We start from the raw sequence: 48566 nt of genomic DNA, 5'->3' as shown, positions 1-48566 counted from the left end.
ACAGTGACCTCCTATATGTTTAAATTTTGGTTATCTAAAAAATGTGGATAACTTAAAAGAATGAGCATAGTCGATTTTAGCATTTTTTTAAAACTTTTTCCACAAGCAATTGTTCAATGTGGAAAAAAAGTACACAAGGGTGAAAAAAGTTTTCCACAGGGTGTCGACACTTGCGGAAGAAAGTGGTTTTTGAATGAGTTATCCACAAAAAGTTGAGAATAATTAAGCTTGACACAATCATGTTTAAAGAACTTATCAACAGCTAAAAAAACACCTGTGCAAAACTTTTTAACAGGCTGTTTTTTTGTGTAAAACTAGTGGAAAAATGGCTGTGAACAGAAAAAAATGTGGGAAACTATCCACAAGCTACTCACAGGAAAATTTAATTTGTGGATAATTGAAACGAATCTTTCTCAGGAAATATTTCTTAAATTTTATTGACAAAAGACCCTATTACTCGTTATACTATCAAAGTATGTCTATATATTGATGGATAGTTACAATTTCAGGAGGTGTAATTGCATGAAAAGAACGTATCAACCAAACAAACGTAAACGCCAAAAAGTTCACGGATTCCGTAAACGTATGAGCACTAAAAATGGCCGTCGCGTATTAGCAAGCCGTCGTCGTAAAGGTAGAAAAGTTATTTCTGCTTAATGATGGTCTGGTCTTTTAAACAGTCAATTTCTAAGAACCCTTAGTTATCTCCATAATTTTTTGGAAGATGTGAAGATAACTAAGGGTTCTTTTTCTGTTTTCAATAAAAGAAAGCAGGATTCTATAGAAAAGGCTACTAAAAAAGAGCGGAAATATGCTATTATTATTAAGAAGTAAAAAAATATAGAAACAAAGGGATGCCGATGAAAAAGTCCTACCGTGTCAAGAAAGAAAAAGAATTTCAACAGGTGTTTAATAAAAAACAATCTTGTGCAAATCGTCGTTTCGTGGTGTACGTTTTAGAGAAACCACAACAAGCCCATTTTCGAGTGGGGATTTCTGTTGGGAAAAAAATTGGAAACGCGGTCACAAGAAATGCTGTGAAGCGGAAAATCCGCGCGAGTTTATTTCAATTAAAAGACCGTATCTCTCCAGAAATTGATTTTATCGTGATTGCACGTCCAGGATTGGAAAAATTATCGTCTGAAGAAGTGAAAGCTAATTTAACACATGTGTTAAATTTAGCTAAAATATTAGATGTAAGAGAGGGAATTGAGTAGTGAAGAAGTATAAGCGCTTATTATTAATGGCTGGGTTAGTGACCTTAGTCTTTGTTTTATCCGCCTGCGGAACCGCGCCCGTAAGTGAAAGTAGTACAGGAATTTGGGATCGATACATTGTTTATTATTTTGCCCAAGCGATTAAGTTCCTATCATTAGGCGGCAGTGTCGGAATTGGGATTATCCTATTTACGTTAGTCATCCGGATTATTTTATTGCCGTTGATGCATTTCCAAACGAAGAGTATGCGTAAAACACAAGAGTTGCAACCGCAATTAAAGGCCTTGCAACAAAAATATTCTTCAAAAGATCCTGAAACACAACGCTTATTCCGAGAAGAACAGCAACGTTTGTATGCAGAGAATAATGTGAATCCTTACATTGGCTGTTTACCATTGTTGGTTCAACTACCAATCATGATGGCTTTGTATCAAGCCATTTCACGCGTGCCTGAGTTAAAAGAAGGAACGTTCTTGTGGTTAAGCCTCGATAAGCCGGATCCGTATTTAATTTTACCGATTTTAGCAGCTGTCTTTACGTTTGCTAGTACGTATCTTTCAAGTATGAGCCAACTAGAAACAAATGCCTCACTGAAAATTATGAATTACGTTATGCCAGCGATGATCTTCTTTATGGGGATTTCATTAGCCAGCAGTTTATCTCTTTACTGGGTGGTCTCAAATGCCTTCCAAACAGGGCAAACATTGTTATTAAACAATCCATTCAAAATCCGTAAAGAGCGGGAGGAAGCAGCACGTCAAGCCAAAGCACGGGAGCGAGCGCTTGAACGAGCAAAAAGTCCTAAGAAAAAAGGGAAGAAAAAATAAAGGAGGTCGTTCAGATGCCGATTTATGAAGGAAATACAATCGAAGAAGCAACGCAGAAAGGCTTACAAGCACTTGGTTTAACCAAAGAGGATGTTACAATTGATGTGTTAGACGAAGGAAAAAAAGGATTTTTAGGTCTAGGAAAAAAACTTGCCCAAATTTCAATGGAACCAACGATTAGTGAGCAAGTCACAGAAGCGGTCGAAGAAACAGTGGAAGATATTGTTGTTGCCGATGAAGCAACAGCAGTGGAAGAAGCAGTTGAGGAATTAACCGAAGCAATTCCTAGTCTCTCAGAGGAATCAACACATTCTTTAGAAAATCTGGAAGATGAAGCTGCTATTACTGAATTAGCGATGTATTTAACGAATATTTCAAATGAACTGAACGCCCCTGCCATGGTTCGCATAGCGCGCGAGAATGGCAATATTATCTTCCATTTAGAAACAGAAAAACAAGGTATCTTAATTGGAAAACACGGAAAAGTGTTAAATGCGTTACAGTATTTAGCGCAAGTCTTTATTCACCGCATTGCAAGCAATAAGCTATCGATTGTTGTGAATGTCGGAAATTATCGTGAAAAACGTCATGAAATTTTGGAACGTTTAGCGAAACGCACCGCGGAAAAAGCCAAACGCACTGGGCGGCCAGTCTTCTTGGAACCAATGCCGGCTTTTGAAAGAAAACAAATTCATCACACGCTAAGTAAAGATGAGCAAATCAAAACCCATTCTGAAGGGGATGAACCTTATCGGTATTTAGTGGTTGAACCAGTTAAGAAGTATTTTTAAACAAACAAAGAAACGTTGGCAACTCTCAGCAGGGACTGAATAGTTGCTAACGTTTCTTTGTTAAATGATTTTTTAGCCGTCTCCGTTTCTTTTTTTATGTTATGATAATCAGTAATTACTCCAGTAGTAAATTCAAATGAAAAAGTTTTGTAAAGAGACGTAGGGGGAGCAACAGGTATGCGTACGGAGAAAATACTGGTTGTAGATGATGATGCAGCAGTTCGTCGCTTGATTTGGAAAGCATTACAATCAACAGGTATTCTTATTTACCAAAGTGAATCAATTGAAAAAACAAAAGATATTGTGTCCAGAGTTACCTTTGATTTGTTCATTTTAGATGATAACTTGGAACATGACAGCGATGGTTACTACTTAGTCCAAATGATTAGAGAGAAATATCCACTAGTGCCAATTATCTTTTTTAGTAGCAAAAAAGAAGAAGAGGATATCATTGCAGCCTTGGAAATGGGCGTGGATAGTTATATAACGAAACCTTTTTCCTTGAATGTTTTTAAGGCTCAGGTGATTGCTTCGTTGAATCGAGCTCGAATGATTCGAAAACAATTGAATGTTTATAAAAAAGAAGAGCTACAGGTAGGCGATTTCCGTTTTGATTATGGTCGTTATCAACTATTTAAAAAGGATTTACCTATTTCATTGTCTTCAAAAGAAGTTCAATTAATTCAATTTTTTCTGGAGAATCCAGAGCAAGTATTCTCTAAAGAACAAATTTACAGCAGTGTTTGGGGGACCGGGGATGTCGATGCGAATACGATTATGGTTTTTATTAATCGTTTACGAAGTAAATTAGAAGAAAACCCGAAAGAACCTTGTTACCTTCGGACTGTTTGGGGCATTGGTTATACCTTTACGCCAAATGGTTGTGAACAAAAAAAATGAAAAAAGGCCTGCAGTCGCTAGTTCAACTGCGGGCCTTTTTGGCTTATTCAATTTGCCGACGTTCCATTTCTTTCAAAATAAATTGAAGCGAACGATTTAGATGTTCATGGGTTAAAAGTGTGATCTGGTCAATATTCTTTGTTTTCATTCCGCGGAAAATTAACCAATGTTCTTCTAGGGCAATACTGCGACGTTCTGAGGCACGAATCGCAATATCTCTGAAATAGATTAAGTAAGCATGGAGATCAGTCACAATTTTTTTTAAACGTAGCATCTGACTCTTAGTATAAATAAAGGAATTAAAATCTGAAAAGTTCTGTAGTAAGTCATCTACTTGGTCATTTTTGTTGTATTGCTCACCTTGATGAAGTAAGGCTTCCAGTTCATCAAAATCTTCTGGTGTCATGAGTTCCATGGCTTTAATGGTTGCTAATGTGTCTAAAGACTTACGAATATCGTAGATTTCATAAGCATCTTTCATACTAATCCCTTTGACAACGATACCCACCATAGGTATATGTTCCACCAATTGTTCTTTGACCAATTCTTGCAAAGCAAAGCGAATGGGCGTCCGACTAATGTTTAATTGCTCGGAAAATTCTTTTTCGTTAATCCGTTCACCCGCAGGAATATCCCCTAAAATAATGGTTTTTTTAAAGGCTTCATAGGTACAAATTTTTAGAGGTTTACTGCTGGTTAAATCTAAGTTCCGTTTTACTGCTTCAACTGTTGGATTCATATGAGGCACCTCCTTATATGTTATTTTTGTAGATAATAAATATAATATTAAAAATGAAAATATAACGCAAGAAAAGACTAAATGAAAAGAAAACCGAGGAGAAAAGGCACTCCTACGGTTTCAATGATAACGTTTAATTTTGTGGAATAAATAGAGGCATGTGCCCTAACGCAACAATGGTTACGATAAAAATAACGAAAATTCCTAAAGCGTATTTTGCTGATTCTTTTTGCCATTGACCCATATCTAAGCCAGTTAAACGTAATAACAAGTAGATAAATGCTACTAATGGACTTAATAAGTGGAATGCTTGTCCCATTAAAGAAGCTAAAGCCATAGACATGTTATCAAATCCATAAGAACGGCCAGCTTCTGCAAGAACTGGCATCACACCAAAATAGAAGCCATCATTTGAAATAAAGAATGTTCCTGGTGCTGAAATGAACGCAATCACTAAGCCCCAAGCGCCGGCTAATTGTTTTGGAATAATATTAACAAAGCTATTTGCTAAGGCATTGGCCATACCAGAACCTTGGAATAAGCCCATGAAGACGCCAGCAGCAAAAACTAAGATAACTACTTGTACAGCGTCACCAGCATTTGCACTGATGCGGCTGCTTTGATCTTTTAATTTTGGATAGTTAATCATTAAGGCGATACAAGTACCGACTAGGAATAGTAATAGCGGAGGCATTTCAATCCATGAAGGCAAACCTAATTGACCTACGAAGGAGCTTAGGACTAACCAACCGATTAAGATAATCGTTAAAATACCATTGAAAGCAAAATTCTTTGGACGACGAATTTCTAATAACTCAGGATCGTTAACAATAGTCATTTCTTCTAATTCTTTATCGGTAAGAGCTGTCACACCTAAGCGGGCACGTTCTTTTTTCCCCATGCGATAAGCAACAAAGAAGATAACATATAATACAGATAAAATCATACCAGGTGCTAAATAAGAAAGGATGTCGGCGTCCACTTCTAGTACAGCCATAGCACGAGCTGTTGGGCCACCCCAAGGTAATAAGTTCATAATGGTGTTCTGTAAAATAACAAGCACACCTAAGTTCATCATTTTCATATTAAGTTTTTTATAGATCGGGATAAATGCAGAACAGCAAATTAATGTCGTTGTTGTTCCATCGCCGTTTAAGGAAACAGCAGCAGCAACTACCGCAGTAGCCATCAAGACTTTCATCGGATCGCCTTTGGCAAAGTAAATCATTTTTTTGGTGATTGGATCAAACAAACCAGCATCCAACATAATAGAGAAGTAAAGAATGGCAAATAGTAACATAATACCAGTTTTTGAAGTAGTTGAGATCCCATCTAAGACGAAATTCCCAATGTTGACTTCAGGGACAACGCCGTCAGCACCAGGTGGCGGACTCGCTACTCCAGTTGCAATTGCAATCAAAGTAAAAATAAGAGGAATAATTACTAAAGATGTAAACGGTGACAATTTCTTTTTCATGATTACATACATAAAGATGATAATCATACCATAAGCTAAAATAGTGAGTAACATGTTTTTCTTCCTTTCTTTTTTTAGAACTTTTTTGTAAGCGTTAACAACCGGTGTTAATAAAAAAGAATAGCCATGAGAAATGTTTCACAGTATTCTGGTTTACAACAAAAAATATTTTTTGTGTTTGTCTATAGTGTGAGAATATACAAACTTTCGCAGAGAATAAATAGCCTAAAACAAAAAGAACATCAAAAAAACAATTCAACAATCAAATTCTTATTAATAACTTAATATAATATTAATAGAATCTTAACGGCTGATAAATGCTTATATACCAATGTTTACAGAGTTTTTTTCACAAAATAAACAATAAAAGAACAATCTGAGCTAGTGTTTTCACTAGGTTTTTTAACGGTTTTTTCTATAATGAACGTATACCAAGAATTAGTGAAAGGAGAGACAATATGGGCCTATTTAAGTCCTTATTCAAGAAAGAGCAACACACGCAGGATACCGAGATTAATGAAAGCGTTATCCAACGTGAAGCGGATAACTTGGAAAAGCGATGGATAGATATACCAGCATATATTCCTGCTGAACCAAAAGAATATCAATTGGTAAGTATTGTGGCCACTGCCATCGCAGCAGGAGAGTTTCCAGAAAGTCGTTTTGTTATCAAAAAAATCGCAAAACGAAATCCAGAAGCAAAAGAAGTTGCCATTATTGCAGCCAGTATAGCTGCAGAGCTTTCAGAAGAGTCTCAGCTAGTTGTCAAAAGAATTTCAAAACAAAACCTTGAGGAGGATCATTATGTTACGCAAATTTAAAATTTCAATTGATGGGAAAGAATATTTAGTCGAGATGGAAGAAATCGGTGGCGTCCCACAACCAGCACCTGTTGCACCACAACCAACAGCGCCAGTTGCTACGACAGAAACACCAGCCCCTGCTGTTGAAGAAGCCCCAGCGCCAGCAGCACAGCCAGCCGCCCCAGCAGGAGCAGATGCAATGCCTGCGCCAATGCCAGGAACTGTGTTAAAAGTATTAGTCAATGTTGGTGATACGGTGTCCGAGAACCAACCATTGTTAATTTTAGAAGCAATGAAGATGGAAAATGAAATCGTTGCAGGAAAAGCAGGTACGGTAACAGGAATTCATGTTACCCAAGGCCAAATTGTGAATCCAGGGGAACCATTAATAACAATTAACTAGAATTAATTTAAGAAGAGGAAGTGATTTGTGTGGAGACACTGATTCAAGGTGTTATAGGAATGGGCCAAGAACCAGGACGCATTGTGATGATGCTGATTGGTGGACTATTAATGTATTTAGGAATAAAAAAAGAGTATGAACCAACACTTTTAGTGCCGATGGGTTTAGGAACGATTTTAGTGAACTTTCCTAATTCCGGCGTATTGAGCGCTGGCGGCGAGCCTGGTCCGTTTAATGTTCTTTTTGATTTTGGAATAAAAACAGAGTTATTCCCGTTATTATTATTTATTGGGATTGGGGCAATGATTGATTTCGGTCCATTGTTACAAAATCCGTTTATGTTGATGTTTGGTGCCGCTGCACAGTTTGGGATTTTCTTTACAGTTATTATGGCTGTTTTATTAGGTTTTGATTTAAACGATGCTGCTTCGATCGGGATTATTGGTGCCGCTGATGGCCCAACGTCTATTTTCGTAGCAAATACCTTACATTCAAAATACATGGGGGCCATAATGGTTGCCGCTTACTCCTACATGGCGTTAGTTCCGATTATTCAACCAGTAGCGATTAAAGCAGTGACGACGAAAGCCGAACGTCGGATCCGTATGACTTATCGGGCCGGTGAAGTTTCTCAAACAGCGAAAATTCTTTTCCCGGTTGTTATTACGATTGTCGCAGGGTTAATTGCGCCGGTGTCATTACCATTAGTTGGTTTCTTAATGTTTGGGAACTTATTAAGAGAATGTGGCGTTTTGGATCGCTTATCCATTACAGCTCAAAATGAATTGGTGAATATTATTAGTATCTTGCTAGGACTATCTATTTCCGTTAGCATGAACTATGCAGAGTTCTTAAAAGTCGATACGTTGATGGTTATTGGCTTAGGGTTAGTCGCCTTTATTATGGACTCAGTCGGCGGCGTACTTTTTGCTAAATTCTTGAATTTATTTAGAAAAGAAAAAATCAATCCAATGATTGGTGCTGCGGGTATTTCCGCTTTCCCAATGTCTAGTCGGGTCATTCAAAAAATGGCTACGGATGAAGACCCACAAAACTTTATTTTAATGCATGCTGCTGGTGCCAACGTTTCAGGACAAATCGCTTCTGTAATTGCTGGTGGCTTACTATTAGCCTTTTTAACATAGGACGGAAAGGAGAACGAATACATGTCTGTTAACATGGAAGATTTAAAAATTGCTTTTGAACTGTTAGGTTTTGGTTGGGGCGGCGTTTTCGTTGTTTTATTTATCATTTATCTAGCATCTAAATTACTAACAAAATTATTTCCAATTAAAAAATAAAGGAGGTTATTGCTGTGAGCAGCGTATATACAATGAAAAGAATCTGGTTGCAAAAAGATAAAAAAGCTTATCAAGCTTGGCGCGAATTAATGGAAAAAGCCGCATTGCAAACGACAGAAGCACTTGATTACACCGTTGGCATATATGATGACACAGCATTAATCGCCTCTGGCTCGCTTTCAGGCAAAACGATTAAGTGCGTGGCCGTTTGTAAAAAATATCAATCTGAAAATTTGTTAACCCAATTGGTGGTTCATCTACTTGAAAAACTGAGAGAAGAAAACCAATTACACAGTTTTTTGTATACAAAACCAAAAAATGAACAAATTTTTCAGTCGCTAGGCTTTCAAAAAGTGGTTGCGAATCAAGAGGTGCTATTTATGGAGCAAGGCAAACCAGATTTTGCCGATTATCTTGGTTACCTGACACAGCATAAAAAAGCAGGACCAGCCAGTAGCATTGTCATGAATGCAAATCCTTTTACGAAAGGCCATCAGTACTTAGTCGAAAAAGCAGCCAAAGAAAGTCCGCACGTTTATGTGTTTGTTTTATCTGAAGATAAATCGCTGTTTTCAAAAGAAGCACGTTTCGCAATGGTGCAAAAAGGGGTAGCCCATTTACCCAATGTGACAGTCCTATCTACAGAAGATTACTTAGTTTCGTCTGCGACTTTTCCTACCTATTTTTTGAAAGAAAAAGCGCCATTAGAGGTAGCTGCAATTCAAGCAACGCTTGATGCAACGTTATTTAAAGAAAGAATTGCGCCAATACTTGAAATTCAGCAACGTTATGTGGGAGAAGAGCCTTATTCAGAAGTGACCGATGTCTACAATCAAGCAATGCAACAAGTTTTCGGACAAACGATAACGCTAACCATTGTCCCGCGATTAGCGATTGGTGGAGAGCTGATTAGTGCGACGAAAGTTCGCAAAGCGATGGCTGAAGGCGACAAAGAGACACTCAAGAAGTTTTTACCAGCAACAAGTTATCAATACTTAGTAGAACACAAGAAACTAATGAGGTGAAGAAAGTGAAGATTATCAAAAATGCTACTGCAGGAACAGTAGAATCAAGTGATATTATGATTACCGTCCAACCCATTGAATCAACAGAAAATACCATTGAATTAGAAAGTAGTGTCGAAAAACAATTTGGCAATCAAATTCGTCAGGTGATTACGACAACTTTGGAACATTTAGATGTCCAAGGCGTTGCGGTCAAGGCGATTGATAAAGGGGCATTAGATTGTACAATCAAAGCTCGGATGATTACAGTTTTACATCGAGGCGCTGAAAAAGAAACGTATGATTGGAAGGAGTTGGACTCATGGAACGTTTAAGAAGAACAATGATGTTTGTCCCTGGAGCGAACGCAGCAATGCTAAGAGATGCACCTTTGTATGGGGCAGATTCAATCATGTTTGATTTAGAAGATGCAGTTTCATTAAAAGAAAAAGACTCTGCCCGTGTTTTAGTCCATTCTGCTTTGAAAACTTTCGATTATGGCAATATTGAAATTGTTGTTCGGATCAATGCTTTAGATGCCGGTGGCGCAGAAGATATTGAAGCAATGGTCTTAGCTGGTGTCGATGTGATTCGTTTACCAAAAACAGAAACAGCCCAAGATATCATTGATGTCGAGGCAGTCATTACAGAAGTAGAACAGCAAAATGACATTCCCGTAGGAACAACGAAAATGATGGCTGCTATCGAATCGGCTGAAGGTGTTCTAAATGCGCCCGCGATTGCCAAAAGTTCAACTCGCTTGATTGGCATCGCGTTAGGCGCCGAAGACTATGTTACCAATATGAAAACACGGCGCCATCCAGATGGCCAAGAACTATTCTTTGCTCGTAGCATGATTTTACATGCCGCTCGAGCAGCTGGGATTGCAGCTATTGATACGGTCTATTCAGATGTAGACAATACGGAAGGCTTTGAAGCCGAAGTTCGTTTGATTAAACAGCTAGGTTTCGATGGGAAATCGGTGATTAACCCTCGTCAAATCCCATTAGTTAATACTATTTATGCGCCAACAGAAAAAGAAATCCAGAATGCTAAGGAAGTAATCTGGGGCATTCGGGAAGCCGAAGCTAAAGGTTCCGGTGTTATCTCCGTAAATGGAAAAATGGTTGATAAACCAATTGTTGAACGAGCTGAACGGGTCATTGCGTTAGCATTGGCGGCTAAATTAATTACCGAGGAGGAAATATAGACATGGTAGTAAATAAAGTAGGCAAAGACATTCCTCAATCTTATGCAGAGCAATACGGCATTTATGAAGGAGAATTAGCACACATTGATGCGTATCAAGAAGCGAGCCGAGCAATTAAACCAGTGAAACCTCGGGAGACAAAACTTTTAGGAAGTATTCGTGAAGCTATTGAAAAAACAGGTTTAAAAGATGGCATGACCATCTCTTTCCATCACCATTTCCGTGAAGGAGACTATGTGATGAACTTAGTTTTAGCCGAGATTGCCGCCATGGGGCTGAAAAATATTTCGATTGCACCTAGTTCAATTGCAAATGTTCATGAACCTTTGATCGAACACATTAAAAATGGAGTAGTCACCAACATTACTTCTTCAGGTTTGAGAGATAAAGTAGGAGCCGCTATTTCAGCAGGTATCATGGAAAATCCTGTGGTGATTCGTTCACATGGTGGCCGGGCACGGGCAGTAGCAGCAGGCGATATCCATATTGATGTAGCTTTCTTAGGTGCACCAAGTTCAGACGCTTATGGAAATGCGAATGGAACCAAAGGAAAAGCCACCTGTGGTTCTCTTGGATATGCGATGGTCGATGCAAAATATGCGGATCAAGTGGTCATCATTACTGACACATTAGTGCCATATCCTAATACCCCTATTAGTATTCCACAAACAGATGTTGATTATGTGGTAGAAATTGATGCAATTGGTGATCCAGATGGAATTGCCAAAGGCGCAACACGTTTTACAAAGAATCCCAAAGAATTATTGATTGCTGAATATGCCGCAAAAATAATTACACATTCTCCTTACTACAAAGAAGGCTTCTCATTCCAAACAGGAACAGGTGGCTCTTCACTAGCAGTTACGCGGTTCATGAGAGAACAAATGCTTAAAGATGGTATTAAAGCAAGTTTCGCTTTAGGCGGAATTACGAATGCAATGGTGGAACTTTTGGAAGAAGGTTTAGTAGAAAAAATTATTGACGTCCAAGACTTTGATCATCCATCAGCTATTTCTTTAGGAGAAAATGCCAATCATTATGAAATTGATGCCAATATGTATGCTTCACCGCTTAGCAAAGGGGCGGTTATTAATCAATTAGATACAGCTATTTTATCTGCTTTAGAAGTGGACACAGATTTTAATGTAAATGTCATTACTGGTTCAGATGGTGTCATCCGTGGTGCTTCTGGCGGACATTCCGATACAAGTATGGCTTGTAAAATGAGTCTAGTGATTGCACCACTTGTTCGTGGACGGATTCCAACAATCGTTGAGCAAGTAAATACAGTCGTTACACCAGGTACGAGTGTCGATGTCGTAGTAACAGAAGTCGGCATTGCAATCAATCCAAAAAGAACAGACTTAATTGATTGTTTTAAAACCTTAGATGTTCCTCAGTTTACGTTAGAAGAGTTGAAAGACAAAGCCTACAACATTGTTGGCACCCCGGAACCAATTAAATATGGAGACAAAGTTGTTGCGTTAATTGAATACCGAGATGGTAGTCTAATTGATGTGGTACGCAATGTTTAATGGGGAAAAAGTAACACTTTTAGAGATGTTGGATGCTCGCGAACAAAGAGCTGCCACACAGAAGGAGTTGTTAGAAACAGCACCAGAAGCTAGTCTCTTATCTGCCACAATGAATATTCCTGGAGAAGTAAAAAATTCGCCCACTTTAACGGCTGTTTTTTTAGAAGTAATTGACGAAGTCGAGCAACAATTGCTGGATCAAGTACCGATTATTAATTTTTACCGGAATGAAAAAATAGGTCCTGAATATTATTTGGCGGTTTCGTTAGCCCCGCAAGAGTTAAAACAAAGAATGGTCAAAATTGAAGAAACACATCCTTATGGTCGTTTAGTGGACCTAGATGTTTTATGGGGAAATGAGGAACTAAAAAGCCTTCATCGAGGAGATTTAGGCTTGCCACCACGGCGCTGTTTTATTTGCCAAGAAGAGGCGAAAGTCTGTGGACGAAATCGACGTCACAGCCTTGAAGCAATGCAAGAAAAAATAACAGAAATAATTTTGACACGAAAGGAGCAGCCAAGTGAGTAAAAAAATTCGTTTTACAGAAACAGTGCTACGGGATGGACAACAAAGTTTAATTGCAACACGGATGCCAACCTCAGATATGCTGCCGATTATTAAAACAATGGACGAGGCAGGATTTCATGCATTAGAAATGTGGGGCGGGGCAACGTTTGATTCCTGTGTCCGCTATTTAAACGAGGATCCTTGGGAACGTCTTCGCCAAATTCGCAAAGAAGTTAAAAATACCAAACTTCAAATGTTATTACGAGGACAAAATTTACTAGGATATCGTCATTACGCTGATGATGTGGTTCGGGCCTTTGTCGAAAAATCAGTTGAAAATGGGATTGATATTATTCGTATTTTCGATGCCTTGAATGATGTCCGTAATTTACAAACAGCAATTCAAACAACAAAAGAAGCTGGCGGACACTGTCAAGCAGCGATTTCTTATACCACGAGTGAAATTCATACCATCGATTACTTTGTAAAATTAGCCAAAGAATTAAGTCAAACAGGAGCGGATTCCATTTGTATTAAGGATATGGCAGGCGTTTTGACGCCACAAACTGGTTTTGAATTAGTGAGCAAAATGAAAGATGCCATTGATTTACCTTTAGAGGTGCATACGCATGCGACTAGTGGTATTTCTGAGATGACCTATTTAAAAGTCGCTGAAGCAGGTGCGGATATCATCGATACAGCTATTTCTTCTTTCGCTGGCGGTACGAGTCAACCAGCCACAGAATCTGTAGCCATTGCGTTAGAAGATTTAGGCTTTGAAACAGGTTTAAATATGGAAAAAGTAACAGAGATTGCTGACTATTTCAATCCGATTCGTGATCGCTTTAGAAGTGAAGGCATTTTAAACCCTAAAGTTAAAGATACGGAACCGAAAACCTTGATTTATCAAGTGCCTGGTGGTATGTTATCAAACTTATTAAGTCAATTAACGGAGCAAGGTTTACAAGACAAATATGAAGAAGTTTTAGCTGAAGTACCTAAAGTAAGAGCGGATTTAGGGTATCCGCCACTAGTTACGCCGCTTTCACAAATGGTCGGAACACAAGCCTTAATGAATGTGATTTCTGGGGAAAGATATTCCTTAATACCGAATGAAATCAAAGATTATGTGCGCGGGGAATACGGTAAATCACCAGCACCTATCGCAGAAGAGATTAAACAAAAAATCATCGGGGATGAAGAGGTAATCACTTGTCGACCGGCGGATTTATTGAAACCAGAGTTGCATAGTTTAGAAAATGAAATCCAACAATATGCAAAATCTGAAGAGGATGTCCTATTATATGCGATGTTCCCACAACAAGGAAAAGACTTTTTAGGACGTCGTGAAGATCCTTTTTACGATGTACCGTTACAGAAAGTGACAGTCAAACTTGACTTGCCAGAATAGAACGGCAAGTGCTCCGCAAATGTATAAAGAAGCAAGGGTTTGAGCGACGATAACGGTTGTTCAAACCCTTGCTTCATCAAATAGAAAAAAGGCAGCCCGTGAAAGGAAGTGACAATGTGTTAGAAGAAGTTCTAGCAATTCATCAAAAAAATATTGGTGTGCTAAGTCTTGAAGCAACAGAAGCGGTATTAAACCATCATGATTTAGCCAAAATGTATACACCTGGTGTCGCAGAATTGAGTTTAATGATTGCTCAAAATCATGAATTAGCGCGCGAGTGGACCATTAGTGGTAAGTTAATTGCGGTTATTACAGATGGGTCAGCTGTTCTGGGTCTCGGCAATATGGGCACGCAAGCGGGCTTGCCAATTGTTGAAGGCAAAGCTTTGCTTTATAAAAATTTGGCGGGGGTCGATGCTATTCCTTTAGCGCTGGAACAAAAATCAGTGGACGAGATGGTTCAAACAATTGAAAATTTACAAAATAGTTTTGCAGGAATCCACTTAGAAGATATTTCTGCACCAAAATGTTTTGAAATTGAAGAAAAACTTCAACAACGTTTGAACATTCCTGTGTATCATGATGACCAAGAAGGCACAGCCATTGTCGTTTTAGCTGGGCTAATCAACGCAGCTAAAATTAAAGGAAAACCTTTAAATCAATTACATGTGGTGATTAACGGAGTTGGTGCTTCTGGTGTAGCGACCGCTAAGTTATGTATTCAAGCGGGGATTACGCATCTCACCTTAGTAGATCGCCAAGGTGTTTTAAGAGAAGAAGACCCGACATTGAATCCTTACCAACGTGCTTTGCTTCGACAGGTAATAAAACCATCAGTAGAAAACAAAGATTTAGCCACCGCTGTCGTCAATCAGGATGTTTTTTTAGGCTTATCAGAAGCGGATGTGCTAACGCCAGCCCTGATTGAATCAATGAACCAAGACCCAATTATCTTTGCTTTAGCAAATCCTAAACCAGAAATTGAACCAGCCCTCGCCCAAGCCAATGGCGTCCGTTTATTAGCAACTGGTTCTTCCAAATATCCGAATCAAGTGAACAACATTTTAGCTTTTCCAGGTCTTTTTAAAGGGTTATTGGCAGCGAAAGGCAGAAAAGTCGATGTCGGTTTGCAAATGACAGTAGCACGAAGCTTGGCCGCTATGATTTCAGAACCCACAGCAGAAAAATTTATACCTAATGTATTTGATGGCGGCGTAGTTGACACGGTTTTTAATGCTGTACTAGACTATATAAAACAAGAGAAGGCCACGGCAGAAGAAGGGACGTAAAAGGCAATGACAAAGCAAGCAAGGAGTAAATTAGCGCAGCAAGCACAATTGGCACTACTTTACGAAGTGACCTGTTTAAATAAACCAGGCTTGGTGGATCCAGTCGATGCAGGCGCCCATCAAGATATGGATGTTTTCACTTTTTTAGAAAGTAGTGTAGTTTTGACTCCTTATTTTGATACCTTCGTTCAAGCTGGGACAGAGCTACGTCATTTGCCGATTGAGGCAACATTTCGCGCGATTCGACAAGTTGGTTTAGAAGCAGAACGAGCGATGTTTGAGGCAACAGAAGGGATCAACACACATAAAGGAGCGATTTTTTCTCTAGGTATTTTTTTAGCTATCTGTGGTCGTCTAATGATTTGGGAGACCCCTTGCACCTTACAATTGTTTCAACAAACGCTTCAAACAATGACGCAAGACTTATTGGCTGACTTTGAAAACCTCGCTACGAATGAGCTAGAAAAACTAACTTGGGGTGAACGACTATTTGTTCAGCATGGCTTGACTGGAATCCGTGGTGAGGCGCAACAAGGTTATCCCGCTGTCTTTGAACAGGGAGTGCCTTATTATCAAAAACATCAAGGCACACAACAACAAAAACTCATTGATACGCTCCTTTATTTATCGCTCTATGTTGAGGATACGAATTTGATTAAACGAAGTCAGAATGTCCAAATTTTTGAAGTATATCAACCGTTAATCCAGGAATATTTTGCTTTAGGGGGGACACAAACGTTACGGGGAACCCTTTGCTTAGAAAGATTGAATCACTTATTCAAAGAAAAAAATTGGAGTATTGGTGGCAGTGCAGATGCTTTAATTTTGGTGGTGTTTTTAGATAAACTAATGAAATTAAATTGGCTGACGCCTTAATTAAAAAGATAGTTACAACGCTGATTTGGTCAGTTATTTTGACCTTATATGCTTATGGAAAGGTCTCAAGAGAATTCAAGAAAGCGATTGACAAATACCACGAAACACAGTATATTTTATTACGAAATCATTCTTATCAGAGTATACAAATACGATGATAAACAGTTGAAGCGAATCTTGATTTGCTTTTCCTAAACCTGATTCTTTTAGAATCAGGTTTTTGTTTGTCTAAAAGGCGGCATTCGTTCAAAAACGGCTGTCGCCTTTTTTTATGAAATTTTTTTAATATAAAAAATTTCATAAAAAAAATCTTAAAAACAGAAAAAATTGTTATAGATTAGAGTCATTTTTTTGATGTAAAGTTTTTATGACTTACAGCCATAAAATTGATAAAAACAGTCAAAGAAGCAGAAAAAATAATAGTGGAATTTCTCAAAAAAATAAAAAAATTTTCCGTTATTTAATTATCGATTTATCAAACGATAAGTTATAATAAAATAATTTATTTATCTTTAATGATTGGGGAGAAACGTATAAACTTCCTCATTTTCCTCTCATTGTATAATAACTCACTAATGAATTAGTGAGTTTTTTAACATATGCAAGACGTTTGTTATCAAATGAATTTTTATATAAAAATTCACAGCATTATATTTTGAAAAGCTGAGGAAATGTACTAAACTGCAGGTGTTAAATCCATTTAAATCGCTAAAGGGGGAGATGAACAACTAGGGGAAGCTAATGATCTCGGTATTTATCGTTTGTTTTAAAGAAAAGAGGGACGATCAGATGAAAAAGAAAATTGTTGAGGATTTTAATCGGAAAAGTCAGCATAAAAAATGGACAAAACGCAAGATGCTTAATTTAGCAATATCAAGTGGTTTATTATTTACGTCATTAGCAATCCCTGTAAGTATAGCTGTTACCTCTGGCGCAATCAGTGCATCAGCAGCGGTCTTGGATATCGAACTATTATCAAATGTTACGTCAAATAATGACAGTGGCACTTCAACGAGTAATCGTTGGACAGCCGCAAACCAAAATCAACCAGTTAATTTCACTGTTTCTGGTGGTGCTTTAGCAGATGCTTCCGCTGTGTTTAGTGGACAAAAACAAGCGGTGTTAGTGGTTCCTCCTGAGTTAAGAGGAAATGTAGCTGCAGCAGGCAGCGCAGCAATCAATACCAACGTTACGATTGATCTTTCAAAAGTTACTTTTTTGACTGCCGTTTTGAATGCAGCCAATGATTTAACCAATGTCATTACTCAAATTACCAGTGGAGCGTTAGGGAATTTAACTGGTGTTGATATTGATTTGACGGAAGTGAATCGTCAGTTGGAATTAGTGAATAACATTGAAAACTTAGGTGCTGCTTCATTTACAGCTCCAGAAACGTTAGCAGCTGACGGCTCATACATTAGTGCACCGATTAGTGATGGTTTAGGGTTAGTTTTAGCCCAAAATGTTTCAAACATCTTACAAGATTTGAATGCGGCCGTTCAAGCTTTGGAGGCAAAAGGAACCAGTATCCCAAGTAATCTTGTCGCTACAGCCATAAATGCAGCCTTGCTTCCTGTCAAAGGCACGGTAAACGTGGCTGTTTCAGGTGCTTTGCCTTTATTAGCAGTTGGTGGTTCAGGTGTGAATGAGTTAGTGGATGCTTCTTTACTAGGCGCAACTACGGTTACTTTACCAACTACCGTTTCAACACCTCAAAATTTATCCAATAATTTAGATGCTCGTTTTGTAGGAACAGTCGTTCAAACAGATCTTTTAGACGTTAATTTATTAGCAACAGCAGACGGTGTATCCAACATTTATTTTGCTGCAGGTACTACTAGTGAAGTAACCGCACCTACCGTAACAGGAGTAACAGGCAATTCAACAGCAGGTTACGAAGTTAAAGGAACTGCCGACGCCAATGCCACGGTTGAAATCCGAAATGCAGGAGGTGCCGTGATAGGTACAGGTACTGCTGATGGGACAGGGGCATTTACAGTTACCATTCCCGCAGGTGAAGCAGGCGCCAATGAAACGTTAACCGCCGTAGCGAAAAACGCCAGCGGTACAGAAAGTACGCCAACAACGTTCCAAACACCAGCGGATGAGACAACCGTAACCGCACCAACAATCACAGGAGTGACAGGTAATTCAACGGCAGGTTACGAAGTTAAAGGAACTGCCGATGCCAATGCCACGGTTGAAATCCGAAATGCAGGAGGCACCGTAATAGGTACAGGTACCGCTGATGGGACAGGGGCATTTACAGTTACCATTCCCGCAGGTGAAGCAGGCGCCAATGAAACATTAACCGCCGTAGCGAAAAACGCTAGCGGTACAGAAAGTACGCCAACAACGTTCCAAACACCAGCGGATGAGACAACCGTAACCGCACCAACAATCACAGGAGTGACAGGTAATTCAACGGCAGGTTACGAAGTTAAAGGAACTGCCGATGCCAATGCCACGGTTGAAATCCGAAATGTAGGAGGCACCGTAATAGGTACAGGTACCGCTGATGGGACAGGGGCATTTACAGTTACCGTTCCCGCAGGTGAAGCAGGCGCCAATGAAACGTTAACCGCCGTAGCGAAAAACGCCAGCGGTACAGAAAGTACGCCAACAACGTTCCAAACGCCAGCGGATCCTAATACGCCCGTGGCGACGCCAATTGTTGAGACTGTAACAGGTAGTACAACAAAAGGCTATGAGGTCAAAGGGACTGCTGAAGTTGGCACCACCATTGAGGTTCGCGATGCAGCTGGCACGGTCCTTGGTACTGCAACAACTGGAACTGATGGAAAATATACAGTGACTTTAGCTCCAGGAACAGCAACAGCAAATCAAACGCTGAGCGTTGTAGCGAAAAACGCTAGTGGCACGGAAAGTCAACCAGCAACGGCGACAACACCAGCTGATGTCACTGCACCAACAGTTGATAACATCACAGGTAACTCTGGTTCGGGTTATGAAATTACAGGAACAGCAGACCCTAACACAACAATCGAAGTTCGTGATCCAGCTGGGGCAGTCATTGGTACAGGTACCTCTGATGCGAATGGTGATTTTACTGTCACACTACCAACGGGAACGACCAATCCTGGGGATACGTTAACAGTGATTGGAAAGGATAACGCGGGAAATGAAAGTCAACCGACTGAAGTCCTTGTTCCTTCTGATGCCACGGTTACAGCACCAACTGTAACAGGAGTAACAGGTAATTCAGTTGCTGGTTATCAGGTGACAGGCACCGCTGATCCGAATGCTACCATCGAAATTCGTGATGCAGATGGGAACGTGATTGCAACAGGGACTGCCGATGGGACTGGTTCCTTTGCTGTGAACCTTCCAGCTGGGACGGCAAATGCGAATGAAACATTGACAGCGTTAGCCAAAGATCCTGCTGGCAATACAAGTACACCGACAACCTTCCAAACACCAGCAGATGAAGTAGTGGCACCGCCAAGTGTCGACAAAGTAACCGGGAATACAACACAAGGATATCAAGTGACAGGTACCGCTGAACTTGGCACCACCATTGAAGTTCGTGCAACAGACGGAACAGTTTTAGGCACCGCAACAACTGGACCGACTGGCCAATATACTGTGACGTTAGCTTCAGGAAAAGCAACAGCGAAACAAACAGTGAATGTAGTTGCTAAAAATGATACTGGACTTGAGAGTCAACCAACTACAGCTATGACACCCGCTGATGTTACCACACCAACAATTGGTGACATTACTGGAGATTCAACAACTGGTTATGAAATCACTGGGACGGCGGACCCTAATACCACCATTGAAGTACGTAACCCAGATGGAACAATTATTGGTACAACGACAACGGATGATCAAGGAAACTTTACTGTGGACCTTCCAGTGGGAGCCGCTAATCCTGGTGATACATTAACAGTTGTTGGAAAAGACGGTGACGGCAATGAAAGTCAACCAACGGAAGTGACGGTCCCTGAAGATGCAACCGTGGCAGCACCGACTGTGACGACTGTTACAGGAACAACTGCTACTGGGTATCAAGTAACTGGCACGGCAGAGCCAAATGTCACCATTGAGATTCACAATGAAGCAGGTTTAGTTATTGCTACGGGAACGACTGATGGTGCTGGCGCCTTTACAATCACTCTTCCGACGGGCACAGCAACAGCCAACGAAGCCTTAACTGCCATTGCAAAAGATGCTGCTGGGAAAGAAAGTAATCCGACTGCTTTCAAAACACCTGCTGATCCAGATGCACCAGTCGCGACACCTACTGTTGACAAAATCACTGGTAGCACGACAAAAGGCTATCAAGTAGTAGGAGCAGCAGAAGTTGGTACAACAGTCGAGGTGCGTGACGCCGATGGCACAGTCCTTGGCATGGAAACTACTGGAACTGATGGCAAATACACAGTGACTTTAGAGCCAGGGAAGGCCTCAGCTAACGAAACAATAACTGTCGTAGCGAAAAATGCAACAGGGAAAGAAAGTCAGCCGGCTACAGCAACTACACCAGCCGACTTAGCCACACCAACCATTGATTCTATTACCGGAAATTCTAGTAAAGGTTACGAAATCACTGGAACGGCGGAGCCAAAAACCACTATTGATGTCCGTGACGCAGACGGAACCATCATTGCTGCTACAACTGCTAACGAAACCGGCCAATATACGGTGACTCTACCAGCTGGCGTAGTGACACCAGGAGAAACGATTACGATTATTAGCAAAGATGGCGCAGGTAATGAAAGTCAACCAGCTACAGCCGTTATTCCAGCGGATGTTGTTTTAGCGGCGCCAACTATTACGAAGGTTGAAGGAAACAAAGCCAATGGCTATACAGTCACTGGAACTGCTGATCCAAATGTCACGGTTCAATTTTACAATAGCAGTGAACAATTATTGGCAAGTGGCAGTACAACTACTGGAGGCACCTTCTCCGTTCATATTGCAGCAGGGTTAGCAACAGAAAAAGAAACATTAACCGCACTAACCACAGATACACAAGGAAATGTGAGTCCAAAAACCACATTTATGACGCCGGCCGATATTACGGGAGAACCAGAGATTAAAATTGCGGCACCAACTGTTTCTTCAGTTTTAGGAACGTCTAAAGCCGGCTACCTCATCAAAGGAACAGCTGAACCAAACCGAATCATTCAAATTAGTAACCGACTATTAAGAAGTGTGATTGCTGTAGGTGCCACCGATGCTGAAGGCAATTTCGCTATCCAATTAACAGCGGGACAAGCGACTGCTCAACAAAGTTTACTTGCGACAGCTACCGATGGCGCAGGACATTACAGTACGGCTACAACCTTCATGACGCCAGCCGACCCAAAAAATCCTGGAGGAGGCAATGGTAACACTGGCGGAAATAACGGCAATACAGGCGGCAACACAGGAAACAATGGCGCAACTGGCGGGAATAATGGAAATGGTTCAAACACAGGTTCAAATCCAAATGGAGGTTCTGGTTTAGGTACAACAGGTTCTGGCTTAGGTTCACTAGGCAATGGCCTCGGTACAAATGGTAGTGGCTACCACCCTAAACTAAGTACCATCAGTTATGGCACTGGAAATCACGGGAAAACAGGCTACTTACCTAGTACAGGTGAAAAAGAGTCCTCAGCCGTGACAACAAGTTTGTTTGGCGCCTTTGTCGCACTCCTTGCGAGCATGGGAATCATCAAACGCAAACGTAAAAACTAGCTCTCTCCTTTAATTCCTATAGATGAGAAAACGTATTATTGAGAATTCCCCACTCAATGATACGTTTTCTCGTTCCATTTAATGAAGAAAAATTGCCAAATAGAATAAAATGTGCTATTCTATTTTCAGAAAATCGAAGGAACAAGCAGTGAAAGTGCTAAATCCAACCTGAATTTTTTAATGCAGGAGGAGTGGGCGCTTTTTTTGTTGTTATGAAGAAAGGAAGCTAATTATGCAATCAGCTACAATGGAGTTTGATACAATTGCGGCGATTTCTACGCCGCCAGGTGAAGGTGCGATTAGTATTGTTCGTCTAAGTGGCGAGCAAGCAGTTGCTATTGCAAACAAAGTTTATCGGTCAGGCACTAAAGATTTAGCTAAAGTCCCCACGCACACGATTCATTATGGTCATATTGTTGATCCGCAAAACGATCAATTGATTGATGAAGTCATGCTTTCTGTGATGCGGGCACCGAAAACATTTACACGAGAAGACGTGGTAGAAATTAACTGTCATGGCGGCATTGTCGTGGTGAACCAATTATTGCAATTACTGTTACGTGAAGGCGCACGAATGGCTGAACCTGGGGAATTTACAAAACGTGCTTTTCTAAATGGCCGAATGGATCTTTCACAAGCAGAAGCAGTGATGGACTTAATCCGTGCCAAAACGGATAAAGCGATGAATGTTGCATTGAACCAATTGGATGGTAACTTGTCGACGTTAATTCGTTCATTAAGACAAGAAATTTTAAATACTTTAGCACAAGTAGAAGTTAATATCGATTATCCAGAGTATGATGATGTCGAAGAATTAACCACGAAATTACTTTTAGAAAAAGCCGAATTTGTGAAAGCGCAGATTCAACAATTATTAACGACCGCTAAACAAGGAAAAATTTTGCGAGAAGGCCTAAGTACAGCAATTATTGGCCGACCAAATGTCGGGAAATCCAGTTTGTTAAACCATTTGTTACGAGAAGAAAAAGCTATCGTTACAGATATTGCTGGAACGACACGTGATGTCATTGAAGAATACGTTAACGTTCGCGGCGTTCCTTTAAAATTAATTGATACAGCGGGGATTCGCGAAACAGAAGACATTGTGGAACGAATTGGTGTCGAACGCAGCCGCAAAGCGTTAGCAGATTCGGATTTAATTTTGTTAGTCTTAAATCAAAGCGAAGAATTGACAGAGGAAGATCGTCAACTGTTGGAAGCAACGAAAGGCTTAAAACGCGTTATTCTTTTAAATAAAATGGACTTACCGACAAAACTAGATCCTAACGAATTACAAGAATTAGTCCCTGCAGAAGAAATTTTATCCGTTTCGGTGTTGTCAAACACAGGCTTAGACCAGTTAGAAGCGAAAATTGCTGATCTTTTCTTTGGCGGCCAAACAGGCGAAAAAGATGCTACCTATATTTCTAATACACGTCATATTGCTTTGCTAGATCAAGCAGCGCTTTCGTTACAAGAAGTGATTAACGGCATTGAAGCAGGTATGCCAGTCGATTTAGTTCAAATTGATATGACCCGTTGTTGGGATTATTTAGGGGAAATCGTCGGCGATAGTGTCCAAGATGAATTAATTACACAGTTATTTAGTCAATTTTGTTTAGGAAAATAAGACAAGAGAGGAATTTTTTATGAATCAATATCAAGCAGAATCATATGATGTTATTGTCGTCGGTGCTGGACATGCTGGCTCTGAAGCAGCCTTAGCAGCCGCACGAATGGGCGTTAAAACGTTACTTTTAACGATTAATTTAGATATGGTTGCTTTTATGCCATGTAACCCTTCTGTTGGTGGACCTGCCAAAGGAGTCGTTGTCCGAGAAATCGATGCATTAGGCGGCGAAATGGGTAAAAACATTGATAAAACCTACATCCAAATGCGGATGCTAAATACTGGTAAAGGTCCAGCAGTGCGTGCGTTGCGCGCGCAAGCCGACAAACATGCCTATGCGACAGAAATGAAACATACCATTGAAAAAGAAGAAAATTTAACCCTTCGTCAAGGGATTGTTGAAGAATTAATCGTGGAAGATGGCGTTTGTCGTGGTGTTGTAACTTCAACAGGTGCCGCATACCGTAGTCAAGCAGTGGTGATTACTGCCGGTACTGCCTTGCGTGGCGAAATTATTATTGGTGAATTAAAATATTCTTCAGGACCAAACAATTCGCAACCTTCCGTTGGTTTAGCCAATCATTTAAAAGAATTAGGTTTAGAAATCGATCGCTTTAAAACAGGAACGCCGCCACGAGTAAAATCAAGTACGATTGATTATTCTGTGACAGAGGAACAACCAGGCGATAAAGAACCCAACCACTTTAGTTACAGCACGCCAGATAGTGCCTACAATCAAAACCAAGAACCTTGTTGGTTAACTTATACGAATGAAACAACGCATGAAATTATTCAAAAAAATCTACACCGCGCCCCAATGTTTACTGGGATTGTTGAAGGTGTGGGCGCTCGGTATTGTCCATCCATCGAGGACAAAATTGTTCGTTTTGCAGACAAACCAAGACACCAATTGTTCTTGGAACCAGAAGGGTTGAATACCGAAGAAGTTTACGTTCAAGGCTTATCTACTTCTTTACCAGAAGATGTCCAAACAGAAATGCTTCATTCTATTGAAGGGTTAGAAAAAGTAGAAATGATGCGTACAGGTTACGCCATTGAATACGATGTGGTAGTCCCTCACCAATTACGCCCAACATTAGAAACAAAGGTCATTGAAAATCTTTATACAGCAGGTCAAACGAACGGAACTAGTGGCTACGAAGAAGCTGCTGGTCAAGGCTTGATGGCAGGAATTAATGCTGCATTGAAAATTCAAGGCAAAGAGCCTCTTGTTTTAAAACGTAGTGATGGCTATATTGGCGTCATGATTGACGATTTAGTTACAAAAGGCACTAACGAACCTTATCGCTTATTAACGTCACGTGCGGAGTATCGTTTGATTTTACGACATGACAATGCGGACTTACGTTTAACAGAAATGGGTCATGAAATTGGCTTAGTCAAAGAAGAACAATATGCCGCCTATCTAGTCAAAAAAGCGGCTGTTGAAGCGGAAATTGCCCGCTTAGGCAAACATCGGATTAAACCAACCAAAGAAGTGCAAGCATTTTTGGAAACCAAAGGCGCTGCTGGCTTAAAAGACGGTATTTTAGCTAGAGATTTTCTGAAACGCCCAGAAATCAGTTATCAAGAAGTCGCTCAATTTATTCCCGCACCTGAAGAGGCACTCGATCCGAAAGTAATTGAACAAGTAGAAATTCAAATCAAGTACGAAGGCTACATTAAAAAAGCCATGGAAAAAGTTGAGAAACTAAAACGCATGGAAGCAAAACGCATTCCAGAAAACATTGATTACCAAGCGATTAACGGCTTGGCGACAGAAGCAAAACAAAAACTACAAAAAATCCAACCAGAAACGATTGCCCAAGCAAGCCGTATCAGCGGTGTGAACCCCGCTGACATTAGCATTTTGATGGTCTACATCGAACAAGGAAAAATCGCGAAAGTGCAAGGATAATAAAAATTTGAAGCAGTTGCTTCTTCACGGATGATTGATTGTGAAGAAGCAACTGCTTTTTTGTTTTGAATTAGTCTACTTTTTTTTCTAAACTGCAAAAAAAGACTGTCTTAAATAATTTCACAAACTGACCTATACTGAAAGCGCAAACAAATGATAGGAGTGGAACAAATGACAGATTGGTTAGGAATTAAAGGAAAAGTAGTGATTGTTACAGGAGGCTCATCTGGTATTGGTCACAGCATTGTTGAAAGCTTGTTAGCAGAAGAGGTCTATGTCGCTAATTTTGATATTTCAGCATCAGAAACGCAACATGAGCATTTACTCTTTGTGAAAGTCGATGTAACTTCTCGAGCAGAAGTAGAAGCGGGTGTCGCTCAAGTGGTGGAAAAATTTGGAACCGTAGATGGCCTAGTAAATAACGCCGGAATCAATATTCCTCGTCTATTGGTGGATAAAAATCATCCTCATGGGCCTTATGAATTATCGGATGAGGTATTCGACAAAATTGTAGCCATCAATCAAAAAGGGCTCTACCTAATGAGCCAAGCAGTGGGCCGGATTCTTGTACAAAAACAAGCAGGTGTCATTATTAATATGTCTTCAGAAGCTGGATTAGAAGGCTCCGAAGGGCAAAGTGCCTACGCTGCAACGAAAGCAGCGGTCAGCAGTTATACACGTTCATGGGCTAAAGAGTTAGGAAAATCAAACGTCCGTGTCGTAGGGATTGCGCCAGGCATTATGGAAGAAACGGGCTTGCGCACTTTAGCATACGAAGAAGCATTGGCTTATACACGAAACATTTCTGTGGAGCAATTGCGAGCAGGTTATTCAAAAACAAGTACGATTCCATTAGGTCGTAGCGGAAAACTCCATGAAGTCGCTGACTTAGTATGCTATTATTTATCAGACCGTTCAAGCTATATTACAGGCATCACCACAAACGTAGCTGGAGGTAAAACAAGAGGATAGAGGTGGGAAAACTAAATGACGCTAGTAAATAGATGGTACCAAGTAATAAAATTACTAGTTGATCACAAAGGAATGAGCTTACAGGAATTGCAAGAAAAATTAGCCGCAAGTCCTCAAACAGTTCGTAAAAACATTGATACATTGAATGATGAATTAATCGGTGTCGCCCAAATTATTCAGAAGGAAAATCTCTTTCAGTTAGAAATCAATAACTTTGAAGGTTTTGAAGAGGTTTTGTCTGGACGGCTAAAAAGGGAATCTGATTTTAATTCTTCAAGCAAGCGTGTTTCCTACATTATCAAACGATTAATAGAAGAAGATCAATTTATTTCAACTTATGATTTATCCGAAGAACTCGCCGTTAGCCGCGGCACAGTTAATAAAGACATTAAGCGCATGAAAGAGCTGATTGCTCCTTGGCAGGTTGCGGTTGTAGGCACGCCAAACCGTGGCATTCATTTAGAAGGAAAAGAGTTTGATTTACGCTTGCTTCATGTGAATTACGTCCAAGAATATTTTGAAGAACAGTTTCTTCATGAAACTACCAAACAAATGATACAAAAAATAATCAAAGAAACAAGACTAGCGAAACAAGATAGTTTTCTTTTACGAAGAGTGGTTTCAATTGTTTTGCAGCGTGTTTTAGCTGGAAAACTCATTACGGAACTACCACCAGAATATGTTGATTATGTTCGTCATAACGAGCAGATTGAAGAACTGATGTATCACTTGGAAATAACCTATAATGTAACGTTAAGCCAATGGGAACGTTCCTTTATCAGCTTTCCTTTTAACATCAACACAAACCATATTCGTAATTCTTTATTGGCTGATGAAGGACTCTTAGCTGACTATTTTCAAAAAATGATGAAAAAAATTCATCATTCAGTTGTTGTTGAATTTGATGAGGACTTCTTGTTTTCAGAAATGAAAGATCATTTAAGAAACGTGATGAATCGACTCGTTTTTCATGTGGAATGTCACGATTTATTTTATGGAGAAATTGAACGACAATATCCTTTGGCCTATGAATTAGCCAAGATTGGCTTGCAAGAATTGGGCCGTTTGTTGAATCGTTGTGTACCGACGGTTGAATTTGGGTATCTCGCTTTGTATTTTGAACTAGCATTGAGAGGGAACTATGAAGCGGGAGCCAAAAAAGAAATCGCTGTAATCTGCAGTACAGGTCATGGAACGTCCTTGATCATTCAGCGGCAATTGGAAAAAGTTTTGGGTCCAGACGTCCAGATTGCCCATTTTTCTGAAGAAGAGGCAGAGAGAAGAGAATTGAATCAATATTTTGCTATTTTTACAACTATTCCCTTAAAAAATATTCGACCACAAACACCGATGATCCATTTAACTAATTTATTTAACGATACTTGGCTCAGAAATGAGTGGCAGAGAGCAAAAGAAATTCGTTCCGTGGAATCTCAAAATATTCATATGACCTATCAATTATTAGAGAATACTCAAGGTTACCGAGCGAATATCCAGAAAATGATTGCTGATTTAGAAGCAGAAAAATTAGTAGATCCTCAATTTATCGAACGAATTTTTACTAGAGAAGATCAACAAACAACTATTTTTGAATCGGGGATTGCCTTTCCCCATACAATTAATCAAGCCTTACCAACGATTATTTTATCGATTGGGGTTTTTGAAGAATCACTGGTTACACCAGAAGGTAAAGTTGATGTTATTTTGCTGTTGGGTATTCCAGAAGAGCTGACGGCCACTGTTGAAGCAGAGTTACTACAACTATATGACCGCTTGTTTACAATCGCAGGAGACGAACGTTTACGTAATGAGTTACGGAAGCAACGAGATGTTTTAGCGGTTAAAGAGTGGATGCAAAGGAAGGGGATTATCATATGAGCTTTATCTACGTATTCGGAGCGCTTTTTTTAACAGCTTACTTCGTTCAGATAGCTATGGGAATGAAACAGATTAAACACTTTAATCAAAACTACCAAGAATTGCGACAATTAGGAAAAGTCGCGATTGGTCGACGTGCAGGGAAGTTGAAAGCAGGCACGATTATCTTGTTTGCTGTGGATTCGCAAGGGAAAATCTTAGCCGCTAGAAAGATGCAAGGTATCACCGTTCTAGCTAAATTTCATCCCTTACCTCAGTACGTGAACGAGGATATTCATTATATGGATCATTACCATCCACTCGTACAAAAGGAAAATAAATTAACCCAACAAGCGATGGAAAATGCACGAGAAATTTACTTGCGTGTTGAGCTTGGCAATTATCAAGAAACACAACCATTAACGCCGCTTAATGGAGCCAAAATTCAATGGCAATTATGGAAAAATAAAGTACAAACAAAATTGAAAGGAAGTGTCGAGTAATGTCTTATATTACAAAATTTGCGGAAGGATTTATGCACCTTTTCCAAACAGGAGCAGAAACATTTATTTCTTGGATGACAGGCATCGTACCTGTTGTTTTGATGTTAATGGTAGCTATGAATACTTTAATTGCTTTTCTAGGAGAAGAAAGAGTAACCAAGGTAGCCAAACTTTCTGCCAAAAATCCTGTTACGCGATATTTAGTGCTGCCTTTTTTATCCGCTTTTATGTTAGGCAATCCAATGTCCTTTACGATGGCACGATTTTTACCAGAATACTATAAACCTAGCTATTATGCTGCACAAGCGCAATTTTGCCATACCAGTAATGGAGTTTTCCCTCATATTAATCCTGGTGAATTGTTCGTTTGGTTAGGGATTGCGCAAGGGATTGATACGTTAGGACTAAATTCGATGGACCTAGCGATTCGCTATATGTTTGTAGGGATATTAATGAATTTTATTGGCGGTTGGGTTACCGATTTCACTACCGCCTATGTTTGCAAACAACAAGGAATTACCCTTAGTAAAACAGTAGAGATTGCTGTGGATTAGAAAGGAGCAAGGTGAGATGACGTACAATAGTATTAAGGTAGTTAAAGGAAATGGCGGTTATGGTGGACCCTTAGTGATTACACCGACAGAAGAAAAACATAAATTTATTTACATTACAGGTGGCGGCGAGAAACCCGCAATTGTTGATAAAATCGTAGAATTGACAGGAATGGAAGCGGTCAATGGTTTTAAGACATCGATTCCAGATGATGAAATCGCATTAGCCATTATTGATTGTGGAGGCACTCTTCGTTGCGGGATTTATCCTAAAAAAGGAATTCCTACTATTAACGTTGTTCCAACTGGCAAAAGTGGTCCCTTAGCACAATACATTAATGAGACAATTTATGTTTCCGCTGTAGGCCCGAAACAGATTACATTGACATCAGAAGAAGCTTCTGCTGCTGATACAGAAAAGCCCACCTCGAAAAAAACAGAATTTAAATATGATACAAGTAAAAAAATTACTGAACAAAAAGCGGAACAACAAAGTTTTGTTGCGAAAATTGGTATGGGTGCAGGAAAAGTTGTAGCGACATTCAACCAATCAGCCCGTGAAGGCGTACAAACGATGATCAACACAGTGATTCCGTTTATGGCATTTGTTTCTTTATTAATTGGTGTGATTCAAGGTTCAGGAATTGGTGAATTTTTTGCCAATATCATGGCGCCATTGGCAGGAAACATTGTGGGTTTAACAATTATTGGTTTTATTTGTTCTCTGCCGTTTCTTTCTCCTCTATTAGGTCCTGGAGCAGTAATCAGCCAAGTAATTGGTACGTTAATTGGTGTGGAAATTGGGAAAGGCAATATTCCGCCACAACTAGCTCTACCAGCATTGTTTGCTATTAATACACAAAACGCGTGCGACTTTATTCCCGTGGGTTTAGGCTTGGAAGAAGCTGAAGCTGAAACCGTTGAAGTCGGGGTCCCTTCTGTTTTATATTCTCGTTTCTTAAATGGTGCTCCTCGAGTACTAGTTGCTTGGTTAGCAAGTTTTGGATTGTATAGTTAAAAAATTTTTTTGGAGGATGGGAAATGTCAGTATTTACAACAAAGGTTCAGTCTATTGGACCAGAAGCCGAATTATTTAAAGAAGAAAAAATGGTCATCTTATTTGGAAAAGATGCACCAGATGCTTTAGCAGATTATTGTTATAACATTGAGGTTCAGCCAGTCACAGAAGCGATTACGGACAAGCAAACGTTAGTGATTGATGAACAAACTTACCAGATTACCGCTGTAGGCGAGGTAGTATTAACTAATTTAGACACATTGGGTCACATTACTATTAAATTTGATGGCGCAACAACACCTGAATTACCAGGTACATTATATGTTGAAGAAAAAGCTATTCCTGAAATAACTGTTGGTACAACAATCACTATTCTATAATTATCGTTTAAGGGAGGAACGTAAAAGATGGAATTTATGCTAGATACAATTAATCTTGAGGCTATTCGAAAGTATCAGAAAATTTTACCACTGGCAGGCGTAACGTCTAATCCTAGTATTGTTAAGCAAGCAGGAAAAATTGACTTCTTTGCGCAGATGAAAGAAATCAAAAAAACGATTGGACAAGCGAGTTTGCACGTCCAAGTGGTCGGTCAAACGACAGAAGAGATGCTAGAAGATGCCCAAACCATTGTACAACAATTAGGCCAAGAAACATTCATTAAAATCCCAGTCAATGAAGCAGGCTTGGCAGCCATCAAACAACTAAAGCAGGCAAATTATCGGATAACAGCAACCGCTATTTATACAGAATTTCAAGGCTACCTAGCGATTGCGGCAGGTGCAGATTATTTAGCGCCATATTATAATAGGATGGAGAATTTAACAATTGATTCTCAAAAGGTTATTGAGCATTTAGCTGCAGAAATTAAACGGACGAACGCAAAGAGTAAGATCTTAGCTGCTAGTTTTAAAAACGTGGCACAAGTTAATCAAGCCTGTCAAATGGGGGCGCAAGCGGTCACTATCGCACCAGAACTCGTGACACAAGGCTTGGCAATGCCCGCCATTCAAAAAGCAGTAACTGATTTTCAGGAAGATTGGGTTGCTGTTTTTGGAGTAGAAACGGTAAACGAATTAGCATAAAAAGAACGAGAAGAAAAAACGGCCATTTTTCTTCTCGTTCTTTTTTTGTTTCACATGAAACATCTACGATTATTCACTTGCTTAAAAATTAGACAATTCTCTTTATTTGTCAAAGAATTTCTTAAAAAAAGGGTTATCTTTTGGGTATTTTTTTTGGTAGCAGTATGATGAGGGTATCAAATGATAGGAGGAAACGAGAATGAGATACACAAATGGAAATTATGAAGCATTTGCTCGACCAAGAAAACCAAAAGGTGTAGATGACAAGAGTGCCTACATCGTTGGTGGTGGCCTAGCAGGTTTAGCAACGGCTGTTTTCTTAATTCGTGACGGTCAAATGAAGGGCGAAAATATTCACATTTTTGAAGAACTCACGCTGTCTGGCGGTTCTTTAGATGGTAAATTTATTCTCCATGATGGCTTTGTCACTCGCGGCGGACGCGAAATGGAAAACCATTTCGAGTGTTTGTGGGATCTATTTCGTTCGGTACCATCATTAGAAGTAGAAGATGCCTCTGTCCTAGATGAGTTTTACCGTTTAGATTTAGATGATCCAAATTCTTCAAATTGCCGCATTATTCATAACCGTGGCGAACGTGTCCCCGACGATGGACAATTTACTTTATCCAAAAAAGCACAAAAAGAAATCGTTGATTTATTTATGACTTCTGAAGATCAATTAATTGGCAAAAAAATTGAAGATGTTTTCGGCGAAGAATTTTTTGAATCCAACTTTTGGATCTATTGGTGTTCAATGTTTGCTTTTGAAAAATGGCACTCTGCCATTGAAATGCGCCGTTACATCATGCGCTTTATCCACCACATCAAAGGTTTGCCTGACTTTACAGCCTTGAAGTTTACCAAATACAATCAATACGAATCGTTAGTGAAACCATTACTAAGCTTTTTAACCAATCAAGGGGTAGACTTTCAATATGAAACAACGATCAATGATATCCAAGTCGACATCAAAGGAGCTACTAAAGTTGCTCGGCGATTATTGTTGACACAAGCGGGCAAAACCAAAGAAATTCCTTTAACTGAAAATGATTTAGTCTTCGTAACGAATGGTTCAATTACTGAAAGTTCGACGCAAGGAGATCATCATACACCAGCACCAATTACTCATGAACTAGGGGGAAGTTGGAATCTCTGGAAAAACTTAGCAAAACAATCCCCAGAATTTGGGCACCCAGAAGTTTTCTGTGAAAATTTACCAGATGAAAGTTGGTTTGTCTCAGCAACGATTACGTGGGAAAATTTCGATATTGAACCGTATCTTTCTCGGTTAACACATCGTAAATTACGGACAGGAAAAATTGTCACAGGTGGTATTATTACTATCAAAGACTCTAATTGGATGATGAGTTTCGCTATGCATAGACAACCGCATTTTAAAGAACAAAATGATCAACAATCTATAACTTGGGTATATGGATTGCTTTCTAATAAACCAGGAAATTATATCAAAAAACCAATCGAACAATGTACAGGCCAAGAAATTACGCAAGAGTTACTTTATCATTTAGGGGTCCCAGAAGGGGAAATTGAACGTATTTCAGAAGAATCGGCTACCACTATTCCGGTTTATATGCCGTTTATCACTTCTTACTTTATGTTAAGAGAACCAGGCGATCGACCATTAGTTGTACCAAACGGCTCTAAAAATCTTGCTTTTATTGGGAACTTCGCAGATACTGAACGAGATACGGTGTTTACAACAGAGTATTCTGTACGGACAGCGATGGAAGCTGTTTATCAATTGCTGGAGGTTGAACGCGGAGTACCAGAAGTGTTTGCTTCTGCATACGACTTGCGCGTCTTAGCAAACTCTGTTTATTATTTATCTGACAAGAAAAAATTAACAGAAATGGATATGCCGTTCGTGGAACGCAAAATGGTTGAACACTTTGTGAAGAAATTTGAGGATACGTATATTGGTGATATTTTAAGAGAAAATCATTTAATTTAGTTGAAAGAGGTCGGGATAGAAGTGTTTAACTCCGAGAAATAAGAAGGAATTTCCGAAAATTGTTCTATAATTTTTGGAGAATTTTGGCTTATTTCCGAAGGAGTTGCTTCTGTTCCCGCCGTTTATCAGTTTTTGCTCCACGCTCTTTTTTGGTTGTTTTATTAACCGTTGAATAAATATTCGTTATTGTGTATATTTCTTTTATGATTTTATGAATATTAAATATATAATATGTTGAACGGGAGTGGCCAGTGGGCAACTTCGCAAAAAAATCTTAATTTCTGAAGAGACTTTTTCAAAATTTTGTTGAAAAGAAGGCGCATTTTTACCATAGTTTCTTCACATTTAACGGCTATTATTTAAACATACCCGATAAACAAAACCCTAACAAAACACTTTTTCATTTTTTAACTCCTCCGCCCGCCCTTCCCCAAAGGGCGGGTTGTTTTTTTGCGTTAAAGCAGTTGGCATTTTGCGGGGAAAGGATTATCATTATAGAAGAAGTATATAGAAAAAGGCGGCGAGAAGATGGGACGTTGGCAAAAATTACAACAAGCAATGAGTGCTGGTGTAGAGGCGGCGATTGACGCTGGCTGGGACCGCCAAGCTGTTTATGGATTAGTGGAAAGCGCCATAAAAGACACGCGTTTCTTGCCACTTGAGCAAGCGAAAACAGCAGTCGCGGAACTGTTTTCTGAAGTGGAAGAAGTGGGCTCTTCAGCGTATGAGCGATTATTTCGCTTTTCGGCTTATCGTCCGCAAGAAAAGCTCTCGTTACTGTTATGGCAATTAGGTGCAGTGTTGGATCAGCATGGCATGTTGCAATTAGTAGGACCTTATCGTTTCTCGAAGACGGTTGCACCGCATGCGACTTTTTGGGATTTGTTGGCAAAAACAGTTCAAAAAGCCTATCCGTTAGGTCTTCTTGGGAGCTTTAATCAAGAGAAAGCGAAAAAGATACATCAATTAAGAATGTATATTGATCGTCAAAATATCACGTATATCCGCGATTTTTTTAAACAAGAAGGGGACACCGATGAACAGGCATTAAAACGCTATGTTTTTGCGGCGAAGCCGCAAGGAATGGGCGGGCGGAAACTGAAAAAAAGCTCTGCTCGTTTACACAACAAATACCCTGAGGGGGCATCTTATTCTTTAATTAATAAGAAACGATTGACGCCTAATTTTCACAGTGAGTTTATTTTGAATGAAGAAGGGACCTTTGTAACCCAGTGGGATGTGTTAGTTGAAGACTGGCGAGGCAGATTAATTAGTAATCCAGCTTATTATCAAGCGGCCAAAAACAATGAATACCAGGAAAAAGTCTTGAATGGTGAATCGTTTAATTATGCAAATCGGAATAATCGTACCCATGAATTACTAGATAGTTCACCACCAGGGAGATTTGATCATCAATTACGAAAAACAGCCAAAAAAGGTTGGTTAAGTCCCCGTATCCAAGAATACGACTACCGCAGAGAACGACAAATAAAGTGCGATGATTATAGTAAGTAAAACAAGCCAATGTTTCACATGAAACATTGGCTTGTTTTACTCTTAGAGAAAGGCGGTTTTCGTTGCCGCCAATTGAACATTTTGGCCCGTAGGCTAGAGCCTTTTTACTACACAAAAAGGCGGATTTTTCTTTTATCATTCAGGCAAAAATCTTCCGAAAAGCATTGCAAGAAATTGCTATTTGCGTTAAAGTAGGAAAAGATGATTGTGAAACATTTTTCTGTTTCACAAAAAAGGAAGGAGTCTTTATGCTACCCGAAGAATTTAGACAACTATTAGCCGCAAAAGGCATTGAATTGACAGACCAACAGATGACACAATTTGACCAATATTTCCATTTACTAGTAGAATGGAATGAAAAAATGAATTTAACAGCCATTACAGAAGAAAAAGAAGTTTATTTGAAACATTTCTATGATTCTGTTTCGTTGGCATTCTTTGAAGACTTTGCCAGCGATAAAGCCATTTGTGATGTTGGCGCAGGCGCAGGATTTCCAAGTATTCCTTTGAAAATTGTTTTTCCTTCATTAAATGTCACAATTGTTGACTCTTTAAATAAACGAATTACTTTCCTAACAGAGTTGGTGAATCAACTAGGTTTGGCTAATGTTTCTTTGTATCATGATCGTGCAGAAACATTTGGTCAAAAAGCAGAATTTCGTGGCGCGTTTGATTACGTTACAGCGCGAGCAGTTGCACGATTAAATGTTTTAAGTGAACTGTGTTTACCCTTAGTTAAAAAAGAAGGCTATTTTTTAGCCTTAAAAGCATCGAAAAGTGAAGAAGAAATTAATGAAGCAAAACCTGCAATTGCTACATTAGGCGGTCAATTTCAAAAAGAAGTTGGTTTTACTTTGCCGATTACGGCAGACGAACGCCACATTGTCGTGATTCAAAAGAAAAAAGAAACCCCTAAAAAATATCCCAGAAAACCTGGATTACCAAATAAACAACCGATTAAATAAGATGGAGGCACACACATGACACGAATTATTTCTGTAGCGAACCAAAAAGGCGGCGTTGGTAAAACAACGACCACTGTAAATTTAGGCGCATGTTTAGCAAACTTAGGCAAAAAAGTCTTACTGATCGACATTGATGCACAAGGAAATGCTACCAGTGGCATGGGTGTCCCTAAACCAGATGTCGCACACGATGTGTATGATGTCCTTGTAAATGAAGAACCAATCACTAGCGTAGTTCAACATACCAGCCGTGAAAATTTAGATATTGTCCCTGCAACTATTCAATTAGCAGGCGCCGAAATTGAATTAACTTCAATGATGGCTCGAGAATCGCGCTTGAAATTAGCAATTGATGAAGTAAGAGACATGTATGATTTCGTTTTAATTGATTGCCCGCCTTCTCTAGGGCATTTAACAATCAATGCTTTTACAGCAAGTGATTCGATTCTAATTCCTGTTCAATGTGAATATTACGCATTAGAAGGCTTGAGTCAATTGCTAAATACGATTCGCTTGGTTCAAAAACATTTTAACCCTGAATTGAAAATTGAAGGGGTCTTGTTAACCATGTACGATGCTCGGACCAATTTAGGTGCCGAAGTCGTGGAAGAAGTCCGTAAATATTTCCGTGAAAAAGTCTATGACACGATTATTCCAAGAAATGTCCGTTTATCTGAAGCACCAAGTCATGGTTTACCAATCATTGACTATGATATTCGCTCAAAAGGTGCCGAAGTGTATCAAGCACTAGCAAAGGAAGTGTTGGAGAATGAATAAAGGCAAAGGTTTAGGCAGAGGCATCGATGCCTTGTTTCAAGATATCGCAAAGCTAGAAGATGTCGACGTTAAGAACGAACAAGTGACAGAAATTCTATTAAACGAACTTCGTCCCAATCCTTACCAACCGCGGAAAACATTTGATGAAACCTCTTTACAAGAACTTGCAAACTCGATTCTACATTCCGGTGTGTTTCAACCGATTATTGTCCGTAAATCGGCAGTTAAAGGCTATGAAATTATTGCAGGTGAGCGTCGGTTCCGGGCTTCTAAATTAGCCGGCAAAGAAAAAATTCCCGCAATTATTCGCGAATTTGATGAAGAATCCATGATGCAAGTTGCTGTTTTGGAAAACTTACAAAGGGAAGATTTAAATCCGTTAGAAGAAGCAGAAGCTTATGAAATGCTAATGAAAAATTTGAAATTAACACAAGCGGAAGTCGCAGAACGTTTGGGCAAAAGTCGCCCGTATATTGCCAATTATTTACGGTTGCTAACCTTACCTGATGCGGTCAAAGCAATGGTTCAAAAACAAAGCATGTCAATGGGTCAAGCACGGACGTTATTAGGCTTGAAGAACAAAGAACAGCTATTGCCATTAGCTAATCGTTGTATTAAAGACAATTTAACGGTTCGACAATTAGAACAACTTGTCGCTGAATTAAACGAAACACAAGGCAAAAAGGGCAAAAAAGCGAAAAAAGCCATCAAAGAAAAACCCATTTATATTCGAGAAAGTGAAGACCGCTTAATGGATAAATTTGGGACAACCGTAGCAATTCAAGAAAAAGAAGGCAAAGGAAAAATTGAAATTGAGTACTTGTCCTCTTCGGATTTGGCTAGAATTTTAGATATTTTAGATATTCATTTTGACGAGGAATAAAAAGCAAAGTGAGAAAGTAAGACAGAAAGTCACAAATCCTTTTGCTAGTTTCGTTAAAAAATGGTATTGTAATCATGGTATTTTTATATAAGTAAGAGAAGAAAGAAGGCTTGGAACATGTATGATTTAGGCGATATTGTCGAAATGAAAAAGCCGCATGCTTGCCAAGCAAATCGTTGGCAAATCATTCGCATGGGCGCTGATATCAAAATCAAGTGCACGAATTGCGGGCATATTGTCATGATGCCGCGTCGTGATTTTACTAAAAAATTAAAAAAAGTAATCGAGAAAAAAGCAGACTAATGCTTTGATGCCTCTAATAGAAAAGAGAATAGACTGAGAGAAAGAGTGGAAAACAAATGGCACTAACAGCTGGAATTGTCGGCTTACCAAACGTTGGTAAATCGACCCTATTTAACGCAATTACAAAAGCAGGAGCAGAAGCTGCAAATTATCCCTTTGCAACGATTGATCCGAACGTCGGCATGGTTGAAGTACCAGATGCCCGTTTACAACGCTTGACAGAACTAGTAAAACCGAAAAAAACAGTTCCCACAACGTTTGAATTTACAGACATCGCCGGAATTGTTAAAGGTGCCAGCAAAGGAGAAGGGCTGGGAAATCAGTTTTTAAGTCACATTCGTCAAGTAGATGCAATCTGTCACGTGGTTCGTTGTTTTGATGACGAAAATATCATGCGTGAACAAAATCGAGATGCGGATTTCGTTGATCCTTTAGCAGACATTGATACAATTAATTTAGAGCTAATTTTAGCAGATTTAGATTCAATCAATAAGCGCTATACTCGCGTGGCTAAAATGGCGAAAGCAAAAGATAAAGAAGCGGTGGAAGAATTAGCTGTTTTAGACAAAATTAAACCAGTTTTAGAAGAAGGTTTATCTGCTCGTACGATTGAATTTACGCCAGAAGAAGAGAAAATTGTTAAATCTCTTTTCTTATTAACCACAAAGCCGGTCCTTTATGTAGCAAATGTTTCAGAAGATGAAGTGGCGGATCCAGACAACAATGAGTATGTACAACAAGTTCGTAATTTTGCAACCAGTGAAAATGCGGAAGTAATCGTGGTTAGTGCGCGAGCAGAAGAAGAAATTGCCGAATTGGATTCTGAAGAAGACAAGGCTGAATTTTTAGAAGCAATGGGCATTGAACAATCTGGCTTAGATCAATTGATTCGTGCGGCTTACGATTTGTTAGGCTTAGCTACCTACTTTACAGCTGGCGAACAAGAAGTTCGTGCGTGGACGTTCCGTAAGGGAATCAAGGCACCTCAAGCAGCTGGGATTATCCACAGTGACTTTGAACGAGGCTTCATTCGTGCGGAAACAGTTTCTTATGAAGACCTAGATAAATATGGCAATATGCAAGCTGCCAAAGAAGCGGGCCGTGTTCGTTTAGAAGGAAAAGACTACGTCGTTCAAGATGGCGATGTTATGTTGTTCCGTTTTAACGTTTAAAAAAATGTGCCCAACAAGCAATTTGTTTTGGGGTAAGCCCACATATTTAAGGCCATTCAGCCGTTTAGAAAGAGGTTCCCTCTACATGAGGGTGAGGAGGATACAACTATGGAAGCAGAAGCATTACGAGCAATCGTGGCTGAGAATCGTCAATTAGAACAGAATTTGACTAAAAGAAATGAACAATACATTTTTGACTTAAAAAAATCATTAAAAGCGGCTAATTTATCTGAAGAGGAGTTAGCATTGGCTCTACACGGTATTTTACCAGAATTAGTAGCCGGTCAAAAAACAGGTAAAACAGCCCGTCAGTTATTTGGTACTGTTTCAGAACGGACGGAAGCGATTTTAAATAAACCAGCAGAAGTCAAAGAACCAGCGGGCTGGATGATTTGGCTCGACAATACCTTACTATTACTTGGTTTATTAACAATCATGTTAGCGGCGATGTCTCTATTTTCAAAAGGAACCGCACAGCCTCTCGGATTAACCACATATATCTTAGGTGCGATGGCTGGGGGTTATGTTTTCTATCTAATGCACAAATATGTTTACCGTTTTGATCGTCAAGGTGGCGACAAAAGCAAACGTCCTGGTTGGTTAAAAACGACCGCCATTCTATTTGGTGGGATGTTCTTGTGGATTGCAGTTTTCGCTGGTTCAGCGATGCTACCACCAGTGATCAATCCCATCTTAGATCCGATGATTGCTTTAGTAATCGGTGCGTTAGCCTTTGTAGCACGCTATTTCTTCAAGAAAAAATACAATATTCAAGGTAGTTTCATGACACGTCAATAAACGGCGCGCGCTCAATTGTGAAGGCGCTCGGCTGACGCAGAAACTGCAACAAGCAAAGTCGCTCTCTCAATAGAGCGTTTTAACAGTTAAAGCCTGGGGGATTAGTCGAAAAAACTAGTGTCCCAGGCTTCTGTTTTCAGAAGTTTGCTAAAGAAAGGAGCCTCTTATGGGACAACAAGTGAAGTCTTGGTGCCGTCAACACGAGCGGCTACTCATTTTTATTAGTTTTCTCTTATTAAGTGGACTTTCTCTCTATTTTGTCTATTTTCAAGAGAATTTTTTACGAGCAAGTGATTTCCGCTTTCATCAAAATCGGGTGGAAGGTCTCGCATTAGCAATTAAAAACAACGACTGGTTTCCTAAAATCAATTATTTTTTCTTGGGAGGCTATGGCTATGCCTCTAGTTTGTTTTATCCAGATGCGTATCTTTATTTACCTGCGCTTTTGCGTGTTCTGGGTTTTTCCTTTGTCGCTAGTATGGCGATTTTTGTGTTTGCGGTAAATTTGGCAACATTCAGTCTTACTTATTATGCAGGCCGATTAATGGCGCTCTCTAAAAAAAGAAGCTATCTCTTTGCCATTTTGTATGGCTTATCTATTTACCGCATGCAAGACTTGTTTAATCGCCAAGCGTTAGGAGAATTTTTGGCGCTAAGTTTTTTTCCGTTGGTCTTAGCGAGCCTGTTTTTATTACGAAAGGGAACCACGAAATATTGGCCGTTGTTAACGCTGGCGATGACTGGCATTGGGTTGGCTCACTTTATTTCTATTGAAATGGTTTCTATTTGGATTGGGTTATACATTCTGTTTTATTGGCAGCAGTTTTTTAAAAAGGAGGTCCTGTTGGCATTAGCGAAGGCTGCAGGTTTGACGCTGCTTTGGCTGGCCTTTTATCTTTTACCAGTTGCTGAACAAATGAAAAATCAAGTGTTTAAAGTTACGTCCAATCCACTCACTTATATTTCCGAAAGAAGTTATCCTATTGTTTCTCTTTTCATTAATAGTTTAAAGAGCAGTGTTTTTCACGCGAAAACAGCGAATCTAGGAACCCTTTTGTTTGTGGGGCTTGTTGTAGCAGTGGTTTCGCTTGCCAGCAAAAAAATTCAGAACAAACGGTTTATTGGTTTGACGCTAGTACTCTTATTGATGGTAACCACGCTTTTTCCTTGGCACTGGCTGAACCACACGCCTTTAAATACAATTCAGTTTCCTTGGCGGTTTTTAGGGATTCTTTCTGTAATGCTCGCTTTTTTCATTGCACAAGACGAATGGGGCGTTTTCCGTAAATCTTGGACCGTGGCTTTGTTGGTTTTCCTTGCCATCAGCAATTTAGGCATTTATCAATATCAAAGTATTCAGTCACAACAAGGCCGCCTGTTAACAAAAGCTGAGTATGAGCAGCCAGCGCCTTTTTATATCGGTGCGGGCCATGAATATTTGCCAGATGAAATCAATTATCAGGAATTATTGAAACAGAAAAAACGACAACTTGATTATTCGGAAGAACAAGTAACCATTACAAACGTTAGAATGCCTTATGGGAAAATTTCATTTGACTACCAAGTGGTGAATCAATCAGCGAAGGTGACCGTTCCTTTTATTTATTACTTAGGCTATCAAGCCACGATTCAAATGAAAAACCAAACGGGCGCTAAAAAAATGAGCCTAACCAATCAAGGAGGCTTAGCCGCTCTTTCTTTATCTGGTACAGGACATGTCGACATCCGTTACCAAAGAACAAAAGTGCAAAAAATAGGGACAATGATTACCTTGCTTTCTGTTGGTGGTTTTGGATTTAGCCGATTTTTACAACAAAAAAAGAAACACAAGATAAAAGAACAACGATGAAAATAGGACTTTAATTAGGAAGAGTTGAATAAAGGACAAACCGATTTTGGCGTTTTGTCCTTTATTCCTCATTGATTATTTAAACAAATCTAGTTGACTTCCTTAGTATTATCTGTTATTTTCATATATAAAATTAAGTTGAGGAGTGGACAAAAAAATGTCAAATTGGGAAACAAAATTTGCGAAAAAAGGTCTTACATTTGATGATGTGCTATTAATCCCTGCAGAAAGCCATGTCTTACCAAATGATGTAGACATGAGTGTACAATTAGCTAAAAATATCAAGTTAAATATTCCATTGATGAGTGCCAGTATGGATACTGTTACAGATAGTAATATGGCAATTGCGATGGCTCGTCAAGGTGGACTAGGTGTCGTACATAAAAATATGACTGTCGCCCAACAAGCAGACGAAGTACGTAAAGTCAAACGTTCTGAAAGCGGCGTTATCATTGATCCATTCTTTCTAACACCAACAAACTTAGTAGCGGATGCAGAAGAATTAATGAGTCGTTACCGTATTAGCGGTGTGCCAATTGTAGAAACAATGGAAAACCGTAAATTAGTCGGAATTATTACAAACCGTGATATGCGTTTTGTAACGGACTACCAAATCAAAATCGAAGAAGTCATGACAAAAGATCATTTAGTCACTGCGCCAGTTGGCACATCTTTAAAAGATGCAGAAAAAATCTTACAAAAACATAAAATCGAAAAATTACCAATCGTTGATGAAGCAGGTCGCTTAAGTGGCTTAATTACAATTAAAGACATTGAAAAAGTGATTGAATTCCCAAATGCTGCCAAAGACGAACATGGTCGTTTACTTGTGGCGGCAGCAGTCGGTGTCACTAGTGATACGTTCGAACGTGCGGAAGCATTATTAGAAGCAGGTGCGGATGCGATTGTTATCGATACTGCACATGGCCATAGTGCCGGCGTTATTCGCAAAATTAAAGAAATTCGTGAAACGTTCCCTGAAGCAACATTAATTGCTGGTAATGTTGCCACTGCGGAAGCAACCAAAGCATTGTATGATGTCGGCGTTGACGTTGTCAAAGTTGGTATTGGACCTGGTTCAATTTGTACAACACGTGTCGTTGCTGGTGTTGGTGTTCCTCAATTAACAGCGATTTATGATGCTGCTTCTGTGGCTAGAGAATATGGTAAAGCAATTATCGCTGATGGCGGTATTAAATATTCTGGTGATATCGTGAAAGCCTTAGCTGCTGGTGGACATGCTGTAATGCTAGGAAGTATGTTAGCTGGTACAGATGAATCTCCAGGCGAATTTGAAATTTATCAAGGCCGTCGTTTCAAAACTTACCGTGGCATGGGCTCATTGGGCGCAATGGAAAAAGGATCAAGTGATCGTTACTTCCAAGGAAGTGTCAATGAAGCAAACAAATTAGTGCCAGAAGGAATCGAAGGACGTGTCGCCTACAAAGGAAGCGTTTCTGATATTGTCTTCCAATTAATCGGTGGCTTGAAATCAGGGATGGGTTACGTCGGTGCAGCAGACCTGAAAGCGTTGCGTGAAGAAGCACAATTTGTTCAAATGAGTGGTAACGGATTGAAAGAATCACATCCACATGACGTTCAAATCACAAAAGAAGCACCAAACTATTCTGTTCAATAAAATAAAAGCTGATTTTTTTAAAATTTAAAAGAGGCAGACGTCATTTCGACGTCTGCCTCTTTTTCTGTAGAATGAAGGAGTTGCTTCTGTTTCCGCCGTTTATCAATTTTTAAGCCTGTAACAAAAATCACTTTGGATTTTTGTTACAGGCTCCTTTTCCTATAGAATAAAAGCCGTTATCTGATATCAGACAACGACCTTCATCTTCCCTTTATTTAATAACTGTTAGGTTACCCATGTAAGGAACTAGGACTTCTGGTACAGTCACAGAGCCATCTTCGTTTTGGTAGTTTTCTAAAATAGCAGCGACTGTCCGTCCTACGGCTAAACCAGAACCGTTGAGTGTATGCGCATATTGGACTTTATCATTTTCATCACGGTAACGAATCATCGCACGGCGCGCTTGGAAATCTTCACAGTTTGAGCATGAACTGATTTCACGGTACGTTTCTTGAGCAGGAATCCAAACTTCCAAGTCATAAGTTTTCGCAGCTGAGAAGCCCATGTCACCTGTTGAAAGAGCCATGACACGGTAAGGTAATCCCAGTTTTTGCAGAATTTCTTCGGCATTATTCGTCATTTTTTCTAATTCCTCATAAGAATGCTCTGCATCACTAAATTTAACCATTTCGACTTTATTAAATTGGTGTAAACGAATTAACCCACGTGTGTCACGACCAGCGCTACCAGCTTCAGAACGGAAAGAAGGGCTCAAGGCCGTAAAGTAAATCGGTAAATCCTTGCCATCTAAAATTTCATTGTTGTAGTAATTGGTTAAAGGGACTTCCGCAGTTGGAATTAACGTTAAATCCGTATCTTGTAATTGGAAGACATCTTCTTTAAACTTAGGAAATTGGCCAGTTCCGAACATGGCGGTGTCATTAACGATATAAGGCGTAATCATTTCTGTATAGCCATGTTCATAAACATGTAAATCTAACATGAAGTTGTATAACGCACGTTCTAAGCGAGCACCTAAGCCTTTGTAATAAACAAAACGGCTACCAGCTACTTTGGCACCACGTTCAAAATCTAGAATGCCTAAGTTTTCAGCGACTTCCCAGTGTGGTTTTGGTTCAAAAGCAAAAGTTCTTGGTTCACTCCAACGACGTACTTCTACATTTTCTTCTTCACCAGCACCAACAGGCACAGAAGCATCTGGCAAGTTCGGTAAAGTAGTTGTGATCCCACGTAGCTCTTCGTCAATAGCGTTAATTTCTGCATCTAATGCTTTAATATTGCCGCCGACTTCTTTCATTTCCGCGATTTTGGCCGTTGCATCTTCTTTGTTCCGTTTTAATTGAGCAATTTCAGCAGACACATCATTCCGGTATTTTTTCATTTCTTCGACTTTGACTAATAAATCACGGCGACTTTCATCTAAACGCAGAAATTCCACTAAGATTTCTTCTTTCACGCCACGGGTTTGTAGCTTTGCTTTTACTTCGTCAAAATTTTGACGCATCATTTTTACATCTAACATATTTTTTCCTCCTTAAAATTAGTACATAATCAATAATAACTGTTGTAGAAAACAACAAAAAAGCCATCTCACCCCAAAAATAAATATTCTTGGGACGAAATGACTGGAAATCTCGCGGTACCACCCAAGTTCAGTAATGTTACTGCCCTTGATTTGCAGATAACGGCTGCAGACCGTTCCAACTTATTTCGCTGGACACCTGGAAGAGACGGACTTCTTTATAGATGAATGTTTGCTCGCACCCCCGCAAACTCTCTGGAATTCAGTGCCATAAATACTTTTTCTCTTAGTTTTCTCTTTTCTATAGAATACCGAAAAAGTTCAGGGATGTCAATTAACTCTCTGATTTCTTGTTGGTACGCTGTAAGGGTAGATGAATAATAAAGGAGGTCCATTTTTGATCAGACTTCGCATAAATATATCCACCATGTAAAGCGACAATACTTTGTGCAATAGCCAGACCTAAACCAGTACCACCCGTTTCTTGTGATCGGGATTCTTCGACACGATAGAAGCGGTCAAACAACTGATCTAAAGAATGTTTAGGAATAGCTGGTCCATCATTGCGAACAGCGATAATTGCTTCGGTGCCGACTTTGTCTACTTCCATCACAATATGATGGCCGCCTTTGCCATATTTCAAAGCGTTTGAAAGAAGGTTGTTAAAGACTCGGACTAGTTTTTCCGTATCGCCTTCCATCATTAAAGAAGCTGGATTGGCTTTTACTTGGATTTGCATATTAATCTTTTTCGCTTCCAATTCAAAATCGGCAGCAAGCTGTTCAATTAATTGTGCCATATCAAAAGTCGTCGTATGAATCGGTACACTTGGTTGACGGACTTTTGTATATTCAAAAAGATCATCAACTAATAATTTCATTTGTTTCGCTTTGACGTAAGCGGTATGCGTATATTTCAGTAAATCTTCTTGGCTATGAAATTGACGATCTTCAATCAATCCCAGATAACCAATAATAGAAGTTAACGGTGTACGAATATCATGACTGACATTCGTAATTAATTCATCTTTTGATTTTTCAATTCGCCGTTCATCTTCAATGGCTGCGACAGTACTATCCACCAGACCGTTAATACTCGTCACGACTTTTGCTAAATCACCACTTAATTCAAACGGAATGCGGTGATTGTAATTACCATCAGCGATGTAATGTAACTCACTGATAATATGACGCAATTGCATTTGGTGGTAGCGACGAATTAAGCGCCAATAGAGAACGGCTGCATCTACTAAAAAGAAAATGGGTAAGACAAATTTATTCCAGCTCCAAAACAAATCAGTATTTAATTCTTTAGCGACCGCATCCTTAGTGGCCCAGATGACACCAGCTAAGGGCGAGTTTTCACTAAGTAGTTGTCCTAAGAGGAACATAATTGAGACATTTAATAGTAGTAATAAAACAATTGTCACAATTGCTTCTGCTAATAACTCGCTGATTTCTTTAGAAGTTAAGGTAATTCGTTTTTGTTTTTCAATCTTTTTAGGTTTAACGAGCATCGATCTTATATCCAACTCCCCACACTGTTTGAATGACTTTTTCTCCACCAGTTGCTTCTTCAATCTTATCTCTTAAATGACTGACGTGAACCATCACGGTTTTAGCAGAAACAATACTTTCTTGTTGCCACACACGCTCAAAAATTTCATCCGCACTAAACACACGATTTGGATGACTAGCTAATAGATAGAGGATACCAAACTCAAGAGCGGTTAATTGAATTTCTTTTCCTTCTATTGTTTTGACTTCGTGAGAGTCCTTATTAATCATTAATGGGCCGACTTCTAATTCATCGGGTTCTTCTTTGGTTAATTGCATTTGGCTTCTACGTAAAATAGACTTCACCCGAGCCATTACTTCTAAAGGATTAAAAGGCTTGGTGACATAATCGTCTGCACCAGCAACTAAGCCTTTGATTTTATCCATATCGGTTGTTTTTGCTGTTAACATAATAATTGGAATTTGCGATTCTTTTCGAAGTTCTTTCACTACTTCCATTCCATCCATGATTGGCATCATAATGTCCAAGATTAATAAATCGATATCTGGTGTTGTGTGCAATTTGGATAATGCTTCTTTTCCATCATAAGCTTTCACGACTTCGTATCCTTCATTATGAATATAAATACTCAATAGTTCTACAATTTCTTTATCATCATCTGCAACTAAAATTTTCATAAGCGTTCATTTCCTCCATATATAAAAAAATCTCTTTTCCATATTTTAACAAATAATTGCTAAAAAGGACAAAATCCTTGATATATTACGATAAATTTAGAAGATTTTGCTAAAAGTTAATAAACTATAGCCAAAAAAGGATGAAAGGGGGTAAAAAGCGAACGAAAATACCTATACCAATCATAATAATCGGTATTGAAAAAAAGTTTAAAAAAAGTGAAAATAATGATTGACCAATGCTTGAAATCTTGGTATATTATTACATGTCGCAAGGCGAGTCACACAGCTGAGCGATTCAGAAATCAATAATTAAATAACAATTCTTGATTTCAAATCTCTCGAAAAAAGTTTGAAAAAACAACAAAAAAGTTGTTGACAAATAACAAGCGAGATGATAAGATATAGAAGTTGTCACAACAGACAACAACAACCGAGCAAAACAACTTGAAAAAACTTTTTTAAAAAAGTTCTTGACATTCAAACGAAAGTTTGTTATGATATAAAAGTTGCTGCGAGGTAACGTAGACCTTTGAAAACTGAACAAAGAATAGACGAACCAAATGTGTAGGGCGTCTTGATTCAATTCAAGACAACAAACATTTTTAACAAGCAAGCAATATGCTAGCAAACAAATTGAGCTTAACAATCGCAAGATTGTTCTAACTTTTATTATGAGAGTTTGATCCTGGCTCAGGACGAACGCTGGCGGCGTGCCTAATACATGCAAGTCGAACGCTTCTTTCCTCCCGAGTGCTTGCACTCAATTGGAAAGAGGAGTGGCGGACGGGTGAGTAACACGTGGGTAACCTACCCATCAGAGGGGGATAACACTTGGAAACAGGTGCTAATACCGCATAACAGTTTATGCCGCATGGCATAAGAGTGAAAGGCGCTTTCGGGTGTCGCTGATGGATGGACCCGCGGTGCATTAGCTAGTTGGTGAGGTAACGGCTCACCAAGGCCACGATGCATAGCCGACCTGAGAGGGTGATCGGCCACACTGGGACTGAGACACGGCCCAGACTCCTACGGGAGGCAGCAGTAGGGAATCTTCGGCAATGGACGAAAGTCTGACCGAGCAACGCCGCGTGAGTGAAGAAGGTTTTCGGATCGTAAAACTCTGTTGTTAGAGAAGAACAAGGACGTTAGTAACTGAACGTCCCCTGACGGTATCTAACCAGAAAGCCACGGCTAACTACGTGCCAGCAGCCGCGGTAATACGTAGGTGGCAAGCGTTGTCCGGATTTATTGGGCGTAAAGCGAGCGCAGGCGGTTTCTTAAGTCTGATGTGAAAGCCCCCGGCTCAACCGGGGAGGGTCATTGGAAACTGGGAGACTTGAGTGCAGAAGAGGAGAGTGGAATTCCATGTGTAGCGGTGAAATGCGTAGATATATGGAGGAACACCAGTGGCGAAGGCGGCTCTCTGGTCTGTAACTGACGCTGAGGCTCGAAAGCGTGGGGAGCAAACAGGATTAGATACCCTG

Annotated in this window: 42 protein-coding genes, 1 rRNA gene and 1 other annotated feature (1 of these 44 only partly in view); of the genes, 38 read left to right on the top strand and 5 right to left on the bottom strand. The window is 39.6% G+C overall.

Translation table 11 applies throughout. The annotated features are described in order from the left end of the window. Nucleotides 1–522 precede the first annotated feature (522 nt). From rpmH to IGK70_RS13435, 5 genes are all read left to right on the top strand, one after another. Entirely contained in the window at nucleotides 523–657 is a 135-nt protein-coding gene (gene rpmH, locus IGK70_RS13455; RefSeq protein WP_002356012.1) for a 50S ribosomal protein L34, read from the top strand. A gap of 203 nt (nucleotides 658–860) precedes the next feature. Next, nucleotides 861–1217: a ribonuclease P protein component gene (rnpA, locus tag IGK70_RS13450; protein WP_002356011.1), complete on the top strand. Its 357-nt coding sequence runs from the start codon at nucleotides 861–863 to the stop codon at nucleotides 1215–1217. Continuing rightward, nucleotides 1217–2044 carry a YidC/Oxa1 family membrane protein insertase gene (locus IGK70_RS13445; RefSeq protein ID WP_002356010.1) on the top strand — a complete coding sequence of 276 codons (828 nt, stop codon included), beginning with the start codon at nucleotides 1217–1219 and terminating at the stop codon, nucleotides 2042–2044. Before rnpA ends, IGK70_RS13445 begins: the two co-directional genes overlap by 1 nt. Nucleotides 2045–2058: 14 nt before the next feature. Further along, nucleotides 2059–2835: an RNA-binding cell elongation regulator Jag/EloR gene (jag, locus tag IGK70_RS13440; protein ID WP_002361456.1), complete on the top strand. Its 777-nt coding sequence runs from the start codon at nucleotides 2059–2061 to the stop codon at nucleotides 2833–2835. 177 nt (nucleotides 2836–3012) lie between these two features. Beyond that, nucleotides 3013–3735, top strand: a complete 723-nt coding sequence (locus IGK70_RS13435; protein WP_104855404.1) for a response regulator transcription factor — start codon at nucleotides 3013–3015, stop codon at nucleotides 3733–3735. A 43-nt stretch (nucleotides 3736–3778) separates the two neighbouring features. On the opposite strand, the gene IGK70_RS13430 is transcribed toward IGK70_RS13435, so the two are convergent. Beyond that, on the bottom strand, nucleotides 3779–4474 hold the full coding sequence (locus IGK70_RS13430; RefSeq protein WP_104853899.1) for a GntR family transcriptional regulator: 696 nt from the start codon (nucleotides 4472–4474) through the stop codon (nucleotides 3779–3781). A gap of 133 nt (nucleotides 4475–4607) precedes the next feature. Then, complete coding sequence (locus IGK70_RS13425) at nucleotides 4608–6005, bottom strand: CitMHS family transporter (protein WP_104853898.1); 1398 nt, start codon at nucleotides 6003–6005, stop codon at nucleotides 4608–4610. A gap of 404 nt (nucleotides 6006–6409) precedes the next feature. On the opposite strand from IGK70_RS13425, the gene IGK70_RS13420 reads away from it, so the two are divergent. From IGK70_RS13420 to guaB, 32 genes are all read left to right on the top strand, one after another. Next, nucleotides 6410–6772 (top strand): hypothetical protein, encoded by a 363-nt coding sequence (locus IGK70_RS13420; RefSeq protein ID WP_002356004.1) that lies wholly within the window; start codon nucleotides 6410–6412, stop codon nucleotides 6770–6772. Continuing rightward, a complete protein-coding gene (locus tag IGK70_RS13415; RefSeq protein ID WP_002363547.1) occupies nucleotides 6756–7157 on the top strand; it encodes an acetyl-CoA carboxylase biotin carboxyl carrier protein subunit in 402 nt (133 codons plus the stop codon). The genes IGK70_RS13420 and IGK70_RS13415 overlap by 17 nt, the downstream gene beginning before the upstream one ends. A gap of 29 nt (nucleotides 7158–7186) precedes the next feature. Beyond that, on the top strand, nucleotides 7187–8302 hold the full coding sequence (locus IGK70_RS13410; RefSeq protein ID WP_002383526.1) for a sodium ion-translocating decarboxylase subunit beta: 1116 nt from the start codon (nucleotides 7187–7189) through the stop codon (nucleotides 8300–8302). A gap of 21 nt (nucleotides 8303–8323) precedes the next feature. Further along, the gene (locus IGK70_RS13405; protein WP_002356001.1) at nucleotides 8324–8458 is read left to right on the top strand and encodes an OadG-related small transporter subunit; all 135 of its coding nucleotides are present in this window, start codon (nucleotides 8324–8326) and stop codon (nucleotides 8456–8458) included. A gap of 32 nt (nucleotides 8459–8490) precedes the next feature. Beyond that, complete coding sequence (citC, locus tag IGK70_RS13400) at nucleotides 8491–9483, top strand: [citrate (pro-3S)-lyase] ligase (protein ID WP_002368656.1); 993 nt, start codon at nucleotides 8491–8493, stop codon at nucleotides 9481–9483. Between the two features lie 5 nt (nucleotides 9484–9488). Further along, entirely contained in the window at nucleotides 9489–9797 is a 309-nt protein-coding gene (citD, locus tag IGK70_RS13395) for a citrate lyase acyl carrier protein (RefSeq protein ID WP_002355999.1), read from the top strand. After that, complete coding sequence (citE, locus tag IGK70_RS13390) at nucleotides 9785–10672, top strand: citrate (pro-3S)-lyase subunit beta (protein WP_002355998.1); 888 nt, start codon at nucleotides 9785–9787, stop codon at nucleotides 10670–10672. Before citD ends, citE begins: the two co-directional genes overlap by 13 nt. A 2-nt stretch (nucleotides 10673–10674) precedes the next feature. After that, nucleotides 10675–12207 (top strand): citrate lyase subunit alpha, encoded by a 1533-nt coding sequence (citF, locus tag IGK70_RS13385; RefSeq protein ID WP_002355996.1) that lies wholly within the window; start codon nucleotides 10675–10677, stop codon nucleotides 12205–12207. Continuing rightward, nucleotides 12200–12736 carry a citrate lyase holo-[acyl-carrier protein] synthase gene (citX, locus tag IGK70_RS13380; protein WP_438775333.1) on the top strand — a complete coding sequence of 179 codons (537 nt, stop codon included), beginning with the start codon at nucleotides 12200–12202 and terminating at the stop codon, nucleotides 12734–12736. The genes citF and citX overlap by 8 nt, the downstream gene beginning before the upstream one ends. Next, nucleotides 12729–14126, top strand: a complete 1398-nt coding sequence (locus tag IGK70_RS13375; protein ID WP_002359205.1) for an oxaloacetate decarboxylase subunit alpha — start codon at nucleotides 12729–12731, stop codon at nucleotides 14124–14126. The genes citX and IGK70_RS13375 overlap by 8 nt, the downstream gene beginning before the upstream one ends. Before the next feature lie 116 nt (nucleotides 14127–14242). Further along, a complete protein-coding gene (locus tag IGK70_RS13370) occupies nucleotides 14243–15415 on the top strand; it encodes an NAD(P)-dependent malic enzyme (protein WP_104855407.1) in 1173 nt (390 codons plus the stop codon). Between the two features lie 6 nt (nucleotides 15416–15421). Further along, nucleotides 15422–16291, top strand: a complete 870-nt coding sequence (citG, locus tag IGK70_RS13365) for a triphosphoribosyl-dephospho-CoA synthase CitG (RefSeq protein WP_104855408.1) — start codon at nucleotides 15422–15424, stop codon at nucleotides 16289–16291. Nucleotides 16292–17032: 741 nt separating this feature from the next. Then, nucleotides 17033–21997, top strand: a complete 4965-nt coding sequence (locus IGK70_RS13360; RefSeq protein ID WP_438775322.1) for an Ig-like domain-containing protein — start codon at nucleotides 17033–17035, stop codon at nucleotides 21995–21997. Between the two features lie 232 nt (nucleotides 21998–22229). Beyond that, nucleotides 22230–23627 (top strand): tRNA uridine-5-carboxymethylaminomethyl(34) synthesis GTPase MnmE, encoded by a 1398-nt coding sequence (mnmE, locus tag IGK70_RS13355; protein ID WP_002379284.1) that lies wholly within the window; start codon nucleotides 22230–22232, stop codon nucleotides 23625–23627. A gap of 19 nt (nucleotides 23628–23646) precedes the next feature. After that, nucleotides 23647–25545 carry a tRNA uridine-5-carboxymethylaminomethyl(34) synthesis enzyme MnmG gene (gene mnmG / locus IGK70_RS13350; protein WP_002355988.1) on the top strand — a complete coding sequence of 633 codons (1899 nt, stop codon included), beginning with the start codon at nucleotides 23647–23649 and terminating at the stop codon, nucleotides 25543–25545. A gap of 171 nt (nucleotides 25546–25716) precedes the next feature. After that, nucleotides 25717–26517, top strand: coding sequence for an SDR family oxidoreductase (locus tag IGK70_RS13345; RefSeq protein ID WP_104855411.1), 801 nt, complete (start codon nucleotides 25717–25719; stop codon nucleotides 26515–26517). 15 nt (nucleotides 26518–26532) lie between these two features. Then, nucleotides 26533–28395 carry a BglG family transcription antiterminator gene (locus IGK70_RS13340; protein WP_438775320.1) on the top strand — a complete coding sequence of 621 codons (1863 nt, stop codon included), beginning with the start codon at nucleotides 26533–26535 and terminating at the stop codon, nucleotides 28393–28395. Then, nucleotides 28392–28877, top strand: a complete 486-nt coding sequence (locus IGK70_RS13335; RefSeq protein ID WP_104855413.1) for a transcriptional regulator GutM — start codon at nucleotides 28392–28394, stop codon at nucleotides 28875–28877. Before IGK70_RS13340 ends, IGK70_RS13335 begins: the two co-directional genes overlap by 4 nt. Continuing rightward, a complete protein-coding gene (srlA, locus tag IGK70_RS13330; RefSeq protein ID WP_002355983.1) occupies nucleotides 28877–29431 on the top strand; it encodes a PTS glucitol/sorbitol transporter subunit IIC in 555 nt (184 codons plus the stop codon). The genes IGK70_RS13335 and srlA overlap by 1 nt, the downstream gene beginning before the upstream one ends. 16 nt (nucleotides 29432–29447) lie before the next feature. Next, the gene (gene srlE, locus IGK70_RS13325) at nucleotides 29448–30446 is read left to right on the top strand and encodes a PTS glucitol/sorbitol transporter subunit IIB (protein ID WP_104855414.1); all 999 of its coding nucleotides are present in this window, start codon (nucleotides 29448–29450) and stop codon (nucleotides 30444–30446) included. Between the two features lie 23 nt (nucleotides 30447–30469). Continuing rightward, complete coding sequence (locus IGK70_RS13320) at nucleotides 30470–30826, top strand: PTS glucitol/sorbitol transporter subunit IIA (RefSeq protein WP_002355981.1); 357 nt, start codon at nucleotides 30470–30472, stop codon at nucleotides 30824–30826. Between the two features lie 27 nt (nucleotides 30827–30853). Further along, nucleotides 30854–31531, top strand: a complete 678-nt coding sequence (locus tag IGK70_RS13315; RefSeq protein WP_002408131.1) for a fructose-6-phosphate aldolase — start codon at nucleotides 30854–30856, stop codon at nucleotides 31529–31531. Between the two features lie 199 nt (nucleotides 31532–31730). Beyond that, nucleotides 31731–33503 carry an oleate hydratase gene (locus tag IGK70_RS13310; protein WP_220421804.1) on the top strand — a complete coding sequence of 591 codons (1773 nt, stop codon included), beginning with the start codon at nucleotides 31731–31733 and terminating at the stop codon, nucleotides 33501–33503. A 528-nt stretch (nucleotides 33504–34031) separates the two neighbouring features. After that, nucleotides 34032–35018, top strand: coding sequence for a DUF3114 domain-containing protein (locus IGK70_RS13305; protein WP_104855985.1), 987 nt, complete (start codon nucleotides 34032–34034; stop codon nucleotides 35016–35018). 248 nt (nucleotides 35019–35266) lie between these two features. Continuing rightward, nucleotides 35267–35983: a 16S rRNA (guanine(527)-N(7))-methyltransferase RsmG gene (gene rsmG / locus IGK70_RS13300; protein ID WP_002355977.1), complete on the top strand. Its 717-nt coding sequence runs from the start codon at nucleotides 35267–35269 to the stop codon at nucleotides 35981–35983. A gap of 15 nt (nucleotides 35984–35998) precedes the next feature. Next, on the top strand, nucleotides 35999–36760 hold the full coding sequence (locus tag IGK70_RS13295; protein ID WP_002355976.1) for a ParA family protein: 762 nt from the start codon (nucleotides 35999–36001) through the stop codon (nucleotides 36758–36760). Continuing rightward, nucleotides 36753–37643 (top strand): ParB/RepB/Spo0J family partition protein, encoded by an 891-nt coding sequence (locus tag IGK70_RS13290; protein WP_002355975.1) that lies wholly within the window; start codon nucleotides 36753–36755, stop codon nucleotides 37641–37643. The genes IGK70_RS13295 and IGK70_RS13290 overlap by 8 nt, the downstream gene beginning before the upstream one ends. Before the next feature lie 117 nt (nucleotides 37644–37760). Continuing rightward, entirely contained in the window at nucleotides 37761–37946 is a 186-nt protein-coding gene (locus IGK70_RS13285; RefSeq protein WP_002355974.1) for a DUF951 domain-containing protein, read from the top strand. 56 nt (nucleotides 37947–38002) lie between these two features. Continuing rightward, nucleotides 38003–39118 carry a redox-regulated ATPase YchF gene (gene ychF / locus IGK70_RS13280; RefSeq protein ID WP_002355971.1) on the top strand — a complete coding sequence of 372 codons (1116 nt, stop codon included), beginning with the start codon at nucleotides 38003–38005 and terminating at the stop codon, nucleotides 39116–39118. A gap of 108 nt (nucleotides 39119–39226) precedes the next feature. Continuing rightward, complete coding sequence (locus IGK70_RS13275; RefSeq protein WP_002363563.1) at nucleotides 39227–39916, top strand: DUF1129 domain-containing protein; 690 nt, start codon at nucleotides 39227–39229, stop codon at nucleotides 39914–39916. Nucleotides 39917–40082: 166 nt separating this feature from the next. Continuing rightward, nucleotides 40083–41765, top strand: coding sequence for a 6-pyruvoyl-tetrahydropterin synthase-related protein (locus tag IGK70_RS13270; protein ID WP_104855953.1), 1683 nt, complete (start codon nucleotides 40083–40085; stop codon nucleotides 41763–41765). Between the two features lie 157 nt (nucleotides 41766–41922). Beyond that, complete coding sequence (gene guaB / locus IGK70_RS13265; RefSeq protein WP_002355966.1) at nucleotides 41923–43404, top strand: IMP dehydrogenase; 1482 nt, start codon at nucleotides 41923–41925, stop codon at nucleotides 43402–43404. Nucleotides 43405–43615: 211 nt separating this feature from the next. On the opposite strand, the gene serS is transcribed toward guaB, so the two are convergent. The 3 genes from serS to IGK70_RS13250 all read right to left on the bottom strand — a co-directional run bounded on the left by serS (nucleotide 43616) and on the right by IGK70_RS13250 (nucleotide 47082). Beyond that, nucleotides 43616–44887, bottom strand: coding sequence for a serine--tRNA ligase (gene serS, locus IGK70_RS13260; protein WP_002373670.1), 1272 nt, complete (start codon nucleotides 44885–44887; stop codon nucleotides 43616–43618). Nucleotides 44888–44974: 87 nt separating this feature from the next. Then, nucleotides 44975–45181 (bottom strand) — a binding site (T-box leader). A gap of 40 nt (nucleotides 45182–45221) precedes the next feature. After that, on the bottom strand, nucleotides 45222–46403 hold the full coding sequence (locus IGK70_RS13255; RefSeq protein WP_002363566.1) for a sensor histidine kinase: 1182 nt from the start codon (nucleotides 46401–46403) through the stop codon (nucleotides 45222–45224). Then, nucleotides 46393–47082: a response regulator transcription factor gene (locus tag IGK70_RS13250; protein WP_002355963.1), complete on the bottom strand. Its 690-nt coding sequence runs from the start codon at nucleotides 47080–47082 to the stop codon at nucleotides 46393–46395. Before IGK70_RS13250 ends, IGK70_RS13255 begins: the two co-directional genes overlap by 11 nt. A 667-nt stretch (nucleotides 47083–47749) precedes the next feature. Here IGK70_RS13250 and IGK70_RS13245 point away from each other — a divergent pair. Next, nucleotides 47750–48566, top strand: a 16S ribosomal RNA gene (locus IGK70_RS13245); it runs 744 nt beyond the window's last position.

The sequence above is a fragment of the Enterococcus sp. DIV0358 genome (assembly GCF_051713465.1).
Classification (GTDB): domain Bacteria; phylum Bacillota; class Bacilli; order Lactobacillales; family Enterococcaceae; genus Enterococcus; species Enterococcus faecalis.
This window is presented reverse-complemented; position numbering and strand designations above follow the sequence as displayed.

Excerpts from the sequence above, each read along its gene's own strand:
- rpmH (WP_002356012.1), top strand. The coding sequence starts at position 523 with ATGAAAAGAACGTATCAACCAAACAAACGTAAACGCCAAAAAGTTCAC.
- rnpA (WP_002356011.1), top strand. The coding sequence starts at position 861 with ATGAAAAAGTCCTACCGTGTCAAGAAAGAAAAAGAATTTCAACAGGTG.
- jag (WP_002361456.1), top strand. The coding sequence starts at position 2,059 with ATGCCGATTTATGAAGGAAATACAATCGAAGAAGCAACGCAGAAAGGC.
- IGK70_RS13435 (WP_104855404.1), top strand. The coding sequence starts at position 3,013 with ATGCGTACGGAGAAAATACTGGTTGTAGATGATGATGCAGCAGTTCGT.
- IGK70_RS13430 (WP_104853899.1), bottom strand. The coding sequence starts at position 4,474 with ATGAATCCAACAGTTGAAGCAGTAAAACGGAACTTAGATTTAACCAGC.
- IGK70_RS13425 (WP_104853898.1), bottom strand. The coding sequence starts at position 6,005 with ATGTTACTCACTATTTTAGCTTATGGTATGATTATCATCTTTATGTAT.
- IGK70_RS13420 (WP_002356004.1), top strand. The coding sequence starts at position 6,410 with ATGGGCCTATTTAAGTCCTTATTCAAGAAAGAGCAACACACGCAGGAT.
- IGK70_RS13415 (WP_002363547.1), top strand. The coding sequence starts at position 6,756 with ATGTTACGCAAATTTAAAATTTCAATTGATGGGAAAGAATATTTAGTC.
- IGK70_RS13405 (WP_002356001.1), top strand. The coding sequence starts at position 8,324 with ATGTCTGTTAACATGGAAGATTTAAAAATTGCTTTTGAACTGTTAGGT.
- citC (WP_002368656.1), top strand. The coding sequence starts at position 8,491 with ATGAAAAGAATCTGGTTGCAAAAAGATAAAAAAGCTTATCAAGCTTGG.
- citE (WP_002355998.1), top strand. The coding sequence starts at position 9,785 with ATGGAACGTTTAAGAAGAACAATGATGTTTGTCCCTGGAGCGAACGCA.
- citF (WP_002355996.1), top strand. The coding sequence starts at position 10,675 with ATGGTAGTAAATAAAGTAGGCAAAGACATTCCTCAATCTTATGCAGAG.
- citX (WP_438775333.1), top strand. The coding sequence starts at position 12,200 with ATGTTTAATGGGGAAAAAGTAACACTTTTAGAGATGTTGGATGCTCGC.
- citG (WP_104855408.1), top strand. The coding sequence starts at position 15,422 with ATGACAAAGCAAGCAAGGAGTAAATTAGCGCAGCAAGCACAATTGGCA.
- IGK70_RS13360 (WP_438775322.1), top strand. The coding sequence starts at position 17,033 with ATGATCTCGGTATTTATCGTTTGTTTTAAAGAAAAGAGGGACGATCAG.
- mnmE (WP_002379284.1), top strand. The coding sequence starts at position 22,230 with ATGCAATCAGCTACAATGGAGTTTGATACAATTGCGGCGATTTCTACG.
- mnmG (WP_002355988.1), top strand. The coding sequence starts at position 23,647 with ATGAATCAATATCAAGCAGAATCATATGATGTTATTGTCGTCGGTGCT.
- IGK70_RS13345 (WP_104855411.1), top strand. The coding sequence starts at position 25,717 with ATGACAGATTGGTTAGGAATTAAAGGAAAAGTAGTGATTGTTACAGGA.
- IGK70_RS13340 (WP_438775320.1), top strand. The coding sequence starts at position 26,533 with ATGACGCTAGTAAATAGATGGTACCAAGTAATAAAATTACTAGTTGAT.
- IGK70_RS13335 (WP_104855413.1), top strand. The coding sequence starts at position 28,392 with ATGAGCTTTATCTACGTATTCGGAGCGCTTTTTTTAACAGCTTACTTC.
- srlA (WP_002355983.1), top strand. The coding sequence starts at position 28,877 with ATGTCTTATATTACAAAATTTGCGGAAGGATTTATGCACCTTTTCCAA.
- srlE (WP_104855414.1), top strand. The coding sequence starts at position 29,448 with ATGACGTACAATAGTATTAAGGTAGTTAAAGGAAATGGCGGTTATGGT.
- IGK70_RS13320 (WP_002355981.1), top strand. The coding sequence starts at position 30,470 with ATGTCAGTATTTACAACAAAGGTTCAGTCTATTGGACCAGAAGCCGAA.
- IGK70_RS13315 (WP_002408131.1), top strand. The coding sequence starts at position 30,854 with ATGGAATTTATGCTAGATACAATTAATCTTGAGGCTATTCGAAAGTAT.
- IGK70_RS13310 (WP_220421804.1), top strand. The coding sequence starts at position 31,731 with ATGAGATACACAAATGGAAATTATGAAGCATTTGCTCGACCAAGAAAA.
- IGK70_RS13305 (WP_104855985.1), top strand. The coding sequence starts at position 34,032 with ATGGGACGTTGGCAAAAATTACAACAAGCAATGAGTGCTGGTGTAGAG.
- rsmG (WP_002355977.1), top strand. The coding sequence starts at position 35,267 with ATGCTACCCGAAGAATTTAGACAACTATTAGCCGCAAAAGGCATTGAA.
- IGK70_RS13295 (WP_002355976.1), top strand. The coding sequence starts at position 35,999 with ATGACACGAATTATTTCTGTAGCGAACCAAAAAGGCGGCGTTGGTAAA.
- IGK70_RS13290 (WP_002355975.1), top strand. The coding sequence starts at position 36,753 with ATGAATAAAGGCAAAGGTTTAGGCAGAGGCATCGATGCCTTGTTTCAA.
- IGK70_RS13285 (WP_002355974.1), top strand. The coding sequence starts at position 37,761 with ATGTATGATTTAGGCGATATTGTCGAAATGAAAAAGCCGCATGCTTGC.
- ychF (WP_002355971.1), top strand. The coding sequence starts at position 38,003 with ATGGCACTAACAGCTGGAATTGTCGGCTTACCAAACGTTGGTAAATCG.
- IGK70_RS13275 (WP_002363563.1), top strand. The coding sequence starts at position 39,227 with ATGGAAGCAGAAGCATTACGAGCAATCGTGGCTGAGAATCGTCAATTA.
- IGK70_RS13270 (WP_104855953.1), top strand. The coding sequence starts at position 40,083 with ATGGGACAACAAGTGAAGTCTTGGTGCCGTCAACACGAGCGGCTACTC.
- guaB (WP_002355966.1), top strand. The coding sequence starts at position 41,923 with ATGTCAAATTGGGAAACAAAATTTGCGAAAAAAGGTCTTACATTTGAT.
- serS (WP_002373670.1), bottom strand. The coding sequence starts at position 44,887 with ATGTTAGATGTAAAAATGATGCGTCAAAATTTTGACGAAGTAAAAGCA.
- IGK70_RS13255 (WP_002363566.1), bottom strand. The coding sequence starts at position 46,403 with ATGCTCGTTAAACCTAAAAAGATTGAAAAACAAAAACGAATTACCTTA.
- IGK70_RS13250 (WP_002355963.1), bottom strand. The coding sequence starts at position 47,082 with ATGAAAATTTTAGTTGCAGATGATGATAAAGAAATTGTAGAACTATTG.